This is a genomic window from Streptomyces sp. IMTB 2501, assembly GCF_001953885.1.
Classification (GTDB): Bacteria; Actinomycetota; Actinomycetes; order Streptomycetales; family Streptomycetaceae; genus Streptomyces.
The window spans coordinates 1-48,381 of sequence record NZ_MQUS01000049.1 but is presented as its reverse complement, the minus strand read 5'-3'; the positions used below and the strand labels follow the sequence as shown (position 1 = coordinate 48,381).

37 protein-coding genes, 1 tRNA gene and 8 pseudogenes are annotated in these 48,381 nt (G+C 71.7%); 25 read left to right on the top strand and 21 right to left on the bottom strand.

Annotation, left to right across the window (positions count from 1 at the left end):
* Window positions 1-401, bottom strand: a pseudogene (locus tag AV521_RS50200) (hypothetical protein); the annotation flags it as partial.
* A 284-nt stretch (window positions 402-685) separates the two neighbouring features.
* Here AV521_RS50200 and AV521_RS43410 point away from each other — a divergent pair.
* Complete coding sequence (locus tag AV521_RS43410; protein WP_076097275.1) at window positions 686-1,600, top strand: SGNH/GDSL hydrolase family protein; 915 nt, start codon at window positions 686-688, stop codon at window positions 1,598-1,600.
* Between the two features lie 90 nt (window positions 1,601-1,690).
* Here the strand turns inward: AV521_RS43410 and pgm are convergent, their stop codons facing one another.
* Window positions 1,691-3,331 (bottom strand): phosphoglucomutase (alpha-D-glucose-1,6-bisphosphate-dependent), encoded by a 1,641-nt coding sequence (gene pgm / locus AV521_RS43405; protein WP_076097272.1) that lies wholly within the window; start codon window positions 3,329-3,331, stop codon window positions 1,691-1,693.
* A 159-nt stretch (window positions 3,332-3,490) separates the two neighbouring features.
* On the opposite strand from pgm, the gene AV521_RS43400 reads away from it, so the two are divergent.
* Complete coding sequence (locus tag AV521_RS43400) at window positions 3,491-4,111, top strand: DUF4328 domain-containing protein (protein WP_079249705.1); 621 nt, start codon at window positions 3,491-3,493, stop codon at window positions 4,109-4,111.
* Window positions 4,112-4,121: 10 nt separating this feature from the next.
* On the opposite strand, the gene AV521_RS43395 is transcribed toward AV521_RS43400, so the two are convergent.
* The gene (locus AV521_RS43395; RefSeq protein ID WP_076097270.1) at window positions 4,122-4,970 is read right to left on the bottom strand and encodes a chitosanase; all 849 of its coding nucleotides are present in this window, start codon (window positions 4,968-4,970) and stop codon (window positions 4,122-4,124) included.
* Between the two features lie 285 nt (window positions 4,971-5,255).
* Between AV521_RS43395 and mgrA the strand changes: the two genes are divergently transcribed.
* The 5 genes and pseudogenes from mgrA (at window position 5,256) to AV521_RS43370 (ending at window position 9,172) form a co-directional block, all read left to right on the top strand.
* A complete protein-coding gene (mgrA, locus tag AV521_RS43390; RefSeq protein ID WP_076097268.1) occupies window positions 5,256-6,299 on the top strand; it encodes an L-glyceraldehyde 3-phosphate reductase in 1,044 nt (347 codons plus the stop codon).
* 152 nt (window positions 6,300-6,451) lie between these two features.
* Window positions 6,452-6,634 carry a hypothetical protein gene (locus AV521_RS43385; RefSeq protein WP_076097265.1) on the top strand — a complete coding sequence of 61 codons (183 nt, stop codon included), beginning with the start codon at window positions 6,452-6,454 and terminating at the stop codon, window positions 6,632-6,634.
* A gap of 207 nt (window positions 6,635-6,841) precedes the next feature.
* Window positions 6,842-7,266 (top strand): annotated as a pseudogene (locus AV521_RS43380) (cation:proton antiporter regulatory subunit).
* Window positions 7,267-7,271: 5 nt separating this feature from the next.
* Window positions 7,272-8,497: pseudogene (locus AV521_RS43375) on the top strand (cation:proton antiporter).
* A 51-nt stretch (window positions 8,498-8,548) separates the two neighbouring features.
* Window positions 8,549-9,172 carry a DedA family protein gene (locus AV521_RS43370; RefSeq protein ID WP_076097263.1) on the top strand — a complete coding sequence of 208 codons (624 nt, stop codon included), beginning with the start codon at window positions 8,549-8,551 and terminating at the stop codon, window positions 9,170-9,172.
* Between the two features lie 70 nt (window positions 9,173-9,242).
* On the opposite strand, the pseudogene AV521_RS43365 reads toward AV521_RS43370, so the two are convergent.
* The 3 genes and pseudogenes from AV521_RS43365 to AV521_RS43355 form a co-directional block, all read right to left on the bottom strand.
* Window positions 9,243-9,710 (bottom strand): annotated as a pseudogene (locus AV521_RS43365) (cysteine hydrolase family protein).
* A complete protein-coding gene (locus AV521_RS43360) occupies window positions 9,686-11,347 on the bottom strand; it encodes an MFS transporter (RefSeq protein ID WP_256725955.1) in 1,662 nt (553 codons plus the stop codon). Before AV521_RS43360 ends, AV521_RS43365 begins: the two are co-directional and overlap by 25 nt.
* A 167-nt stretch (window positions 11,348-11,514) precedes the next feature.
* A complete protein-coding gene (locus AV521_RS43355) occupies window positions 11,515-11,937 on the bottom strand; it encodes a MarR family winged helix-turn-helix transcriptional regulator (RefSeq protein ID WP_076097259.1) in 423 nt (140 codons plus the stop codon).
* Between the two features lie 224 nt (window positions 11,938-12,161).
* On the opposite strand from AV521_RS43355, the gene AV521_RS43350 reads away from it, so the two are divergent.
* The gene (locus AV521_RS43350; RefSeq protein ID WP_076097257.1) at window positions 12,162-12,605 is read left to right on the top strand and encodes an ATP-binding protein; all 444 of its coding nucleotides are present in this window, start codon (window positions 12,162-12,164) and stop codon (window positions 12,603-12,605) included.
* A gap of 12 nt (window positions 12,606-12,617) precedes the next feature.
* On the opposite strand, the gene AV521_RS51910 is transcribed toward AV521_RS43350, so the two are convergent.
* Window positions 12,618-12,749, bottom strand: a complete 132-nt coding sequence (locus AV521_RS51910; protein WP_256725954.1) for a hypothetical protein — start codon at window positions 12,747-12,749, stop codon at window positions 12,618-12,620.
* A 55-nt stretch (window positions 12,750-12,804) separates the two neighbouring features.
* On the opposite strand from AV521_RS51910, the gene AV521_RS51905 reads away from it, so the two are divergent.
* The 4 genes from AV521_RS51905 (at window position 12,805) to nrfD (ending at window position 15,102) form a co-directional block, all read left to right on the top strand.
* Window positions 12,805-12,930 carry a hypothetical protein gene (locus AV521_RS51905; RefSeq protein WP_256725953.1) on the top strand — a complete coding sequence of 42 codons (126 nt, stop codon included), beginning with the start codon at window positions 12,805-12,807 and terminating at the stop codon, window positions 12,928-12,930.
* Window positions 12,912-13,064, top strand: coding sequence for a hypothetical protein (locus AV521_RS49885; RefSeq protein ID WP_179023835.1), 153 nt, complete (start codon window positions 12,912-12,914; stop codon window positions 13,062-13,064). Before AV521_RS51905 ends, AV521_RS49885 begins: the two co-directional genes overlap by 19 nt.
* A gap of 131 nt (window positions 13,065-13,195) precedes the next feature.
* Window positions 13,196-14,128: a 4Fe-4S dicluster domain-containing protein gene (locus AV521_RS43345; protein ID WP_076097255.1), complete on the top strand. Its 933-nt coding sequence runs from the start codon at window positions 13,196-13,198 to the stop codon at window positions 14,126-14,128.
* Window positions 14,129-14,205: 77 nt separating this feature from the next.
* Entirely contained in the window at window positions 14,206-15,102 is an 897-nt protein-coding gene (gene nrfD, locus AV521_RS43340; RefSeq protein ID WP_076097253.1) for an NrfD/PsrC family molybdoenzyme membrane anchor subunit, read from the top strand.
* Window positions 15,103-15,149: 47 nt separating this feature from the next.
* Here the strand turns inward: nrfD and AV521_RS43335 are convergent, their stop codons facing one another.
* Together AV521_RS43335 and AV521_RS47265 are read right to left on the bottom strand one after the other, a co-directional pair.
* Entirely contained in the window at window positions 15,150-15,746 is a 597-nt protein-coding gene (locus AV521_RS43335) for a DUF4232 domain-containing protein (protein WP_076097251.1), read from the bottom strand.
* Between the two features lie 114 nt (window positions 15,747-15,860).
* A pseudogene (locus AV521_RS47265) lies at window positions 15,861-16,671 on the bottom strand (hypothetical protein).
* Between the two features lie 318 nt (window positions 16,672-16,989).
* On the opposite strand from AV521_RS47265, the gene AV521_RS43320 reads away from it, so the two are divergent.
* Window positions 16,990-18,507 carry an MFS transporter gene (locus AV521_RS43320; protein WP_076097245.1) on the top strand — a complete coding sequence of 506 codons (1,518 nt, stop codon included), beginning with the start codon at window positions 16,990-16,992 and terminating at the stop codon, window positions 18,505-18,507.
* A 63-nt stretch (window positions 18,508-18,570) separates the two neighbouring features.
* Here AV521_RS43320 and AV521_RS43315 read toward each other — a convergent pair whose 3' ends face one another.
* Window positions 18,571-19,470 carry an MBL fold metallo-hydrolase gene (locus AV521_RS43315; RefSeq protein WP_076097243.1) on the bottom strand — a complete coding sequence of 300 codons (900 nt, stop codon included), beginning with the start codon at window positions 19,468-19,470 and terminating at the stop codon, window positions 18,571-18,573.
* Window positions 19,471-19,700: 230 nt separating this feature from the next.
* Between AV521_RS43315 and AV521_RS43310 the strand changes: the two are divergent.
* The 3 genes and pseudogenes from AV521_RS43310 to fdnG form a co-directional block, all read left to right on the top strand.
* Window positions 19,701-19,859: pseudogene (locus tag AV521_RS43310) on the top strand (amidase family protein); the annotation flags it as partial.
* A 121-nt stretch (window positions 19,860-19,980) separates the two neighbouring features.
* Complete coding sequence (locus AV521_RS43305) at window positions 19,981-20,556, top strand: TetR/AcrR family transcriptional regulator (RefSeq protein WP_076097240.1); 576 nt, start codon at window positions 19,981-19,983, stop codon at window positions 20,554-20,556.
* A gap of 133 nt (window positions 20,557-20,689) precedes the next feature.
* Window positions 20,690-23,830 (top strand): formate dehydrogenase-N subunit alpha, encoded by a 3,141-nt coding sequence (gene fdnG, locus AV521_RS43295; RefSeq protein ID WP_143658750.1) that lies wholly within the window; start codon window positions 20,690-20,692, stop codon window positions 23,828-23,830.
* Window position 23,831: 1 nt separating this feature from the next.
* Here the strand turns inward: fdnG and selD are convergent, their stop codons facing one another.
* Complete coding sequence (selD, locus tag AV521_RS43290) at window positions 23,832-24,851, bottom strand: selenide, water dikinase SelD (RefSeq protein WP_076097233.1); 1,020 nt, start codon at window positions 24,849-24,851, stop codon at window positions 23,832-23,834.
* A gap of 37 nt (window positions 24,852-24,888) precedes the next feature.
* Between selD and AV521_RS49880 the strand changes: the two genes are divergently transcribed.
* A tRNA-Sec gene (locus tag AV521_RS49880) sits at window positions 24,889-24,981 on the top strand.
* A 104-nt stretch (window positions 24,982-25,085) separates the two neighbouring features.
* On the opposite strand, the pseudogene AV521_RS43285 reads toward AV521_RS49880, so the two are convergent.
* The 4 genes and pseudogenes from AV521_RS43285 to AV521_RS43270 form a co-directional block, all read right to left on the bottom strand.
* A pseudogene (locus AV521_RS43285) lies at window positions 25,086-26,780 on the bottom strand (GTP-binding protein); the annotation flags it as partial.
* A 1-nt stretch (window position 26,781) separates the two neighbouring features.
* On the bottom strand, window positions 26,782-28,233 hold the full coding sequence (gene selA, locus AV521_RS43280) for an L-seryl-tRNA(Sec) selenium transferase (RefSeq protein WP_079249702.1): 1,452 nt from the start codon (window positions 28,231-28,233) through the stop codon (window positions 26,782-26,784).
* Between the two features lie 157 nt (window positions 28,234-28,390).
* Window positions 28,391-29,458: an MASE1 domain-containing protein gene (locus AV521_RS43275; RefSeq protein ID WP_179023833.1), complete on the bottom strand. Its 1,068-nt coding sequence runs from the start codon at window positions 29,456-29,458 to the stop codon at window positions 28,391-28,393.
* A gap of 154 nt (window positions 29,459-29,612) precedes the next feature.
* Window positions 29,613-30,443, bottom strand: coding sequence for a PP2C family protein-serine/threonine phosphatase (locus tag AV521_RS43270; protein WP_076097227.1), 831 nt, complete (start codon window positions 30,441-30,443; stop codon window positions 29,613-29,615).
* A 282-nt stretch (window positions 30,444-30,725) separates the two neighbouring features.
* Between AV521_RS43270 and AV521_RS43265 the strand changes: the two are divergent.
* Window positions 30,726-31,848: pseudogene (locus AV521_RS43265) on the top strand (Cmx/CmrA family chloramphenicol efflux MFS transporter).
* A 15-nt stretch (window positions 31,849-31,863) separates the two neighbouring features.
* On the opposite strand, the gene AV521_RS43260 reads toward AV521_RS43265, so the two are convergent.
* The gene (locus AV521_RS43260) at window positions 31,864-33,072 is read right to left on the bottom strand and encodes a hypothetical protein (RefSeq protein ID WP_256725952.1); all 1,209 of its coding nucleotides are present in this window, start codon (window positions 33,070-33,072) and stop codon (window positions 31,864-31,866) included.
* 185 nt (window positions 33,073-33,257) lie between these two features.
* Here AV521_RS43260 and AV521_RS43255 point away from each other — a divergent pair, with 185 nt between their 5' ends.
* Window positions 33,258-34,712, top strand: coding sequence for a glyceraldehyde-3-phosphate dehydrogenase (locus tag AV521_RS43255; RefSeq protein ID WP_076097222.1), 1,455 nt, complete (start codon window positions 33,258-33,260; stop codon window positions 34,710-34,712).
* Between the two features lie 73 nt (window positions 34,713-34,785).
* Here the strand turns inward: AV521_RS43255 and AV521_RS43250 are convergent, their stop codons facing one another.
* The 3 genes from AV521_RS43250 to AV521_RS43240 all read right to left on the bottom strand — a co-directional run bounded on the left by AV521_RS43250 (window position 34,786) and on the right by AV521_RS43240 (window position 39,502).
* A complete protein-coding gene (locus AV521_RS43250; protein WP_076097279.1) occupies window positions 34,786-36,678 on the bottom strand; it encodes a collagenase in 1,893 nt (630 codons plus the stop codon).
* Window positions 36,679-36,932: 254 nt separating this feature from the next.
* Window positions 36,933-37,886 (bottom strand): LysR family transcriptional regulator, encoded by a 954-nt coding sequence (locus tag AV521_RS43245; RefSeq protein WP_076097220.1) that lies wholly within the window; start codon window positions 37,884-37,886, stop codon window positions 36,933-36,935.
* 728 nt (window positions 37,887-38,614) lie between these two features.
* Window positions 38,615-39,502, bottom strand: coding sequence for an NAD(P)-dependent oxidoreductase (locus tag AV521_RS43240; protein ID WP_076097218.1), 888 nt, complete (start codon window positions 39,500-39,502; stop codon window positions 38,615-38,617).
* A gap of 67 nt (window positions 39,503-39,569) precedes the next feature.
* Here AV521_RS43240 and AV521_RS43235 point away from each other — a divergent pair, with 67 nt between their 5' ends.
* A complete protein-coding gene (locus AV521_RS43235; RefSeq protein WP_076097216.1) occupies window positions 39,570-39,920 on the top strand; it encodes a helix-turn-helix domain-containing protein in 351 nt (116 codons plus the stop codon).
* Between the two features lie 168 nt (window positions 39,921-40,088).
* Here the strand turns inward: AV521_RS43235 and proS are convergent, their stop codons facing one another.
* A complete protein-coding gene (proS, locus tag AV521_RS43230) occupies window positions 40,089-41,501 on the bottom strand; it encodes a proline--tRNA ligase (protein WP_076097214.1) in 1,413 nt (470 codons plus the stop codon).
* Between the two features lie 151 nt (window positions 41,502-41,652).
* Between proS and AV521_RS43225 the strand changes: the two genes are divergently transcribed.
* From AV521_RS43225 to AV521_RS43205, 5 genes are all read left to right on the top strand, one after another.
* Window positions 41,653-43,179 carry an alpha-N-arabinofuranosidase gene (locus AV521_RS43225; protein ID WP_076097212.1) on the top strand — a complete coding sequence of 509 codons (1,527 nt, stop codon included), beginning with the start codon at window positions 41,653-41,655 and terminating at the stop codon, window positions 43,177-43,179.
* 3 nt (window positions 43,180-43,182) lie between these two features.
* Window positions 43,183-44,475 (top strand): glycoside hydrolase family 27 protein, encoded by a 1,293-nt coding sequence (locus AV521_RS43220; protein WP_256725951.1) that lies wholly within the window; start codon window positions 43,183-43,185, stop codon window positions 44,473-44,475.
* A 49-nt stretch (window positions 44,476-44,524) separates the two neighbouring features.
* Window positions 44,525-45,532 carry a LacI family DNA-binding transcriptional regulator gene (locus tag AV521_RS43215; RefSeq protein ID WP_076097210.1) on the top strand — a complete coding sequence of 336 codons (1,008 nt, stop codon included), beginning with the start codon at window positions 44,525-44,527 and terminating at the stop codon, window positions 45,530-45,532.
* A 107-nt stretch (window positions 45,533-45,639) separates the two neighbouring features.
* A complete protein-coding gene (locus AV521_RS43210) occupies window positions 45,640-46,209 on the top strand; it encodes a TetR/AcrR family transcriptional regulator (protein WP_076097208.1) in 570 nt (189 codons plus the stop codon).
* Window positions 46,210-46,288: 79 nt separating this feature from the next.
* Window positions 46,289-47,455, top strand: a complete 1,167-nt coding sequence (locus tag AV521_RS43205; protein WP_076097206.1) for a GDSL-type esterase/lipase family protein — start codon at window positions 46,289-46,291, stop codon at window positions 47,453-47,455.
* 39 nt (window positions 47,456-47,494) lie between these two features.
* On the opposite strand, the gene AV521_RS43200 is transcribed toward AV521_RS43205, so the two are convergent.
* Window positions 47,495-48,187, bottom strand: coding sequence for a class F sortase (locus AV521_RS43200; protein WP_076097204.1), 693 nt, complete (start codon window positions 48,185-48,187; stop codon window positions 47,495-47,497).
* Window positions 48,188-48,381 lie beyond the last annotated feature (194 nt).

The window sequence follows — 48,381 nt, the reverse complement described above, 5'->3', positions numbered from 1 at the left end:
ACCGGACGCTGCGGATACTCCGGCTTCACCGGCATAGCAGGCTTCTCCGGATACGCCGGCTTCACCGGACGCTGCGGATACTCCGGCTTCACCGGCATAGCAGGCTTCTCCGGATGTGCCGGATACTCGGGCTTCACCGGCATAGCAGGCTTCTCGGGATGAGCCGGATACTCGGGCTTCACCGGGGCGAAGGGCTTCTCGGGATGAGCCGGGTACTCGGGCTTCATCGGAGACGTGGGCTTCTCCACGTGACGCGGGTGTGCGGGCTCGTTCGGGTACGGGGGCGGGGTGGTGCGGTCCTGGGCGTAGCCGGCTCCCGCGGTCGCCAGCGTGGCTGCGGCCAGCGCGGCGGCTGTGGCGGCCGACGCCAGAACGGATCGCCGTCGCGGCGATGTCGTCATACTCTCCACTCTCCTCGACTTGGGTCAGAGCTTTATGACGGCTGGTCAGTCCCAAGGGCTCGATAGTGGAATGATCAGGAAATCTGCGCCGCGAATAACGCTCCGGTGGCGAGAAGCCACCGGATGGGGTAGTGCAGAACACCGGTTGGCCCCCGCCCCTCAAGTCGTTGCGTCCCGCTGCTGGTCCGCGAGACCTACCGGGCGGTATACAGACCCAGTCGAACGCACGAGTGGCGCACGCCGGTGCGCCGACCGGGCTATACACCGGCTCAGGGGGAGGATTCATGGCGAACGACACACGATCGGCGGACGGTACGAGAGTCCGGCGGCGGGCTGCCGTGGCGGCGGCGCTGGGCGGGTGCGCCCTCGTCGCGGCTTCCACGACACCAGCCGTCGCGCACTCCGCAGGACCCGGCCACGATGTCCGTTACGTGGCTCTCGGCGACTCCTACACCGCGGGCCCGGGCATCCCGAGCCAGGTGGACGCGAACTGCGCGCGCTCCGACCACAACTACCCGACGCTGGTGGCGGCACAGCGGAAGGTGACCGCCTTCACGGACGCCAGCTGCTCCGGCGCGACGACCGCCGAGATGTGGCAGGCGCAGGGCACCAACAAGCCCCAACTAGACGCCCTGGGGCGCAACACGGATCTGGTGACCGTCCAGATCGGCGGCAACGACGTCGGGTTCGGCCCGATCATCAGCACCTGCGCACGCCTCGCCGCCCAGGACCCGACGGGCAACCCCTGCGAGCGCTCCTACCAGGCGTCCGGCTACGACCAGCTCACCCTCGCGATCGTACGGACCGCGCCGAAGGTCGACCGGGTGCTGCGGGCCGTGCACGCCCGGGCTCCGCACGCGCGCGTGCTGGTCGTCGGCTACCCGGACCTGCTGCCCGACGACGGCAGCGGCTGCTTCCCACAGGTCCCCTTCGCGCGGAGGGATTTCGCCTATCTGCGCGACACCGAGAAGCGGCTCAACCTGATGCTGCGCGTGGTGGCCGGCCTCAACCGGGCGGACTACGCCGACACCTACACCCCGACAATCGGCCACGACATGTGCAAGGCACCCGCGGACCGCTGGATCGAACCGCTCCAGCCGACCGCACCCGCGGCCCCGGCCCACCCGAACGCCCAGGGGGAGCAGGCCATGGCGCGGGCGGTCCTGGCCCGGCTGGACGAAGGACACCGGCACGGCTGAGCCGGTGACCCCGAGTCGGCACGGCTGAATCGGCGCTGCCGAGCCGGCGGCGGCCATCGGTACGGGATGCCGTAGGCCGCCGTCGACGTCTCAGCCGCCGAGCGCGCCCAGCACCACGGCCTGGGCCTCCTCCTGCACCCGGGCGAGATGGTCCGACCCGAGGAAGGACTCGGCGTAGACCTTGTAGACGTCCTCGGTGCCCGAAGGGCGGGCCGCGAACCAGGCGTTCTCCGTGGTGACCTTGATGCCGCCGATGGCGGCGCCGTTGCCGGGCGCCTCGGTGAGTACGGCCGTGACTCTCTCTCCGGCGAGCGAGTCGGCGGTGACCTGCGCCGGGGACAACTTGCCGAGCAGCGCCTTCTGTTCACGGGTCGCGGGCGCGTCGATGCGGGCGTAGGCGGGTGCGCCGAAGCGGGCGGTCAGGTCGGCGTAGTGCTCGGACGGTGTCCGGTCCGTGACGGCCGTGATCTCGGAGGCGAGCAGGGCCAGGAGGATGCCGTCCTTGTCGGTGGTCCACACCGATCCGTCGCGGCGCAGGAAGGACGCGCCAGCCGACTCCTCCCCGCCGAACCCGAGGGCGCCGCCGACCAGTCCGTCCACGAACCACTTGAACCCGACCGGGACCTCGACCAGTTGACGGCCGAGGTCGGCGGCGACCCGGTCGATCATCGTCGAGGAGACCAGCGTCTTGCCGATGCCCGCGTCGGCGGGCCACTGCTCGCGGTGCCGGTAGAGGTAGGAGACGGCGACCGCGAGGTAGTGGTTGGGGTTCATCAGGCCGGCGTCCGGGGTGACGATGCCGTGCCGGTCGGCGTCGGCGTCGTTGCCGGTGGCGATGCGGAACCGGTCGCGCTGCTCGATGAGGGAGGCCATCGCGTACGGCGAGGAGCAGTCCATACGGATCTGCCCGTCCCAGTCCAGCGTCATGAACCGCCAGGTGGGGTCGGAGTGCGGGTTGACCACGGTGAGGTCGAGGCCGTGCTGTTCGGCGATACGGCCCCAGTAGGCGACTGAGGCGCCGCCGAGCGGGTCGGCTCCGATCCGCACGCCGGCCGCACGGATGGCGTCCAGGTCGAGTACGTTCGGCAGGTCGCCGGCATAGGCGCCGAGGAAGTCGTACCGCCCGGTCGTCTCCGCGGCGAGTGCTCGCGCATACGGCACTCGGTGTACGTCCTTCAGGCCGCCCGTGATGATCTCGTTGGCCCGGTCCTGGATCCAGGAGGTGGCGTCGGAGGCCGCCGGTCCGCCGCTCGGCGGGTTGTACTTGAAGCCGCCGTCGGCGGGCGGGTTGTGGGACGGGGTGACGACCACGCCGTCGGCGAGGCCGGAGGTGCGGCCGCGGTTGTGGGTGAGGATCGCGTGCGAGACGGCGGGGGTGGGTGTGTAGCCGTCGGCGCTGTCGATGCGCACGGTCACGCCGTTGGCGGCGAACACCTCCAGCGCGGTGACCTTGGCGGGCTCGGACAGGGCGTGGGTGTCGGCGCCGAGGAAGAGGGGGCCGTCGGTGCCCTGGGCCGTGCGGTACTCGCAGATGGCCTGGCTGGTGGCGGCGATGTGGTCCTCGTTGAAGGCGGTCGCCAGGGACGAGCCCCGGTGCCCGGAGGTGCCGAACGTCACCCGCTGGGCCGGGTCGGCCGGGTCGGGGTGCAGTGCGTAGTACGCCGTGACCAGCCGGGCCACGTCGACAAGGTCCTCGAAACCGGCCGGCAGGCCGGCTCGCTCGTGCGGCATGGGTCCGTCCTCCGCGTCGTCGGATCGATCGCTCACCGCCCATCTTTGCTCGTCAGGACCCTGACACGCGAGTGCGCCCCGCCTTATGATCCGGTGCTCCGATCTTCGCGCCGTACTGCCGCACGTGCAGGGCGCCTTCCCCCAGACAGGCCTTCCACCGTGACCGTATCCGCCGCCCAGGCCCCTTGGTTCCTCGCTCGCTCCGCCCAGTTCACCATGGCGGCGGTGGCCGGTGTCGAGTGGGTGCGGGCGTTGAAGGTCCGCGCTCATCTGCTGCATCCGTCGGTCTCGACGACCGCCGAGGCCGCCCGGGTGTCGATGATCCACGTCTATGTGATGACGGCGGCGGTCGTTCTGTTCCTGGCCTGGTTCGCCCGCTGCCGGCGCAATGCCGAACTCCTCTCACCCGGTGCGGTGCGCGGCTCGGCCGCGTGGTCCGTGCTCGCGTGGCTGATCCCGGGAATCAACTTCTGGGCGCCGCGCGGGCTCCTGCTCGACGTACGGCGCGCGAGCGGCCCCGCCGGCGCGGACCCGGGCCGCGGTGAGCTGCTCGTCAACGCGTGGTGGGCGGCCTGGCTCGGGCATGCGGTGCTGTCCCTGGTGGGCACCCAGGTGGCGGGCGGTACCTCGCTGCCGCTGCTCGTGGCGGCGCAGGCCCTGGACGTGCCGGCCGCCGCCCTGGCGATCACTCTGATCGAGCACATCACGAAGCGGCAGGCCGCCGGACTGCGCACTGTGGAGCGGGTGTCCGCGCCGGACGGCCTGCCGCACGCGTCGTAGCGCCCGCGGTTCAGCCGATGTGGTAACTGTCCCCGTACACCTTCCAGTCGAGCGGGGTGTTCAGGTCGAGGTTGCCCTTGCGCAGGAAGACCCGCTGCTCGGTGTCGACCCGGCTGGTGTCGCTGTGCGCCTCCTCCTGCTTCATGGCCCACACCCGCGCGTCGAGGAAGGCGTTGAGGTACGTCGTCTCGTCGCCGCCCTGCGCCGGCGGCTTGGCACTGCGCAGGGCGCGTCCGCGGATGTTGCGGAAGCTGGTGGGGTCGTCGCCGTCGCCGTGCATGACGATGGCGTCGTAGTAGCAGAACTGGCCGAGGGTGCGCAGGCCGTCCGCCTTGCCCTGGGCGACCGCGGGGTTGAAGTAGACCCGGTCGCGCTCGTCGTTCTGGCACTGCTGGAACACCGCGTCCTGGGCGGCCTTGCGCCAGTCCTTTGGGTAGTTCGGGTCGAGGCCGTCGTGCGAGTCGCTGCCGTTGACCTTGCGCAGGGCGGGCAGGTATTTGGCGAGGACGTTGCCGGGCTTGCGGTCGGCGTAGAGCTGCACGAGGTCGAGCATGTCCCCGGTGCCGGAGCAGAAGCCGATGATGCCGGCGGTGTAGCCGCGGCCGTCGCCGATGTCCTCGATGTACCTGTACTGGGCCTTCCAGTCGAGCGAGGAGTTCTCCGCGCTCGACACCAGTTCCATGGCGATCTCCTTCTTCGCCGGGTCGTCGAGGCCCGACGCGGCCCGCAGGGCCGCGGGTGCCGCGAGGGCACGCTGGGTTCCGAGCAGCGCACCGGAGGCGACGGCGGCGCCGAGCACGGCGACGACGGTGCGGCGGGAGACGGTGGCGGGGGCTGTTTCGCGGTCTGCGTGCACCACTGGGACTCCAAGTCGAGGCGGGGGGTGGGGAGTTGGTCCGTTCCGCTATTGGTAGGAAAGTTTCCTATCAAAGATGACGAGGGGCGGTAACCCGATCCGCGCGAAGTTCGTAGGATCGGACAAGCGCTGTCGGCGGGGGTGACTGGGGCGCAGCCGATTCAGAAGCGGAACCGCTCAATCCCATCCGGGACGGCGGTTGGACTTGCGCGACACGAAGGCACAGGGTGGACGGACCCGTCCGGACACGGAGGGGCACCCCCTACGGCACCACCCGGAGAAGACCCGATGACCCACGTCGCGGACCCCGCACGCTATGACGGCACCATGCGTTACCGGCGCACCGGCCGCTCGGGGCTGGACCTGCCCGTCCTGTCCCTGGGCTACTGGCACAACTTCGGCGACGACCGCCCCTTCGAGACCCAGCGCGAGATCGCCCTGCGCGCCTTCGACCTCGGGATCACACACCACGACCTGGCCAACAACTACGGCCCGCCGTACGGCGCGGCCGAGTTGAACTTCGGACGGCTGCTGAAGCGGGACCTCGCGCCGTACCGGGACGAGTTGGTGATCTCCACCAAGGCCGGCTGGGACATGTGGCCCGGCCCCTACGGGCAGGGCGGTGGCTCCCGGAAGTACGTACTGGCCTCACTGGACCAGTCGCTGCGCCGGATGGGCGTGGACTACGTGGACGTCTTCTACTCCCACCGGCTGGACGCGAGCACACCGCTGGAGGAGACGATGGGTGCGCTCGACACCGCCGTACGCCAGGGCAAGGCGCTCTACGTCGGCATCTCCTCCTACGACGCCGAGCGCACCCGTCAGGCGGCGGCGATCCTGCGGGAGTTGGGCACGCCGCTGCTGATCCACCAGCCGTCGTACAGCATGCTCAACCGCTGGATCGAGACGGACGGCCTGCTGGACGCGGCCGAGGAGGAGGGCTTCGGGGTCATCGGCTTCACGGCGCTCGCCCAGGGCCTGCTGACCGGTCGTTACCTGGACGGTGTGCCGGAGGACTCGCGGGCGGCACGCGGCACGTCGTTCGACACGTCCTGGCTGACGGACGACATGCTGCGGCGGCTGCGCGCCCTGAACGGCATCGCGGCCCGGCGCGGGCAGACGCTGGCGCAGCTGGCGCTGGCCTGGGCGCTGCGCGACGAGCGGGTGACGTCCCTCGTCATCGGCGCCTCCCGCACCGAGCAGCTGGAGCAGAACGTCGCCGCGCTGGAGCACCTCGACTTCACGGCGGAGGAGCTGGCCGAGATCGACAAGCACGCCGCCGAGGGCGGCGTGGACCTGTGGCGGGAGGCTCGGCTGGGCCGGCTCGGGTGACGCACCGGAACCGAAGAGACGGCCTGAAAGTGACGTACGTCACAGACAGAGGGGATAAGTCGGACATACTTATAGGCACGTCGACAGCGTTGTCATCACTCACGGCACCGCCGTCACCTCTCCTCCGCGACCTCCAAGGAGCCACCACCCCCATGGCGCACGGAGCCCACCGCAGCCCCCTTCTTCCTCCCCATCCCGACCTGGGACTCGCCCGCGACTGCGAGGTGTGCCTCGGCTGGGGCACCGTCGTCACCCGCGACGGGGAGCACGAGCTGTGTCACGCATGTCAGACAGTCGCCGATGACGATGCGGGCGCCGCCCGCATCGACTCATAGATCGCGACTTCCCCTCCCGACTAGATCGCGACTTCCCCTCCCGACCGGTTCGCGCCGCACCGCCCGCGCGACCGATTCACGGCCGATCCACGATCGATTCGCCGCACCCCCTGCCCGACCGGAGCCCCGCCGACGGCCACAAGCCGCCGGGTAGGCTCCGAGTAATGCTTCCACCAAGAGGCATTCAAGTCGGGCAGGGGGGCGGCCATGGGCGCCGTACGCACGAGCAGGACGCCGTTGCCAGGCATCGGTGTCCGGTACGACCTGACGACCCACGAGCAGCGCGGACTGTCGGTGGTCGCCCACCGGGACGGCTGTCCGGCCAGGAGGCCGAGGCCCTCGCCGGCACTCTGAAGCCGACGCACCACAGCCCCAGCCTGCTGTCCACTACGGAACTGGGCCTGGCCGCCGAGCGGATCGCGCTGTCCGCGGCGTCGTACCGGAACGGCCGGCCGCTCGGCGACACCCGGATGCGCACCGAGACCGGCGTGTCGATCGTGGCGGTACTGCGGCGCGCCGAGGCGATCCCCTCCCCCGGCCCCGGCTTCCGGCTGGCCGGCGGGGACACGCTGACCGTGATCGGCACCCGCGAGGGCGCCGACGCGGCCGCGGCGATACTCGGCCGGGAGTGATCCGCATGCACTCCTCCGCCGTCTTCTTGATCGAGTTCGGCGGCATCATCCTGGGCCTCGGACTGCTCGGCCGGCTCGCCGCACGGCTGCGGTTCTCTCCGATCCCGCTGTATCTGCTGGCCGGTCCGGCCTTCGGCGAGGGCGGGCTGCTGCCGCTCGGTGCCAGCGAGGAGTTCGTGGCGATCGGTGCCGAGATCGGCGTGATACTGCTGCTGCTCATGCTGGGTCCGGAGTACACGGCCAGCGACCTGGTCTCCCACCTCAAGACCCAGTACCCGGCCGGCCTGGTCGACATGACCCTCAACACCCTGCCCGGCGCCGCGATGGCCCTGCTGCTGGGCTGGGGCCCGATCGCCGCCGTCGTCCTGGCCGGCATCACCTGGATCTCCTCGTCCGGGTGATCGCCAAGGTACCCGGAGACCTCGGCCGGATCGGCAACCGGGAGACTCCGGTGATCCTCAGCATCCTGGTGCTGGAGGACCTGTCCATGGCGGTCTGTCTGCCGGTCGTCACGGCGCTGCCGGCCGGCACCGGCTTCGCCGCCGGCAGCGTCACCCTGGCCATCGCCCTCGGGGTGGCAGGCCTCGTCCTGTTGCTCGCCGTGCGTCACGGCCGGCACATCTCCCGCTTCGTCTCCACCGACGACCCCGAGAACCTGCTGCTGGTGGTGCTCGGCCTGACGCTGGTCGTCGCCGGTGTCGCCCAGCAACTGCAGGTCTCGGCAGCCGTCGGCGCCTTCCTCGTCGGCATCGCCCTGTCCCGAGAGGTCGCCGAGGGTGCCCACCACCTCCTCGCGCCCCTGCGGGATCTGTTCGCAGCGGTGTTCTTCGTCTTCTTCGGGCTGCACACCGGCCCCGCGAGCATCCCGCCGGTGCTGCTGCCCGCGCTGGCCCTCGCCGTCGTGACGACTCTCACCAAGATCGCGACCGGGTACCGGGCGGCGCGGCGCGCCGGGATCTCGGCCAAGGGCCGCTGGCGGGCCGGCGGCACCCTGGTCGCGCGCGGCGAGTTCTCCATCGTCATCGCCGGTCTCGCGGTCACCGCCGGCATCGACTCCGGTCTCGGGCCGCCGGCCACGGCCTATGTGCTGATCCTCGTCGTCCTCGGCCCGCTGACGGCCCGTTGCACCGAGCCGATCGCCCTGCGGCTGACCGGCCGCACGCCATCCGAGGTCACGGGCGACATCCCGCGGCCGGTCGTGCGCGACCAGGACACCGTCGGGCGGCCCTGAGCCGCTCGGCCGGACACCAGCGCGCCGATCGGGGCGACGTACCGTGGAGGCATGGCCGCCCCTCCGCTTCCGGGTCCGCTCGCGCATCTCGCGCCGTTGCTCGGCCACTACGGCTACTGGGCCGTGGGGGCCGTGGTCCTGGTGGAGGACTTCGGAGTGCCCGCGCCCGGTGAGACGATCCTGCTGGCCGCGGGGGTGTACGCGGGCGCGGGGCGGCTGAACGTCGTGGGCGTCGCTCTCATCGCGTTCACCGCGGCCGTCGTCGGGGACAACATCGGCTATCTGATCGGACGGGTCGGCGGGCGGGCCTTCGTGCACCGGTGGGGGCGGTACATCTTCCTGACGCCGAAGCGGTTCGCGGCCACCGAGGCGTTCTTCGGCCGGCACGGCGGCAAGATCGTGACCGTGGCCCGGTTCATCGAGGGCCTGCGTCAGGCCAACGGCATCATCGCCGGCACCACGGGCATGCACTGGCGCCGCTTCCTCGCCTTCAACGCGCTCGGCGCGGCCCTGTGGGTCGGCCTCTGGACAACTCTGGCCTACCTGGTCGGCAGCCACATCACGACCGTCTACGACGAGGTCTCGCGCTACCAGCTCTACGTCCTCGTGGCCGCCGCCGCACTGATCGCGGCCTTCGCCGCACGGCATGTCGTACGGCTGCGCCGCGAGCACTGACCGGTCTCCCGGCGAACGAGTTCGTCAAGGAGCGGTCGGCGCCCTGGACCGTGCCGCGGGCGTACGCCGGTCAGTGCCGGTCCGGGGTGAGGTTCTTGATGAAGACCTTCCGGGTGAGGACATCGTGCACCTCGGGGTCGCTGTCCAGGCAGCCGTCCGCGAGTACGGTCAGGCGGTGGCCGAGGTCGGCGGCCTGGTGCACGGTGGACAGGGACGACGCCGCTGGTGGCGATGCCGGTGAGCACGAGATGGTCGATCCCGCCCTACGACCTCGCCGGGGCGCGGGGCGGCTGTGGATCTCCGCCCCCGGGTCGCCCTCGGCGAACCGGCCGGAACCGGCGACCGTGCTCAACACCTTGTTGCGCGGGCTGACTTCGGGATGTCCGGCGCGGAAGCCGATGACCACGTAGAGCATCGGCAGCCCGGCCGCGCGGGCGGCCCCGGCAGCCCCGACGAGGCGCGGCAGGTGGCCGTCCTCGTCGAATCGGTCCACGAGGGAGCGCTGGACGTCCGTCACGAGGAGCGCGCTGGGCGCCATGCCGGCTGTCCCTTCGTGCCGTGGTGCGGGCCGGGCTCGGACGGGTCGTCGTCGGCGCGTTCGTGGCCGCCGCGCAGGGCGGAGGCGAGCGCGGAGACCAGGGCCATGCCCGTGGCCACGCCGAAGACGACGGTCAGGCCGTGGTGGAAGGGCCCGGAGACCAGCTCCGGGAAGAAGGTGTGGCCGGTCAGGGTGGCGCGCTGCGCGGCGGTCAGCTGGTCCAGGGTGCCGCCGCCGAGCAGATGGCCGATCGGGTTGTTGCCGAGGAACGTGGCGAACAGGGTGCTGACCGGCGGCAGCGAGGCCACCTCGTGCGCGGTCCCGCCGGGCACGCCGTGCACCTGGAGTCCGCTGCTGAGCGTTTTCGGCAGGGTGCCGGCGAGCCCGGAGACCATCAGCGAGAAGAAGACGCCGATGGACAGGGCCGTACCCGAGTTCTGGAAGGTGGAGCGCATCCCGGAGGCGGCACCCCGGTAGCGGGCCGGCACGCTGCCCATGATGGAGGAGGTGTTGGGCGAGGAGAACATGCCCTGCCCCAGGCCGTTGAGCAGCAACAGGGCCGCGAAGACGCCGTAGTCGAAGTTCACCGGCAGGGCCAGCAGGCCGAGGAAGGACGCGGCGACGGCGAGCAGTCCGGCGGTGGAGAAGAGGCGGGCGCCGAACCGGTCGGACAGATAGCCGGAGACCGGTCCGGCGACGAGGAAGCCGAGGGTGAGCGGGAGCATGAAGATGCCGGCCCACAGCGGGGTGTCCTCGAAGTCGTAGCCGTGCAGCGGCAGCCAGATGCCCTGCAGCCAGATGATCAGCATGAACTGGAGTCCGCCGCGGGCGATCGCGGTCAGCAGTGCGGCGAGGTTGCCGGCGGCGAACGCCCGCACCCTGAACAGCGACAGCCGGAACATCGGCTCGGCGACCCGGGTCTCGACGAAGCAGAACACCAGCAGCAGGAAGGCGCCGCCGATCAGGCCGGTGAGCACCCAGGGGTTGGTCCAGCCGGTCGGGTGGCCGCCGTAGGGCTGGATGCCGTAGGTGATGCCCACCAGCAGGATGCCGGCGCCCGAGGCGAAGGTGAGATTGCCGAGCCAGTCGATGCGGCCGCGGCCGCCGGCCGAGGTCTCGCGCAGGCTCAGATACGACCAGACGGTGCCGGTGATGCTGACCGGGACGCTCACCCAGAACACCGCCCGCCAGTCGACCGCGGCGAGCAGACCGCCGGCCAGCAGGCCGAGGAACTGCCCGGCGAGCGCGGTGATCTGGTTGATGCCGAGGGCCATGCCACGCTGCCGGGCCGGGAAGGCGTCGGTGAGGATGGCGGCCGAGTTGGCGGTGAGCATGGAGCCGCCGAAGGCCTGCACGATGCGCCACAGGATCAGCCACAGCGCGCCCGCGCCCGCCTGGAACGGGTCGAGGGACAGAGCGACGGAGGCGCACACGAAGACCAGGAAGCCGAGGTTGTAGATCCGGACCCGGCCGAACATGTCGCCCAGCCGGCCGAGGACGACCACGAGGACGGCCGACACCAGCAGATAGCCGAGGATCATCCACAGCAGATAGCCGATGTTGCCGGCCGCGAGGGGGTCGAGGCCGATCCCGCGGAAGATCGCCGGCAGCGAGATGATCACGATGGAGGCGTCCATGGTCGCTATCAGGACGCCGAGCGTGGTGTTGGAGAGGGCGACCCACTTGTAGCCGGGGCCCGGAGGTGTGTCCCGGAGCCGGGCGGAACGGGCGAGCAGCCGGGCGCGTATGCCGGCCCCGTCGGCGCCACGCGAGGCCGGGCCGTGCGGGGCTGGTGCGGGGCCGGTCACAGTCGTTCCGCCAGTCGGTCGAGCAGGGGCAGGACGTCCTGCAGGGCCTGCCGCTCCTGCGGGGTGAACTCGTCCAGGGCGTGGGCGAGGCGGCCCACGGACTCGGAACGGCGCTGCTCCAGCATCGTCCGTCCCTCGTCGGTGATCGACACGATGGCCCGCCGGCCGTCGGCCGTGTCGGGAGTACGGCTCACCAGCCCGCGTTGTTCGAGTCCGGCGAGGGTGCTTGCCATCGCCTGCGGCCGGACCCGCTCGGACTCGGCGAGCGAGCCGGGCGAGTCGGGACCGGTACGAGCCAGCCGGGCCAGCACCGAGACACCGGACAGCGTGACGTCCCCGACCGCGTGCGCCTGACGCAGTCGGCGGACGGTCCGGCCCATGGTCAGCCGCAGCGCGGCGGCCAGTACAACCGTGTCCATGGTTACTGACGATAGGTTTATCAGTCTGGACTGTTCAACCAAGCGTAAGTAATTCGCCCGGACCGGCGCCTGTGACCAGGGCCTCCTGTGCAATCGGCGGAATCCCGGCGAACGTCACCTTGTCCGACGGCCCAGCGGGTAACCGGGCAGTGACGGGACAATCCCGTGGGCACAGCCCGTACGCACAGGAAGAGACCCTGGCCAGGAGGGAGAGAGCGACCCGTATGGACATCCCGCCGCTCGGGACCCACGCGACGACGCGGACCCGCCCGCTCTGCTACAGCCACGCCTGGGACACCGGCGTACCCCGCATCGCCGACGCCAGGGACGCCGTCGCCGCCCTGCTTTCCCAGGTACGTCCCGCGCCCGCGCGGCGCTCGGTGCAGGACGCCCAGCTCGTCGTCAGCGAACTCGTCACCAACGCGGCCAGGCATGCGCCCGGCCCGTGCGCCCTGCGCCTGGAGTTGACGCCGGACGGCGCCGCGCTGCGCGTCTCGGTGACGGACACCTCCACCGAGCCGCTCCGGCGGCGGACTCCCGATCCCCTGCGCATCGGCGGGCACGGGCTGTTTCTCGTCGCGATGCTGTCCGGCGGCCTCGAGGTGACCTGGCTGTCCGACGGCAAGCGGGTCACGGCCACTGTGCCGCTCACCGCCGGGAACGGGTGAGTCCGTCCGCGGTCAGACCTGGGCGAGGTGGTCGGGGAACCCGCCGACCAGGTCCAGGCCGGTGCGCAGAGTCTCGGTGGCGTCGGCGAAGCCGATGCGCACGGTGTGCTCGACACCGAACGCGGCGCCCGGGGTGCAGCACACCGGTCCACTCCGGCAGCCGGGTGCAGAATGCGCGGGAGCCAGTCAGGCCCTGCTCGTGGGCGCGACGCGGGAACCGCGAGCCGAACTGTGGCGCTGGACCCTGGCCCCCGGCGGCCGTTACGACGCCGAACCCGACCGGCCGGGCGCCCAGGAGATCCTCATGTGCTCTCGGGCCGCCTGACCCTGGCGCTGGAGAGCGGACCGCACGTGGTGGCTCCCGGCCGGAGCGCGGTCATCGCCAGCGACCAGCAGTACGCCTGCCGCAACGACGGCTCCGCACCGGTCGTCTTCATGCGGGTCGTCACCGGCGCCTGACCCCGCGGCTGGCATCGGGCCGCCCACCGGTGCGCCGTACCTCCCGTTCCCTTCGCGCGAGCGGAGCACGGACACCCGTGCCACCCTCAGGACCGAGGAGTGCGCGGAATCCTGAGCGAGGAGGTGCGGCAATGAGGGACGGCGACGAGGTCCGCGGACATCTGCTGTACGGGCCCGAGCCGGATGTGGCCGGTACCTCCGGGTATGCCGACGCCCCGCCGAGGATGGGCTTCTTCACCGACACCTCGGTGTGCATCGGCTGCAAGGCCTGCGAGGTGGCGTGCAAGGAGTGGAACGCCGTCCCGGAGGACGGGCTCACCCTGACCGGCATGTCCTACGACAACACGCAAGGCCTCAGCGCCGACACCTGGCGGCATGTTGCCTTCGTCGAGCAGCGCAAGCCGTTCGGCGGACCGGAGCCCGGGGTCGCGCACGACGACGTCGACGTGTTCGCGGCCGCCGCCCGGATCTCCCCGGTCGGCCCCGACGGCCGCACCGAACTGCGCTGGCTGATGGCCTCCGACGTGTGCAAGCACTGCACACACGCCGCCTGTCTGGACGTGTGCCCCACCGGTGCGCTGTTCCGCACCGAGTTCGGCACGGTCGTCGTACAGCCCGACATCTGCAACGGCTGCGGCTACTGCGTGCCCGCCTGCCCGTACGGCGTCATCGACCAGCGCGAGGACGACGGCCGGGTGTGGAAGTGCACGCTGTGCTACGACAGGCTCGGCGTCGGTATGGAACCGGCCTGTGCGAAGTCCTGCCCGACCGACTCGATCCAGTTCGGGCCGGTGGAGGAGCTGCGGGAGCGGGCGGCTGCCCGGGTGGCGCAGTTGCACGCCGCGGGCGTGGGTGATGCGCGGCTGTACGGCGAGAGCCCGGACGACGGGGTCGGCGGTGCCGGGGCGTTCTTCCTGCTGCTGGACGAACCGGAGGTCTACGGCCTGCCCCCGGACCCGATGGTCACCACCCGGGACCTGCCCGCCATGTGGCGGCACGCGGCCTGGGCCGCCGCCTCCCTGGCCGCCCTCGCCCTGAGCGGTTTCGTGCGGAGGATCCGGTGACGGAGTCGGACGCCGGGCGCGACCAGGGCTCGGGCCGCCGCAGGCATCGGCGTCGGCGCGGGCGGGGCGGGGAGCCGATGGTGCCGGACACCGAGTTCTCGTCGTACTACGGCAGGCCCGTGCTGGCCAGGCCGACGTGGAAGGCCCTCGACATCGCCGGGTATCTGTACCTCGGTGGGCTGGCCGGGGCTTCCTCGCTGCTGGCGGCCGGGGCGCAGGCCACCGGCCGGCCGCGGCTCGCGGGACCGGCGAAGCTCGGGGCGGCCGGTGCCATCTCGCTGTCGCTGGCCGCGCTCGTACACGATCTGGGCCGCCCGGCCCGCTTCCTGAACATGCTCCGGGTCCTCAAGCCCACCTCCGCGATGAGCGTGGGCTCGTGGCTGCTGGCGGGATACGCGCCGCTGACGTTCACCGCGGCGGCCACCGAAGTGGCGGGCCGCCACCGGCTGCTGGGCTCGGCCGCGACGGCGGCGGCCGCCGTACTCGGCCCCGCGGTGGCGACGTACACCGCGGTGCTGCTCTCGGACACTGCGGTGCCGTCCTGGCACGAGGGCTACCGCGAGCTGCCGTTCGTCTTCGCGGGCTCCGCCGCCACCGCGGCGTCCGGCCTGGCCCTGGCCACGGCGCCGACCGCACAGGCGGGGCCGGCCCGTCGGCTTGCCGTACTCGGGGCCGCTCTGGAACTGGGTGCCTTCCGGACGATGAAGCGGCGCATGGGCCTGGCCGCCGAGCCCTTCGAGCAGGGCAGACCGCGGCTGTTGCTCGGAGCGGCGGAGCTGCTCACGGCGGGCGGCGCGGCCCTCGCCCTGCCGGCGGGGCGGGACCGGCGCCTGGCCCTGGCGGCCGCGGCCGCGCTGCTCACCGGCTCGGCGGCCCTGCGCTTCGGCGTGTTCCACGCCGGGGTGGCCTCTGCCGAGGATCCCAAGTACACCGTCGTACCCCAACGGGAACGCCTGACGGCGCGCGGCCGCTAAGACCTGTCCGGCGGATCAAGCCACAGGACAGCGGGGCCGGACCGTCCTCAGGGGGTGACGTTGATCCGGTGCGCGAGGGCGGTGACTTCAAGGTCGCCGTTGTCGACCCACTGCGGGAACCTGAGCGTCTCGTGGCTGGTCGCCGCGGGCGGGGTGACCTGGAGATAGGAGGCATGGACGGCGTCGGCGGTGCCGGTGTTGGCGTGCGTCCACGCTATGACTGCCTCCGCGCTCTGGCCCTTGCGGAGGGTCAGGGTGGTTTTGGCGGGGCTCTTCGCGTACCAGGTATCGCCCCAGTGGGTGGTCGAGTGGAGCGTGCGGTGGGAGCCGTTCTCCAGGCCGAGGCCCGGGAAGCCCCGCAGCGCGCACGTGTGGGCGCTGGTGTTCTTCAGGTTCAGCACCACGCCCTGATGGTTCATGCCGCCGGCCAGGCCCTCGCCGAACGAGGCGCTCAGCGCGGAGACGGCGCACGTGGGCGTCGCCGTCGCGGCACCGGCCTGGGCGGCCTGCGCCACCCCGGCACCGGCGAGGCCCAGTCCGGCTGCCGTGGCCACGGCGAGCATCGCGCGTCCGCGGCGCAGGCGCCGGTCGGACCGGGGAACCACAGCGGTCTGAGGCGTCTGGCTCTGGTGCGGGTGAGTCATGGTGAGCGTTCGTCCCTTCGTTCGCGGCTCGGTAACTCGCCTTACCTCAGGTGTGATGCGGGAGGTGGGGGAAAGGTTCGGCGGATTTTCGGCCGTGGTCAGACGTGACCGTGGTCAGAACTTCGGGCGCGGGGAGCGGGCCTGTACGAGCGCGGCCGCCTCGTCCTCCGTTCCGACGGAGGGCGGGGAGCCGACGAGGGGCTGGTTGGCCGTTTCCGGCTAGTAGGCCGGCATGAGGGTGGTGCCGCCGAAGAGCGAGGTGGCGAGGTTGCGGGCGACCGAGAGGGCACCTGCGGTCCTTCGTCCTCATCCGGTGGGGCAGCGTCGCCCTCATCCCCCTGGGGCTGCTGCTGATGGGCCTCTCCCCGGAGAGGAAGAGAATGCCGAGCATCCCGTCATCAGCGGCGGTGTACGCCCGAAGCGGTGCGACAGCCGGCCGACCCGGTTGATGACGCACATCTGGAGGACCATCACGATGAGCAGGATCAGCAGCCCGTGGCCGGTGCCGTAGGCGAGTTCGTCGGACAGGTAGGCCGGCACGTACGAGAGCAGCATGCAGGAGGATGCGCTTGCGGCCGACCTTGTCGCCGAGCGGCTCGAAGGCCATGCCGCCGACGGCACGGACCAGGAGGGCCACCGCGAACGTCGCGCAGGAGCCGAGCAGTTGGGCGGTGTCGTTGCCCGTCGTGAAGAAGACCTTCCCGAGGGTCGAAGCCAGATGGCTGTAGATGCCGAAGCCGTACGACTCCATCGCGTTCCCGAGCGCGGCTGCCTTCGTGGCGCGCTTGACCGCGGCCTCGTCGGTCACGGTGCTGTCGCTGCGGCGCAGCTTCGGGTGGCGTCGTTTCTCCATCGCGCGGAACAGCACCCGGTGGCATCTGACTGCCGCGGGATCCGCCGGCTCGTAAGTGCCGGTCGCCGCCATCACGGTGATCCTTTCGCCGCCGGCCGTCCCCCGCACGACACGTGCGCAGTTCCCACGCGCTCAAACGACCTCCTTCGCACGGCACCCGGACGGCTACTGATGGTGACGACGGCACCCTTTCGGCGAGCGGCTGCGTCGTCCACGGTCCACGGACGGCATCGGCGAGCCGCCCGGCCTGCCTTTGCCCCGGGCAGACCGCGGTAGCAGGCTGTGTGGTGTGCCATCGCCCAGGTGGGGGAACGTGGTTTTCTCAGGCGGCGTCGGCGATCCGGGGGCAGCCTTGGTGATCCGGGTGCGGCCTTGGCGAGAGGAGCCCAGGTGACAGCGGCGGCGTCAGCGGCTCACGGCGGGAACCAGATCCCTCAGGAGGCCGGGTACGAGCCGGATCCGCACCGGTGGCGGGCCCTGTGGGTCACCCTGGTGGCGGGCTTCATGAGCCTGCTGGACGTGACGATCGTGGCGGTCGCCCTGCCCACCATCCAGCGGGATCTGCACGCCTCCCCCGCCCAGGTGCAGTGGGTGGTGTCCGGATACGCGCTCACCTTCGCCCTCGCCCTCGTCACCGCCGGCCGGCTCGGCGACGCCCTGGACCGGCGGCGCATCTTCCTGCTCGCCCTCAGCGGCTTCGTCGTCTTCAGCGCGGTCTGCGGGGCGGCCCCCGACATCACGCTGCTGGTGGTGGCCCGCCTCGCCCAGGGGCTGGCGGCCGGTTTCATGGCGCCGCAGAACTCCGCGCTCATCCAGCAGATGTTCCGCGGTGCCGAACGCGGCCGCGCCTTCGGCTTCTTCGGCTCCACCGTCGGCATATCCTCGGCCGCCGGCCCCATCACCGGCGGCGCCATCCTCGCCCTCGCCTCCGGTCCCCAGGGCTGGCGGTGGATCTTCTACGTCAACGTCCCCATCGGTATCCTCGCCGTTCTCCTGGGCCGCCGGCTGCTGCCCAGCACCCGGCGCTCCGGCCGGGGACACGTGGACCTGCCGGGCGTGCTGCTCCTCGGGCTCGGTGTCCTCGCGCTGATGTTCCCGCTGGTCCAGGCGGACTCCGGCGGCCTCGGCCGCCTGTGGTGGCTGTTCCCGGCCGGCGCCGTGATCCTCCTCGTCTTCGCCCGGTGGCAGCGCCGGCTCGTCACCCGGGGTGGCCAGCCGCTGCTCGACCCGCGGCTGTTCACCGACGTGCGCGGCTACGCCGTCGGCGCCGGCGTGGGCACGCTCTACTTCATCGGATTCAGCGGCGTGTGGCTGGTCTTCGCGCTCTTCTTCCAGCACGGCCTGGGCTTCACGCCGCTCCGGTCCGGTCTCGCCGTGACACCCTTCGCCCTGGGCTCGGCGTGCGCGGCCGTAGTGGCCGGCCGGCTGGTGGACCGGTTCGGCCGTCTGCTCACCGTCTGTGGCCTCACGGGCGTGATCCTCGGCCTGGGCGGTACCGCGCTGCTGCTCCGTTTCGCACCCATCGGCATCGCGCCGTGGCTCGCGGCCCCCGTCCTGTTCCTCGGCGGCATCGGCGGCGGCTTCGTGGTCTCCCCCAACATCACCATGACCCTGCGGGACGTACCCGTGCACATGGCGGGCGCGGCGGGCGGCGCCCTGCAGACCGGGCAGCGGCTCGGTGCCGCGATGGGGACCGCCGCCCTGCCCGGCCTCTTCTACCTGGTGCTCGGCAGGAGCCATGACTACCGGGGCGCCCTGGACACCGCGCTGGGCGCCGCGCTCGTCGGCATGGCGGCGTCGCTGGCCCTCGCGACGTTCGACCGGCAGCGCGACCGGCGGACGCGCGGGACTCACCGCGGATGCCCGGACGAGGTCGCCCACAACCCGATGCACGCCCGGCAGACCTGAGCCACCGACCGGTTCCGTGTACGGCGTCGGCGGCCGGCTCCTCCTCTCTCGCGGCACGCCGGCTCAGGCCGCGGGAACGGGCAGCAGCCGGTAGGCGTCCCCGTGGGTGATCACGCGGCCGGCGGTGGGCGGGGCGAAATGAGTGCCGAGGACGAGGGTGTCCGTGTCGGCGACCGAGCGGAGCAGCGTGCGGCGCGAGGCCTCGGACTGCCCCGGGTCGATGTCGACGCAGGCGCCGATGCCCGGGTGGGCGAGCTGGACCGGATGGTGGATGCAGTCGCCGGTGATCAGGGCCCGCTCCCCCTGGCTGGTCAGCTCGACGGCGACATGGCCGGGGGTGTGCCCGGGCGTGGGCACCAGGCGCAGTCCCGGGGCGAGCTCCGCGCCCTCGGCCGGTACGTCGACGAGGTGCAGCAGCCCCGCCTGCTCCACCGGGATCACGGAGTCACGGAACATCTGCCGGCGGGCCTCGTCCATGTCGTACCCGGCCCAGAACTCCCGCTCGGCACGTGAGGTGACGTAGCGGGCGTGGGGAAAGGTGGGGACCCAGACGCCGTTCAGGTCCCGCGTGTTCCAGCCGACGTGGTCGGCGTGCAGGTGGGTGAGGATCACCAGGTCGACGGAGTCCGGGGCGAAACCGGCGGCGGTGAGGCGCTCCAGGTACGGGGTGTGCAGGTTGTGCCAGGCCGGGTTGGCCCGCTCCTTGCCGTTGCCGATGCCGGTGTCGACGAGGACGCGCAACCCGTCCACGACGAACGCGAAGCTGTGGCTGTCGGCACGCAAGACGCCGTCCCGGTCGGCGAAGTGCGGGTACAGCCAGTCCTGACCGGTCACCACTTCGGGGCGCGCGTCGGGCAGCAGCCACGCTCCGGTCTCGGGCGGCAGTGGGACCTCGTCGACGCGGTGGACCACGATGTCGCCCAGGGTCCAGGACGGGAGGGGGTTGGCGAGAGCGGCCTGCATGATCTGTCGAGTCCTCCGAGCTAAATGCAATCGGTTTGCCTTAAGAAACCGTAGAACTTACAGCCACCTAAAGCAAACTGTTAGCGTTAGGTTTCTTCGCCCTCACCGGTCCCCGCCGATCAAGGGAGAAGACCCTGTCCACCGCCGCGGTCGCAGCCGTATGAGCTGCCCCTCACGGCCGCCGCCGCTGCGATGCGGGCTCGGCACGGAGCCGCACCTCGGGCCTACTCAGGAGCCTGAAGGATCTGATCGACGTGGCCGGTCTGGCCACCACGGCCGGCTCCCGGGTCCGCTCCGGCCATCGCGCACAGGCCGACAGCACGGTCGCCGCACGCCTGGCCGCGGCCGACGCGATCCTGGCCGGCAAGACGCACACCCACGAGTTCGCGCTGCTGGGCCGACTCTTCGGAGAGCGCACGCTCCTGCGCATCGGTCACGGCTACGCACAGACGCAGCCCGTCCGGCCCCTCGTGACCGTTAAAAGCAAGGATTGCGCTTTAAGGTGGGTCCATGAGTCGCAAGCAGATGGTGCGCCCCGGCGGGCGCAGCGCCCGGGTCCAGGCATCGGTGCACGCCGCTGTCCGCGCACTCATGTCGGAGGTGGGGCGCGACGCGCTGACGGTGCCGCTTGTCGCCCAGCGCGCGGGGGTCACACCGTCGACGATCTACCGCCGCTGGGGCGACCTGCGGGAGCTGCTGTCCGACGTCGCGGTGGAGCGCCTGCGCCCCGAGACGGCGCCGCAGGACCACGGAGATCTGCGGGCCGACCTGACGGCCTGGGCCGAACAGTTCCTCGACGAGATGGCCTCCCCGTCGGGCCGCGCGTACATCCGCGACGCCCTGCTCGGCAACCCCGACGGCACCAACGCCGGCCAGTGCTCGGCCTACGCGGCCGAACAGATCGAGGTCATACTCGCCCGGACGGCCGACCGCGGCGAGAGCGCCCCCGGCGTGGAGACGGTCATGGACCGCGTCGTCGCCCCCCTGATGTACCGCATCCTCTTCCGTCCGGCCGATCTCGACGCCGCGTACGCCCGTCACCTCGTCGCCGGGCTCCTGGACGCGGAGGTGCGGTCCCACCGGTGACGAGCCGTCCGGCCGGGCGTCCGAGAGATGCCGTACCCGCCCACGTGCGGGAAAATCGACCCACCGAGCGGATCAAGGGGCCGAGCAGACCGAGGAATCGGGCGGATCAAGGCACCGAGCGGAAGGAGCGGCTGTGGGCGTACGCACCTGGATCGACTCCTGGCCGGTCTACCGCCAGCTGACGGGCACCGATCCGCTGGGCCGGGGCGCCGCGGCGAAGAGCGGGCGCAGCGAGCGGCTCACGCCCCGGGTGGCCACCGCCGACCGGGTGGTGAAGTCGGTCTGCCCGTACTGCGCCGTCGGCTGCGGCCAGAACGTGTACGTCCAGGACGAGAAGGTCACCCAGATCGAGGGCGACCCGGACTCCCCCGTCTCACGCGGCCGGCTCTGCCCCAAGGGCGCGGCGAGCCTGCAGCTGACGACCGGGGACGCCCGCGAGCTCCAGGTGCTCCACCGGCGCCCACACGGCACCGCGTGGGAGCGGCTGGACCTCGACACCGCGATGGACATGATCGCCGACCGGGTGATCGAGGCGCGCCGGGCAGGCTGGCAGTGGTCGGTCGACGAGACCCGCACCCGACGCACCCTCGGCATCGCGAGCCTCGGCGGGGCCACGCTCGACAATGAAGAGAACTATCTGATCAAGAAGCTGTTCACCGCGCTCGGAGCGATCCAGATCGAGAACCAGGCCCGGGTTTGACACTCCTCCACCGTTCCCGGTCTGGGAACCTCGTTCGGACGCGGCGGCGCGACCACCTTCCAGCAGGACCTGCAGAACGCGGACTGCATCGTCATCGAGGGCTCGAACATGGCCGAGTGCCATCCCGTCGGGTTCCAGTGGGTGATGGAGGCCAAGGCGCGGGGCGCGAAGCTGATCCATGTCGACCCGCGGTTCACCCGCACCAGCGCGCTGGCCGACGTACACGTGCCGCTGCGCGCGGGCACGGACATCGCGTTCCTCGGCGGGATCATCCACTACGTCCTGGAGCGGGACAAGTACTTCCGTGAGTACGTCGTGGCGTACACCAACGCCCCGGTGATCGTGCGGGAGGACTTCCACGACACCGAGGACCTGGCGGGCGTGTTCTCCGGACTCGACTCCGCCAACCGTGCCTACGACAAGGGCAGTTGGCAATACGAAGGCAAAGCGGGCGAGCCGGAGCGGGACGAGACGCTGACGCATCCGCGCTGTGTGTTCCAGGTGCTCAAGCGGCACTACGCCCGCTACACACCGGAGCTGGTCGAGCAGATCTGCGGGGTGCCGCAGGACCTGTTCCGGCAGGTGTGCGAGCTGGTCACGGACAACTCCGGCCGCGACCGTACGACGGCCTTCGCGTACTCGGTCGGCTGGACGCAGCACACGGTGGGCGTGCAGTACATCCGCGCGGCGGCCGTACTGCAGACCCTGCTCGGCAACATCGGCCGGCCGGGCGGCGGCATCCTGGCCCTGCGCGGGCACGCCTCCATCCAGGGCTCCACGGACATCCCGACGCTGTTCAACCTGCTGCCGGGCTACATCCCGATGCCGCACGCCCACCGGCACCAGGACCTGGCCGCCTTCCTGGAGGCCGAGACGGCCCCCAAGGGCTACTGGGGCAACATGCGCGCATACCTGGTGAGTCTGCTCAAGGCGTACTGGGGTGCCGCGGCGACCGAGGAGAACGACTTCTGCTTCGACTACCTGCCCCGGCTGACCGGCTCCCACTCCGCGTACGAGACGACCCTGGCCCAGCTGGAGGGCGTCTGCTCGGGCTACTTCCTGTTCGGCGAGAACCCGGCGGTGGGCAACGCCGACTCCAGGCTGATGCGGCTCGGGATGGCGAACCTGGACTGGCTGGTCGTCCGCGACTTCTCGCTGATCGAGTCGGCGACCTGGTGGCAGGACGGGCCCGAGATCGAGACCGGTGAGCTGCGCACCGAGGACATCCGCACGGAGGTGTTCTTCCTGCCGGCCGCCGCGCACACCGAGAAGGACGGCAGCTTCACCAACACCCAGCGGCTGCTGCAGTGGCACCACCAGGCGGTCGAGCCGCCGGGCGCCTCCCGCAGCGATCTGTGGTTCACCTACCACCTGGGGCGGATCATCCGCGAGAAACTCGCGGGGTCCACCGACGAGATGGACCGGCCCGTGCTCGATCTGACCTGGGCCTATCCGACGAAGGGCCCGCTCGCCGAACCGGACGCGGAGGCCGTGCTCGCCGAGATCAACGGCCATGACGCCGAGGGCGGGCCGCTCTCCTCCTACGAGCAGCTGAAGCCCGACGGCTCCACCGCATGCGGCTGCTGGATCTACTGCGGTGTCCACGCCGACGGCGTCAACCAGGCGGCCCGCCGCAGGCCCGGCACTGAGCAGGACTGGGTGGCGGCCGAGTGGGCGTGGGCCTGGCCGGCCAACCGCCGGATCCTGTACAACCGCGCCTCCGCCGACCCGCGGGGCAGACCGTGGAGCGAGCGGAAGGCGCTGGTGTGGTGGGATCCGGACAAGGGCGAGTGGTCCGGGCACGATGTCCCCGACTTCAGGAGGGACAAGGCACCCGACCACGAACCGCCCGAGGACGCGACCGGCCCGGAGGCCCTGTCGGGCAGGGACCCGTTCATCATGCAGACCGACGGCAAGGCCTGGCTGTATGTGCCGTCCGGGCTCGCCGACGGCCCGCTCCCGGCCCATTACGAGCCGCAGGACTCGCCGTTCATGAACCTGCTCTACGACCAACAGCGCAACCCGGTGCGCCATTTGCTGCCCTCGCTCCCGGACAACCGTTACCAGCCGAGCGGTGACGAGCCCGGCTCCGAGGTGTTCCCGTACGTGGCGACCACCTACCGGCTGACCGAGCATCACACGGCGGGCGGCATGTCCCGCTGGCAGCCGTATCTGGCCGAGCTGCAACCGGAGTTCTTCTGCGAGGTCTCCCCCGAGCTGGCGGCCGAGCGGGGGCTGGCACACACCGGGTGGGCGACGATCGTCAGCGCACGCGCGGTGATCGAGGCGCGGGTGCTGGTGACGGACCGGATGGCGCCGCTGACGGTACAGGGCCGCAGGCTGCACCAGGTGGGTCTGCCGTACCACTGGGGTCCCAACGGTTACAGCACCGGGGACGCGGCCAACGAGCTGCTGCATCTGTCCCTGGACCCCAACGTCCACATCCAGGAGTCGAAGGCGTTCGCCGTGGACATCCGCCCGGGCCGCCGGCCCCGCGGTCCGGCGTCGGTGGACCTGGTGCGGGCCTACCGCAGGCGGGCCGGCATCGACGAGCACACCGGAACGGAGCCCTGAGTCACCGGAGCACGAGGGAATGGCTGCCGCGCGGCACCAGCTCCCCCACCACCGGCGCTCCGGGCACCTCACCGGCGACGAGCAGCCCACCGGAGGTCTGGGCGTCGGCGAGCAGCAGCCGGGTGTCGCCGTCGGCGGCCCCGAAGTCGGTGTGCGGGGCGACCCATTGGAGATTGCGCCGGGTGCCGCCGCTGACGTACCCGTCCCGGACGGCCTCGTGTGCCCCCTCCAGATACGGGACGGCGGCGGTGTCGACCACGGCGGTCACTGCGGAGGCACGGGCCAGCTTGTGCAGATGGCCGAGGAAACCGAACCCGGTGACATCGGTGGCGCAGGTGGCCCCGGCGGCCAGCGCGGCCTCGGAGGCCTCCCGGTTCAGGGCCGTCATCGTGACGACGGCCTGCTCGAACCGCTCACCGGTGGCCTTGTGCCGGTTGTTCAGCACGCCCACGCCCAGCGGCTTGGTCAGCGACAGCGGCATCCCTGGCCGGCCGGCGTCGTTGCGCAGTAGCCGCGCGGGGTCCGCGAGCCCGGTGACAGCCATGCCGTACTTGGGTTCCGGGTCGTCGACGCTGTGCCCGCCGCCGACATGGCAGCCGGCCTCGGTGGCGACGGCCAGTCCGCCGCGCAGCACCTCGCGGGCCAGCTCGAAGGGAAGCCGGTCGCGCGGCCAGGCCAGCAGGTTCACGGCGAGCACCGGGCGACCGCCCATCGCGTACACGTCGGACAGGGCGTTGGCGGCGGCGACGCGTCCCCAGTCGTAGGGGTCGTCCACGACCGGGGTGAAGAAGTCGGCCGTGCAGACGACGGCGGTCCCCCGGTGGGTGACCACGGCGGCGTCGTCACCGGTGGCGATCCCGACGAGCAGCGGGGTGTCGCCCCCGGCGGGCGCCTGCCCGGTCAGCCCGGCGACCACCTCCTCCAGCTCTCCGGGAGGGATCTTGCAGGCGCAGCCGCCGCCGTGGGCGTACTGCGTGAGCCGGACGGGGGCCCGGCGGATCGGTGGGGATGTCGATGTCATACCGGCGGTCTCCTCGGGCAGTAGCCTGACGGGCGGTGGAGGCGTGTGGGTGCCTGGTGGCCCTCCCGGTCTTCAAAACCGAGGGGCCCGAGGATCTCGGGCCGGCGGGTTCGATTCCCGTCCGTCTCCGTTCACCGCATCTGGATGAGTTCTCCCCTCGCCCGTAAGGCAGCGGCGGCGCTGGTCGTCGACGCGCTCGGTGTACCCGCGCGCGTCCAGGAACTCCAGCAGCGGTACGGCCACCCGGCGGGTGGTGTCCAGCGCGCGCCGGGCCGCGCTGAGCGTGAACGGCTGGGGCAGCGCGCGAAGTTCGGCTGCGGCCGCGACGTCGGCGCCGGGCAGCAGCACGATCCCGTCGGCGATCCGCAACAGCACGCCGGCCGTGACGGCGGCGGCCAACGCCCTGCGATCCAGGCCGAGTTGGACGAGCCGGCCGGCTTCGGGCGCCCGGAACGGCGTACGGGCGAGGTCCTGGCGTACGGCGTCCACGGCGGCCCGGACCGCGGTCGGCAGGGCGGGGCCGATACTGACGGCGGCAGACAACCGGCCCTGTTTGCTGCTGAGTTGGGGCATGGTGTTGGCCAGGGCGTCGACGAGGGCCCGGTCGGGCAGGCCGAGCAGACGACGGGCCGCTTCGGTGGGCAGGCCCGGTTCCAGGGGGTGTTCCCTCGCGTGGCGCTCGACCTCGGCGGCCAGCCGATCCGTCAGGGCGGTCCAGTGCGCGGCGTCCACCAGCCAGTCCCCCGCGACCGGTTCGGCCGGTACTGGGACGCCCATCGCCAGCAGGTCGGCGCGCCGGATCAGCTTGCGGCGGCGCAGTTCGCCGGCGCCGTCGGGGCGGCCGGTCAGGACGGCGAGTTCGGCGGCGCGGGCCCGGCCGGCGCCGCGCCGGGTCAGCCGGGGCGGTCGTACGTCCAGGACGGTGACCCCGCGGGGCATACGGCCGCCGCCCGGTTCGCGCAGCACCGCCCGGTCGCCGACCCGCAGGGGCAGTCCCCGGGCGAGGGTGAGGCGGGCGGTGTCGTCGCCGAGCGGGCGGACGGTGACGGGTACGGCGGCGGTGCCGATGTGCAGGGTGACCGAGCGGGGCAGGTCGGCGACCGGCTCCCCGGTGACGCGGACGTCGAGCACCTCGCTGTGCGACCAGCGGTCCGGGGTCAGCAGCACCTGCCCGCGGCGCAGGCCCTCGGCGCCCTGCCCGTGCAGGTTGACGGCCACGCGGGCCACTCCGCCGACCGTCGTCCGCCGCTCGTGCAGGGTCTGCAGTCCGCGCACCCGCAGCACGGCCGGACCGTCCCCGGTTACCAGCCGGTCACCGACGCCGAGGGTGCCGGCGCCGAGCGTCCCGGTCACGACGGTGCCGTGCCCACGCACGGTGAAGGCCCGGTCGAGCCACAGCCGTACGTCGGCGTCGGGGTCGGGATCGGTCAACTTCCCTGCCAGCAGCTCCAGTTCGGTGCGCAGCGCGTCGAGTCCGGCTCCGGTGAGCGCGCTCACCGCGACCGCGGGCACCTTTCCGAGGGAGGTCCGGGCCAGCCGCTCGACGGCGTCGGCACGGACGGGTTCGGGGTCGGCGAGGTCGCTGCGGGTCACCGCGAGGACGGCGTGCCGGACGCCGAGCGCGTCGAGGACCGCCAGGTGTTCCTCGGACTGGGACTGCCAGCCCTGGTCGGCGGCGCACACGAACAGCACGGCGGGCACCGGTCCGACGCCGGCCAGCATGGTCGGCACGAAGCGTTCGTGCCCGGGTACGTCCACGAAGGCCAGGTGGTCACCGTCCGGGCCGAGCCGCGTCCACACGAACCCCAGGTCGAGGGTGAGCCCCCGGCGGCGCTCCTCCGGGTGGCGGTCGGGCTCCATGCCGGTGAGGGCCCGTACCAGGGTGGACTTGCCGTGGTCGACATGACCGGCGGTGGCGAGCACCCGCATCTCACGCCTGCCCCTCACCGGGAGGCCGGGTTTCCCCGTCGGGCGGGGCTTCTCCGGCGGTCCGGGCCAGGCGCACGGTCTCGGCCAGCCGCTCGTCGTCCTGGTCCGGCACCGCGCGCAGGTCCAGCAGGCAGCGGCCCGACTCCAGCCGACCGACGACGGGGAGGGGGCCAGTGCGCAGCGCGGCGGCGTACGGCTCCGGCAGGGACACCGCCGCGCTGCGCAGGGTGACTCCGGGGGCGCCACCGCCGCCGACGGTGGCGGCGCATTCGACGGCCCGTGCGTCGATGCCGCCGGCGCCGAGGCTCGCGGCGATGCGGTCGGCGCGGGCGCGCAGTACGGCCGGGTCGGCGGTGAGGGCGAGGGCGGTCGGGGTGGGCGGTCCGGTGAGGGTGGCCTCCAGTGCGGCCAGGGTCAGTTTGTCGACGCGCAGGGCGCGGGCCAGCGGGTGCCGGGCGAGGGCGCGGACCAGGTCCCGGTCGCCGAGCAGCAGTCCGCACTGAGGGCCGCCGAGCAGTTTGTCGCCGCTCGCGGTGACGAGCGAGGCGCCCGCGCGCAGCTCGGTGTCGGCGTCGGGTTCCTCGGGCAGTGCCGGATGCGGGGCGAGCAGTCCGGAGCCGATGTCGACGACGACCGGGACACCGAGACCGGTGAGTTCGGCCGTCCCGGCGGAGCGGGTGAAGCCGGTGATGCGGAAGTTGGACGGATGCACCTTGAGCACGAACCCGGTGTCGGGGCCGGTCACGGCGGCGTAGTCGGCGGCGGTCGTGCGGTTGGTCGTACCGACCTCACGGAGCCGGGCGCCGGTCGAGACGAGCAGGTCGGGCAGGCGGAAGCCGTCGCCGATCTCCACCAGCTCGCCCCGGCTGACGACGATCTCCTTGCCGGCCGCGAGCGCGGTGGCGGCGAGGAGAAGCGCGGCGGCGCCGTTGTTGACGACGTGCGCGGCCCCGGCGCGGGGCACGCGCTCGCGCAGGGCGGCGAGGGCCGAACGGCCACGGCGGGCGCGGACGCCGGTCGCCAGGTCCAGTTCGACGTCCGTGGGTCCGGCGGCCTCCTGGACGGCCTGCCGCGCGGCGGCCGACAGCGGGGCCCGGCCGAGGTTGGTGTGCAGCAGCACCCCGGTGGCGTTGATCACCGGGCGCAGCCCGCTCGCGGTACCGGGCAGCAGCGCGAGCGCCGTCTCCGCCACCTGCTCGGGCGGGATCCCTCCCTCGCGGGCCCGCTCCTGCGCCTCGTGTACCGCGGCCTTCACCACTCCGGCGCCGAGACGGTCCACCGCCGCGGCCAGCCGGGGGTCGCGGAACAACCGGTCGGTACGCGGGATGCGACGCCGTACGTCGATGGCGTCCGGCGGCCGTACGACGGCGCCGTCGGGCCGCTGCCCGCGGCCGGAGCGCGCCCGGTCCGCCTCGGTCCGCCTGCCCTCCGCGCTCGCCGCCCGCTGCTCCATACCGCGTCTGTTCCTCCCGTCCGGAACGTGCCCCTCCGGGCCTCGCCCATCGTCTCCCAGCGCCTCTGACCAGCCGTCCGACACGCCGGAGGAGACGGTGACGCCGGCAGCGCGAGGCAGGCGGGCCCCCTCACCGGCTGCCCTGCCCGGCCCCGTGTCACGGAGGCCCGGTGGGCCGAGTCCGATCGTCCCTGCCATCGGTGCCGTTCCCGCCGTCGCTGTCGCCGACGTCGCCGATGTCGCCGGTGTGCGGCAGTGGCCGGGGTGGTGGGGGATCGCCCGCGGTGAGGTGTTCCAGCACCTCGACCAGTTCCTGGCAGGCCTTCTCCACCGAGCGCCGGGTGTTGCGCTGCTCGGTGATCAGGGCGGACAGCAGCAGGGCGGTCAGGGCCATCGAGCCGTTGAACGTCTGGAGTTTCGCCATGACCTCGATCCGGCTCAGTCCGGTGAAGGCCCCGACGCCGTCCGTCGCGGCGACGGTGGCCAGCACGGACGCCAGCAGCGCGCACAGCACACTGCCCTCCAGCTGAAAACGCAGGGCGGACCAGATGAGCAGCGGGTAGACGAGATAGAGCAGGCTGATCGAGCTGTAGACGGCCGTCGGTACGACACAGCAGGCGACGACGGTCAGCGCGACTGCCTCCTTCCAGCGGGCCACGGAGGGCGGCCAGCGCGCACCGTGCAGCAACAGCAGCAGCGGGGTGACGAGCAGGACGCCCATGGCGTCCCCCACCCACCAGGCCAGCCAGACGGGCCAGAAGCTGGGCCAGTCCAGCTTGCCGGTGAGGACGAGCAGCCCGACGCCGGCGGTCGAGCTGATCAGCATCGCCGTCAGCGCGCCGAGGAACACCAGGGCGACGCCGTCCCGTAACCGGCTGAGGTCCGTGTGGAAGCGGGCCCGGCGCAGCAGGAGCACCGCGACCACCGGTGCGCCGGTCTGGGCGGCGAGGGTGCCGAGCACGTCGAGGTGAGGGGTGGTGAGGGACATCACGGCCAGCAGGGCACCGATCGAGATGCCGGGCCAGCAGCGCAGGCCGAGGATCAGCAGGGCGGCGACGGCGACGCCGGTCGGCGGCCAGATGGGGGTGACGACGGCGCCCTCGACGGTGAGTTCGCGCAGGAGTCCGAGCCGGGCCGCGCCGTAGTAGCAGGCCGCGACGGCCACCACCTGGACGGCGTAGCCACCCGGCCGGCGCAGATCCTCGATACCCACCACAGCAGCCATCTCACACCGACGGCCCCGGGTCGGCGAGGCGAGACCCGCGGCTGTCCGGCCCTATGGCTGAATCCCGGACCGCGGACGCGGTGACTGGCCCAGGTGGCCCTGACCGGCCAGGACCGGATCCGGGCGGGTGTGCTCGGCGGTCGCCCGGGACCCGTCACGGATGGTTCGTGGGACTGTCCAGACCGACGACGAGGACCGCCGCGTCGTCCTCGTGCCCGACGCTCTCGGCGCCCTTGATCACGGCGGCGGCCAGGGCATGGGCCTCCAGGCCGGCGACGGCGGCGATGCCGGCTAGGCGTACCACCTGGTCGAGGCCGTCCTCGATGTTCAGCGTGGGGCCCTCGACCACGCCGTCGGTGAGCAGGACGAAGACTCCGCCCGTGGTGAGCCGGTGTCTGGTCACCGGGTACTCCATGCCCTTGTCGATGCCGAGCGGCGGCCCTCCCTCGTCGTCGACGACACCCGACTTGCCGTCGGCCGTGGCCCACACGAACGGGATGTGGCCGGCCCGTGCGCTCTCCAGCACTCCGGTGGCCGGGTCGAGGCGCATGAAGGTGCAGGTGGCGAAGAGTTCGCTGCCCAGCGAGAGCAGCAGGTCGTTGGTCCGGCCGAGCAGTTCGCCCGGTTCGCCGGTCACGGAGGCGAGGGCGCGCAGTCCGGCCCGTACCTGGCCCATGAAGGCGGCGGCCTCGATGTTGTGCCCCTGTACGTCGCCGATGGACAGCCCGACCCGACCGTCGGGCAGGGTGAACGCGTCGTACCAGTCGCCGCCCACGTTGAGTCCGAGGTTGGCCGGTGTGTAGCAAACGGCGAGGTGCAGGCCGGGTGCGGTGGGCAGGTCCCGGGGCAGCATGCCGCGCTGCAGAGCGAGGGCGAGCTCGACCTGGGTGCGCTGGAGCTCCGCGCGCTCGCGTGCCTGGGCGGTGAGCGAACCGAGTCTGGCCAGCAGCTCGTCGCCTTCGTCCGTGGAGCGCTTGCGGGCCATCGATCACTTCCGACGGGGCGGTGGCCTGCGATGACCTGCCGCCTGCATGTTCAGCAAACGCCTAGATTTTACCTATGTCACATGTTCCCGCCCCACGAGCGGGCGGCGGTACGACTCCGGACCCGCATCGGGAACCGGGGGGCACGCGCCCGCGCACACGCGTCGGCGTGCCGCCCATGTCCAGTCCCGAGGCATCCAGGCGCTAGCCAGTGGCCCGCGCTCTCGGCTGGATCTCGGCTTCCCACGGCACTCACCGGTCGTGTCCTTCGCGGGTCCGAGTTCATGCTGTCCGGCCTGCTGCCGGACATCGCCCGGGACCTGGGGGTCTCGGTGCCCACCGCGGGCACACTCACGCCCGGCTTCGCCGTCGGCATGGTCGTGGGAGCACCGCTGATGGCGCTGCTCGCCGGCGCCGGCCGCGGCGGCAGGCCCTACTGGTGTTCCTGAGCGTCTTCCTGGTCGTCCATGTCGTCGGTGTCGTCGGTGCGCTCACCGACGACTTCGGTGTGCTGCTGGCCACGCGTGTGCTCGCGGCGCTGGCCAACGCCGGTTTTCTGGCCGTCGGGCTGGCGGCGGCGACCGGCATGGTCGCACCGGACGCCGAGGGCCGGGCCACCTCGGTCCTGCTCGGTGGCACCACGCTCACCTGTGTGGTGGGCGTGGCCGCCGGTGCCGGGCTGGGCCGGCTGCTCGGCCGGCGTTCGGCGTTCTGGGCGGTGGCCCTGCTGTCCGCGCCCGCGCCGGCCGCGATCGCGCGGTCGGTGCTGGCCGGGCCACACCGAACCACACCGAACCACACCGAACCGCGCCGAACCGGCGTACACGGTCAGCCGCGGGTGCTGCGCCGGCCCCGGCTGCTGGTGGCGCGCGGTCTCGCCGCACTCGTCAGCGGCGCCACTTTCTCTACATTTACCTACCTCACGCCGCTCCCCACGGAAGTGACAGGGTTCGGCGCCGGCCTGGTGCCTGCCGTGCTGGCGCTGTTCGGCGCAGGCGCGTTCGCGGGGGGGCGACGTCGGCGGGCCGGCTGTCGGACCGGCGGCCGCTACCGGTTCTGGCGGTCGGTGAGGCCGCGCTGCTCTCCGGCTGGCTGCTGCTCGCCCTGGCCGCCGGGAACGCGGTGGCGACCGTCCTGCTGGTGCCGGTGCTGGGCGCCCCGGCGTTCGGCGTCGGCTCGACGCTGATCACGCGGGTGCTGTACGAGGCGGCGGACGCCCCGCCCCTCGCGGGCGCCTTCGCGACGTCGGCGCTGAACGTGGGCGCCGCCCTCGGTCCGGTTCTGGGCGGCGCCGCGATCGACGGCGGACTCGGCTACCGCGCGCCGGTCTGGGTCAGCACCCTGCTGATGGGCTCCGCCGCCGTGGCCTTCGTGCGACAGGTCGGGCGGAACCGGCAGCCCGCGTGACATGCCCGTGGTGGCTCACAGCGGGGAGCGGGCCACCACCGCCACATAGGCGCCGAACAGCAGGGACACGACGGTGAGGCCAGCATAGACGATCATGGCGTGGGCCGGCCGGACCCGCCAGGTCCGGGTCAGTGCGCGGGCCATGGGGATGAGGAGCGGGAAGGCCGGCAGCAGGAACCGCGGCTTGGAGGAGAAGGAGCCGGAGCCGCCGACCACGAGCAGGATCAGGACCCCCGCGAAGACCACCAGGGCCAGCGGGGCGCGTTCCAGGCAGAGCAGGGCGAAGAGCAGTACTCCGGCCGCGACTATGACCAGGGCCGCCGGGTAGACGACGCCTCCGCCGTGCAGCAACAGGCCCTTCAGGAAGCGCGCAGAGCCGAGACCGAAGTCGAACTTGGAGTCCCAGGCGCTCTGCACCTTGAAGTAGCCGCCGAGCAGGTCGCCCGTCTGTCCGCCCACCCAGAGCACATAGCCGAGCCAGCCCAGCGGGGCGATGACGGCACCGGCCCACAGGCTCACCGGTACCCGGCCGCGCTGCTGCCACGCCTCGTGGGCGGCGGCAAGGGAGACGGCCAGGGCGATCGCGAAGCCGCTCGGCCGGGACAGCCCCGCCAGCGCGGCCAGCGTCCCGGCCCACAGCCAGCGGCGCTTGAGCACGAAGTACAGGGACCAGATGGCGAGCGCGGCGAACAGCGACTCGGTGTAGGCGATGGTCAGCTCGACCGCGTGCGGCAGGGCGGCCCACAGGGCGACCAGCGCGGTGGCGACGCCGCGCCCGTAGAGGTGATGGCCGATGGCGTACACACCGTAGGCCGCCACGCCCGCGGCGATCCAGGAGATGAGCAGTGCGGCCATGCCGGGGCTGAGCGGCAGGACCGTGCTGAGTGCCCTGATGAGTCCGGGATACAGGGGGAAGAACGCCCAGTCGCTCTGGACGGCACCCTCCGGGGTGATCCAGATGCGGTGACCGTAGCCCTGGGCTGCGATGTGCAGGTACCACCGGGAGTCCCAGGAGTGGGCGAAACTCTTGAGCAGCGGATGGCCCCGGACCGCGTTGGTGAGGATCACCACGAGGACCCCGGCGACACGTACGGCCGCGAACAGGGCGAGGGCCCGTAGCGCCCCCTCGGGGACACCGCGCCGGGCGATCCGTGGCAGGACCGGGCGACGGACTACGGCGGACGGGGCGGCCGACTCGGGCCGGGGAACGGAAGAGGTGCTCACTCTTTTGACCTTGGGCACGCCAGGTAAGACGTGCAATTCGCGACCCGGGTTTCTTACATACTTCCACCCCGATTCAGGAATCAGTCAAGGAATGGGTGCAAATCCCTTACCCCCCGCACCCGCGGAAGGAGCAGCTGAGGGGTGTGGTTACCATATGAGCGCTCCCTAGCTCGAAAGATGGATCAGTGACTGTCAACGACGACTCGTTCACCAACTGGAAGATCCGCGAGGAGATCGCGGAGTCGATGATCCCGCTCATCGGGAAGCTGCACCGCGAGCGGGACGTGACCGTCCTGCTGCACAGCCGCTCCTTGGTGAACAAGTCGGTGGTCAGCATCCTCAAGACGCACCGCTTCGCCCGGCAGATCGCCGGCGCGGAGCTGTCGGTCACCGAGACGATGCCGTTCCTGCAGGCCCTGACCGCCCTCGACCTCGGGCCCTCGCAGATCGACCTGGGCATGCTCGCCACCACCTACCAGGCCGACGACCGTGGTCTGAGTGTGGCGGAGTTCACGGCCGAGGCCGTGGCCGGCGCCATCGGTGCCAACAAGATCGAGCGCCGTGAGCCGCGCGATGTCGTCCTGTACGGCTTCGGCCGCATCGGCCGGCTCGTCGCCCGTCTGCTGATCGAGAAGGCCGGCTCCGGCAACGGCCTCATGCTGCGGGCCATCGTGGTCCGCGGCGGCGGTGGCCGGGCCGCCGAGGATCTCGTCAAGCGCGCCTCGCTGCTGCGCCGCGACTCGATCCACGGCCAGTTCCAGGGCACGATCACCGTCGACGAGGCCAGCAGCACGATCGTCGCCAACGGCAACGCCATCAAGGTGATCTACGCCGACGACCCGTCGTCCCTCGACTACACCGAGTACGGCATCCGGGACGCCATCCTCATCGACAACACCGGCAAGTGGCGCGACCGCGAGGGCCTGTCCAAGCACCTGCGCCCCGGCATCGAGAAGGTCGTGCTGACCGCGCCGGGCAAGGGCGATGTCCCGAACATCGTGCACGGCGTCAACCACGACACCGTCAAGCCGGACGAGCAGATCCTGTCCTGCGCCTCCTGCACCACCAACGCGATCGTCCCGCCGCTGAAGGCGATGGACGACGAGTACGGTGTGCTGCGCGGCCACGTGGAGACCGTCCACTCGTTCACCAACGACCAGAACCTGCTGGACAACTACCACAAGTCCGAGCGCCGTGGCCGCTCCGCGCCGCTCAACATGGTGATCACCGAGACGGGTGCCGCCTCAGCGGTCGCCAAGGCGCTGCCGGACCTCAAGGCGAAGATCAGCGGCAGCTCGATCCGTGTGCCCGTGCCGGACGTGTCGATCGCGATCCTCAATCTGCAGCTGGCTCGCGAGGCCACCCGCGAGGAGGTCCACGACTACCTCCGCGAGGTCTCGCTGACCTCGCCGCTCAAGCGCCAGATCGACTTCATCACGGCGCCCGACGCGGTCTCCAGCGACTTCATCGGCTCGCGCCACGCCTCGATCGTGGATGCCGGTGCGCTCAAGGTCGACGGCGACAACGCGATCCTCTACCTCTGGTACGACAACGAGTTCGGCTACTCCTGCCAGGTCGTCCGGGTCGTCCAGCATGTGTCGGGCGTCGAGTACCCGACGTACCCGGCCACGGCGGTCTGACGCCCGTCGCCGCACGGCCGCGGCCGCCGACCGGGATCGCCGGTCGGCGGCCGTCGTGCTGTGGCGCGTGTGCTCAGGCCCTGGCGGGCTTGGCGCAGGCGCCCGCGGCGCACGCCGTGAGCCACTGGTCGAAGCCGGCGTCGTAGCTGGTGCCGATGCCGTCGTGGTAGACGGCGTATCCGCCGGCGTAGTCACCGGCGCGGAAACGGGCGAGCATGTTCTGGATGTCGTCGGGGTGGTTCTCGGCCATGTAGCGCACGGCGAGGTAGCCCCACGGGTAGGTGCGGATCGTGTCGCTGTTGGCGTAGGTGTTCTCGAAGAGGCTGCTCAGCTTGTACGTGTGCTTGGCCGCCTCCTGGATCGCCTGGTCGTCGGCGATGTTCCGGTAGCTGTACGACACGTACTCGGCGAGGCCCTCGATCCACCACACGTCCGGCACGGAGGTCTGCGTGGCGAAGTCGCCCTTCATGTCGTCACGGCCGTCGAGGAAGTGCGTGTACTCGTGGTTCAGGTTCCAGATCCGGGCCGTGAATCCGTCGTCGGAGTCCTTCTGGTACATGATCGACGTGGTCCGGTTGTTCGGGTCGGACGGGTTGCCGTCGAGCGTGATACCGCCGTTGTCGGTGCTGACGTCCCAGATCGCGCCGGCGTAGGTCTGGTAGTCGGCGCGGCTGGCGAAGACCGCGAGCTGGATGACGGACGCGTACTGTCCGGGTATCGCGCCGCCGGCCTTCACGAACCCGCGGAAGTAGGCGTCCTGATTGAGCACGCTGGCGCAGACCGCGTCGAGGTCGGCGTCCGTGAGGTCCTGGGCGAGGATGGTGTGGTCCGCGTCGCAGGAGTGGGTGATCGGCAGGGCGGCCGCGGTCAGCTTGGCGGGCAGGTCGCAAACGTCGTAGTACGCGCAGTCGGCGCCGTCGTAGGCGTTGGCCTGCGTGGCGACGGCGACCCACAGCGCGGCCGTCGGGCCGGTGATCGCGGACTTGTCCAGCAGGTCCTTGGCAAGGGGCTTCACGGTCCCCTGGAGTTCCGGGTGCTCGACGTAACGGGCCAGGTTCATTCCGGCGTTGGAGTCCAGGAAGGCATTGTCGGTGCCGAGCAGGTCCGAGTGGTCCAGGGCGAACTCGTGCAGGGTGTCGGTGATCGCCGGGTCCGCGACGACCGCCCGGACGTAGTCGGGGTTCCAGTTGCCGCGCCACAGCGGGGTGTAGGCGTCGTTGACCGCCCTGACCATGCTGGGCACGGTGTCGTACGAGCTGTCGTAGTCGCTCAACAACCGCTCGTAGACGGGGAGGTAGCGGCCCTGCGCGTCCGCGCTGTCGGTGAGGATGACGGTCTCGCCGAGGATGTCGCCGTTCACCGCCGTCACATCGTGCGAGTGGGACCGGGCGAAGAAGGCGTCCAGGCCGGCCGTGACGGCCTTGGTGAGGCTGGTGGAGTAGGTGCCCACGTCGCCGGGGTGGTTGAACTGCACGTAGTAGCCGGCCCGCAGGAAGAGGACCAGCTGCTCCAGACCGCCGCTGTTGTCACCGCGGTACTGCCCGGCCGTGCGCGTGAACGCGGCCGCCACGGTGAGCATCTGGGACTGCTGGAAGACGTCGTGCGCGTCCTTGCCGGTCACCGAGAAGAGGGTGTTGACGCAGTCCGTGGTCGACGCCTTCACGAAGGCCACGAGGGCGGCGCCGCTGCGGCTGCCGAAGTCGGCCGGGGTGCAGGATGCCGCCTTGGCGGCCCGGCGGGCCGGGTGGGTCGACAGCGGCTGCCGGGGCGGGAGTTGGGCCGGATCGAGCCGCCGGGCCTGACTGGCGGGGCGCTCGGTGACGGCGGTGGTCGCACCGGTCGGCGACGGCACCGACACGTGCTGGTGAGGCGAAGGGGCGGCGCGGGTGTGCGGCTGCGGTGCCGCCAGCGCAGGCGTGGACAGCAGCCCGGCCAGGGTGACGCAGACGGCCGCGGCCCCGGCCACGCGTCCGACCGTACGGGGATGCGTGCGGCCGGGTATGCGTCTGGGCGGCGCGAAACGATAGCGCATCGGGATTCCTCCACGAAGGGATGCGCCTCGGTGGGGTGTTGAGGCGTGTGAGGCACTGTCTCAGCGGGTCACCCACCCCAACAATGCCGTGTGACATAGCACATGCCATTGACCGCTCATAACATCACGGCGGGTCTTTGACGCGCCGTCACGGTCGTGGTGCCACCGTCGCGGGCAGGGCGATGCCACTACGCCCCGGTGACGCTCCAGGTGCGTGAGGCCCAGGCCCGCAGGTGGGGGGCCTGGGCGACGAGGTCGCGGTAGGCGGCCATGGCGGACTGGGACAGGGCCTCCTCGACCTCCTCGGTGACGGTGTCGGGCCGCCAGGCCAGCACATAACGGCACCACAGTGGGGAGCCGACCAGCGGCTTGACCACGACATGTGGGATCGGCCGCAGCGTCGGCTGGACGAGGGACACACCGAGGCCGTCGGCGATCATGCTCTGCAGCTGGGTCTGGTCGCCGAGGAACTCATGGACGGTGACCGGGGTGAACCCGGCCGCCGCACAGGCGTCGTAGAACACGCCGGGCCAGCCGGCCCCGTCGTCCGGGGTCACGAACCAGGCGTCCTCGGCCAGGTCGGCGAGCTGGACCTGGGCGCACTGCCGCAGCCGGTGCCGGGAGGGCAGGGCGACGAATGTCGGCTCCGTCACGATTCCGCGGTGCTTCACCGCGTCCGAGTGGCGCAGCTCCATGCCCGGATAGTCGGCCGCGATGGCCGCGTCCACCGTGCCCTCCTCCAGCAGCTCCACGATCCGCGAGGAGGCGTAGACGCTGGTGACCGCGACGGACATGTCCGGCAGCCGGGTGCGGATCCGGGAGACCGTGCCGGACAGCATGGGTGAGTTCGTCGCCGCCACGCGCAGGGTGCGGCGGGCTCGCGCGGCGGCCGGGCGATGCCCTATGGCGTCGGCGCGGGTCAGCACGTCTCGAGCCTGGGCGACGACCTCGGCGCCGTAGCGGGTCGGCCGCACTCCGCTTGTACCGCGTTCGAAGAGCGGCTCGCCCAAGTGGCGCTCGATGCGCCGTAGTTGGGTGCTCACGGCGGGCTGCGAGTAGCCGAGCTGTGCCGCGGCGCGACCCACGCTGCCGGCGTCGGCGATCGCGCAGAGCACCCGCAGGTGCCGCAGCTCCAGCTCCATCGCGCCACTCCCCGTTTCGGTCCACGGCCGGGCCCGGGAGATCCATTCGCCTCGCCGGGAAAACCGGTACTCAAAGGCACCGCCGACCGTGGTCGCGGCCGGCGGACCGAAGCGTCGCACTGCGCCGCGTCCCGCACAAGTCGCAGGTCCGCCGACCTCGGGGTGGCCTGTCGCCGTGCGGGCCGGTCCCTTTCGTGGCGCGGCGCCTGGCATGTCCGTACACCGCACCGACTCCGCACCCCCAACGGCTCCGCACCCGCCTCGCCTTCAGAGCCCACTAGGACTCGCAGGGCCAGGCACCGGCCTCCGCGCCCGGGACCAGCCTCCGTATCCGGGTATCGACCTCCGTGCCCAGCAACGGCACACGCCACGCTGGCCCACTCAAGCCCGCAGGACCAGGCACCGGCCTCCGCGCCCGGGACCAGCCTCCGTATCCGGGTATCGACCTCCGTGCCCAGCAACGGCACACGCCACGCTGGCCCACTCAAGCCCGCAGAGCCAGGCACCGGCCTCCGCGCCCGGGACCAGGACCGGGACCGGCTTCCGGGACCGGCAACGGCACATCCAGCGCGTTCTGTCCGCCACGGTGGTGCCCTGAGCAGCACCTTCGCGCCTAGTCCGCCCAGGACGGGCAGGACGCAGGACAGGGTGGGACCGCTCCGGTGCCGTGCCCCACGTCCAGGTGCCCCGCGTCCAGGTGCCCCGACCAGGCCCGAAGAGCCGTCGTCTCACCGCCTGCCCAGTACCTCCGCGACCCGGATGAAGCCCTCCGTGCCGTGGCCGAGGCCGATGGTGCGCCGGGCCATGCCTTCCACCGCGCGCATCACACCCGCGTCGATGCCGTGGGCCTCGGAGACGTCGATGACATGGGCCATGGTCGAGGCGGCCGAGGTGAGGGGGTTGATGGCCCCGGAGTAGGTGCCGTCGTCGGCGTCCCGCGCGAACTCCGCGAAGAGCGGGGGCAGGATCGCGCCGATGCCCTGCGCGAACGGTGCGAGTTCCCCGGCGGTGACTCCCTCGGCCCGGGCGATCGCGACGGCGTGCGCATAACCCGCCATCGCCGTCCAGAAGAGGTCCAGCAGCGCGATGTCGAAGGTGGCGGCGCGTCCGATCTCCTCGCCGAGGTGGGTGTGCGTGCCGCCCAGTGCGTCCAGCACGGGCCGGTACTCCTCGTACAGGCCGCGCGGTCCGCTGTGCAGGAACACGGCCTCCGGTGTACCGATGCTGGGGGCCGGGGTCATGATCGCGCCGTCCAGGTAGCCGATGCCGTGGCCGGCCGCCCAGTCCGCCGTGTTCCGGGCCCGGTGCGGGGTGTCGGCGGTCAGGTTCACGACGGTACGGCCCTTGAGGGCGCGGGTGACCGGCTCGGGGCGCAGGAGGGCGTCGACCGCGTCATAGTTGACCACACAGACCACGACCAGGTCACCGGCCGCGACGGCCTCCTCGGCCGATCCGGAGCCGGCCGCCCCCTGCCCGATCAGCTCCCGGTCCTTGCCCGGGGTGCGGTTCCAGACCGTGGTCCGCAGCCCAGCCCGGAGGAACGCACCGGCGAGGGAGCGGCCCATCGGGCCGAGACCGAGCACGGTGACGGCGGGAAGGTGCGTGGACGTGGACATGTTTCAACTCCCATATACATAAGGAAACGTGGCCGTACGGCCTGACGGGGAACGGAAGAGGACACCGATGACACGCAGCCGCGCCCAGGATCCGAACGTCTGTGGAGTGACCGCCGCGATCGCCGTGATCGACGGCAAGTGGAAGACGTCCCTGCTGTGGCTGCTGGAGTCCGGCCCGCACCGGCCTGCCGAACTACGGCGCCGACTGCCGGGGTTGACCGAGAAGGTGCTGACTCAGGCGCTGCGCGAGATGGAGGAGGACGGCCTGGTGCACCGGGAGGTGTACGACGTGCTGCCGCCCAAGACGGTATACACACTGACCGACTTCGGCCTCGATCTGTCCGAGGCCCTGGGCCCGGTATCCGACTGGGGCCACCGCCGCCTCAACCAACTCCGCCAACACAGCGAGACATCCTGACCCGGCTCTCCTGCCACCTCCTCCCGCCGAGCCACCGAGCCGCCGAGCCACCGAGTCCCTGGCCTCGCAAGAAGCCTCTCCCGCCCGGCCACGGCTGCCAAGTACGCACAAAAAAGTGGGTATGCGGGTGCACGGTCGTGAAAGTCGCGCCGGCCGCAGGCGTGCCCGTCAGTACGCCCGCGCCACGATCGCCACATTCCCCATCTGGTCGTCGCGTTCCGGGACCGTGCCATCCGCCGCGACCAGGCACCGTACCGACATGCCCTGTTCGGCGAGTCCGGTCTCGCCCTCGGGGCCGAGCTTCGCCCAGGGGATGCGGGCCCAGCCGGTGGTCGCGGCCTCCGTGGCCTCCTCGACCGTGGTCGCCTCCGCCGTGCGGTCCTCGCGACGCCGGCGGGACTGGGCCAGCAGCAGGGCCTGGTCGTCCGCCAGCACCCCGGGCAGCAGCGCGGCCAGCGCCTGCGCCGCGACCGGCTCCTTCGTGCCCGGGATCCGGCGGACCAGTACGGCGGTGCCGTTCTCCAGGTCGCGCGGTCCCACCTCGATCCGTACGGGTACGCCCTTCAGCTCCCAGTCGACCGCGCGCCGGCCGAACGGCACGTCCGTGCGGTCGTCGACCTCGACGCGTACTCCCGCCGCCGTGAGCCGCTCGCCGATCGCGCGGACCTCGGCCAGCACCTCCGGGTCGCCCTTGACGGCGATGACCACCGCCTGCACCGGGGCCAGCCGGGGCGGTACGCGCAGCCCGGCGTCGTCCCCGTGCATCATCACCAGCGCGCCGACCAAACGGGTGGTGGAACCCCAGGAGGTCTGCCAGACGTACTCCTGCCGGCCGTCCTGCGACAGGTACCGCGTGTGGAAGGCCTTGGCGAAGTTCTGGCCCAGTTCATGGCTGGTGCCCAGCTGGAGGGCCTTGCCGTCGCCCATCATGCCCTCCAGGGTGAGCGTGTTGATCGCACCGGCGAACCGCTCCCTGGCCGTCTTGCGTCCCGGTACGACGTCCATGGCGAGGACGTTCTCCATGAAGTCGGCGTACACGTCGCGGTGGATGCGCGCGGCGTAGTCGCGAGCCTCCTCGCACGTGGCGTGGGCCGTGTGACCCTCCTGCCAGAGGAATTCCGTCGTACGGAGGAACACCCGCGGGCGCAGCTCCCAGCGCACCACGTTCGCCCACTGGTTGATCAGCAGCGGCAGGTCGCGGTGGCTCTGCACCCACTTCGAGAAGTATGCGTTGACGATCGTCTCGGAGGTGGGGCGGACCACGACGGGCTCCTCCAGCTCCTTGCCGCCGCCGTGGGTGACGACGGCCAGTTCGGGAGCGAAGCCCTCGACGTGTTCGGCCTCCTTCGTCAGATACGACTGCGGGATGAAGAGCGGGAAGTAGGCGTTCTGCGCGCCCGCGTCCTTGATCCGGGCATCCATTTCCTGCTGCATCCGCTCCCACAGGCCGTACCCGTACGGTCGGATGACCATGGTGCCGCGCACCGGGCCGTTGTCGGCCAGCTCCGCCTTGGCGATCAGATCCTGGTACCAGCGCGGGAAGTCGTCCGCCCGGGGGGTGAGCACGGGTGCCTTTGCCATGGCGGGCAGGCTAGGGCGACCGGTCGCCGGTGCGCGAACCAATTCCGGCCCCCTTGACCCACCCGTGGAGCGCTGCCACCTTTTTATCGTTACAAACGATCTCGTCCTGTCGTCAGAACGATCTCGGTTCCTCTCGGATCGGAGGACATCCGTGCCCCGCGCCACCGCGATCATCAACCTCGACATCGAGGGACCGCGCATCAGCCGTCACCTGTACGGGCACTTCGCCGAGCATCTGGGCCGCTGTGTCTACGGTGGGTTCTGGGTCGGCGGGGACTCCCCCGTCCCGAACGAGGGCGGCATCCGTCTGGACGTCGTCGCGGCCCTGCGGGCCCTGGACATCCCCAACCTCCGCTGGCCGGGCGGCTGTTTCGCCGACGAGTACCACTGGCAGGACGGCATCGGCCCGCGCGAACGGCGCCCCCGGATGGTCAACACCCACTGGGGCGACGTGGAGGAGAACAACCACTTCGGCACCCATGAGTTCATGGCGCTGTGCGAACTGCTAGGCGCGGAGCCGTACATCAGCGGCAACGTGGGCAGCGGCACCGTCCGGGAGATGAGCGAGTGGGTCGAGTACCTCACCCGGGACGGTGACAGCCCGATGGCGCGGCTGCGCCGGGAGAACGGACGCGCGGAGCCGTGGCGGGTGCGGTTCTGGGGCATCGGCAACGAGACCTGGGGCTGTGGCGGCAACATGCGCGCCGAGTACTTCGCGGACCTCGCCCGCCAGTACGCGACGTACTGCCGCGACCACGGCCACAACAAGCTGTACCGGATCGCCTCGGGCGCCTCCGACGACGACTACCGGTGGACCGAGACGCTGATGCGGCAGATCAACTGCTTCGGCTGCGAGGCCACTCCACGCACCTATTACCAGGCCCTGTCCGTCCACTACTACACGCTGGCCGGCCCCTGGGAGGCCAAGGGCAGCGCCACGGACTTCGGCACCGACGACTACTACCGCACACTCGTCTCGGCCCAGCGGGTCGACCGCGTCCTCACCGGTCACTCCGCCGTCATGGACTGCTACGACCCCCGGCGCACCGTCGGTCTCGTGCTGGACGAGTGGGGCACCTGGTGGGACGTGGAGCCGGGCACCGACCCGGGTTTCCTGTTCCAGCACAACACGCTGCGGGACGCACTCGTGGCGAGCGTCCACTTCGACATCTTCCACCGGCACGCCGCCCGTCTGGTCATGGCCAACATCGCGCAGACCGTCAACGTGCTGCAGGCCATGGTGCTCACCGACGAGGACGCGCTGGTGCTGACCCCGACGTATCACGTCTTCGAGATGAACAAGGGCCACCAGGACGCCGCTTCGCTTCCCGTCCATCTGCGCGCGGACGACGCACGACGCCGGGCCGGGGACGCCGAACTGGAGACGGTGTCCGTGTCCGCGAGCGTCAAGGACGGGTCGGTCCTCGTGTCGCTGAGCAACCTGGACGCCGAGGAGCCCGCCGAGGTGACCCTGGACCTGCGCGGCGGCCGGGCCGGTGAGGCACGGGCCCGTATCCTCACGGCGGACCGGCTCCAGACGCACAACACCCCGCAGACGCCTGAGGCGGTGGCGCCGCGCCTCTTCGACGCCGTCCGGGTGACGGACCGGGGGCTGGGGCTGACCGTGCCGCCGCACTCCTTCGTGACTGTCCAGGCACCCCTGACCGTGGCGGGCTGAGAGATGGCGACCGAGCAACGGCCCCTTCCCGACCGGCGGCTGCGGCCCCCGATGGGCTGGAACAGCTGGGACTGCTACGGCACGACCGTCACCGAGGACGAGGTACTCGCCAACGCGGTGTTCCTGCGGGACCGTCTGCTCCCGCACGGCTGGGACACGGTGGTGGTGGACATCCAGTGGTATGAGCCGACAGCCCGTGCGCATGGCTACAACCCGGACGCGCCGCTGGTCCTGGACGCGTACGGCCGTCAGCTCCCGGCCCCGAGCCGGTTCCCCTCCGCGGCAGGCGGGGCGGGCTTCGCTCCGCTGGCCCGGCGGATCCACTCGCTCGGGCTGCGCTTCGGGCTGCACATCATGCGCGGCATCCCGCGCCGTGCCGTCACCGCTCAACTGCCTGTTCTTGGAACGGACTTCACTGCGGACGAGATCGCCGACACCGGCTCGGCATGCCCCTGGAACTCCGACAACTACGGCCTGAACCACGACCATCCGGGCGCCCAGGCCTACTACGACTCTCAGGTCGCCCAATTCGCCGACTGGGGCGTGGACTTCGTCAAGGCCGACGACATGCTCTTCCCGTACCACGAGCGGGAGATCGCCGCCTATGCGCGGGCGATCGAGCGCGGCGGCCGGCCGATCGAGCTGAGCCTCTCCCCCGGCACCGACGTCTCCCTCGCCCGGCTGGACCATCTGCGCGAGCACGCCACGATGTGGCGGGTCTGCGACGACCTGTGGGACCGGTGGGAGGACGTCGAGGCGCAGTTCGCCCGGATGGCCCGGTGGGCTCCCTGGCAGGGCGAGGGCGGCTGGGCGGACGCCGACATGCTGCCGCTCGGCCGCGTCGGCATCCGCGCCGAACGCGGCGAGGACCGGCTGTCCCGGCTCACCCGGCCCGAGCAGATCAGCCTGCTCACGCTGTGGCTGATCGCCCGCTCCCCGCTGATGATGGGCGGCGACCTGCCCAGCAGCCCGCCGGAGACCCTTGAACTCCTCACCAACGACGAGGCGTTGGCCGTCCTCATGCACAGCACCGGCAACCGTGAGGTGCTGCGCGAGGGCGACCTGGTGCTCTGGACCGCCCGCGACACCGACGGTCGTACCCGTTACGCCGCCGTGTTCTCGCTGGCCGACGGGCCGCGCCGGTACGCGGTGCCGCTCGGCTCGATCGGCGCCCGCGCCGCCGACCACGTCCGGGAGCTGTGGACCCGTACCGATGGCGTGCACGACGGCCGACACCTGGCCGTCGACCTGCCCGCCCACGGCGCCGCGCTCTATCGTCTTGCGCAAGGCGGCTGACGGACGGCGGACGACGGCGTCCTGCGGCGGGCATCAGGCGGGAGTGGACGTGGCGACCATCCAGGACGTGGCGAAGGCGGCCGGTGTGTCGGCGATGACGGTCTCCAACGTCATCAACGACCACCCCAACGTCCGCCCCGCCACCCGTGAACGCGTCCTGACCGCGATGACCCGGCTCGGCTACCGGGTCAACGTGGCGGCCCGCAACCTTCGCAAGGGCCGCACCGGCACCATCGGCCTCGCGGTACCGGAGGTGAACCGCCCGTACTACGGCCGGCTGGCGGCGGCGATCATCGCGGCGGCGGGCCGGCACGGGCTGCGGGTGAGCATCGAGCAGACCGGGGCACGCCGGGAGGACGAGCTGGCGGCACTGGCCCAGTCCCGCAACCGGCTCTACGACGGGCTGATCCTCAGCACCGTCGGCATGGGTCCGGCCGATGTCGAGGCGTTGAAAGTGGAGCACCCGGTGGTGATCCTCGGCGAGCGGATCTTCGGCGGACCCGTGGACCACGTGGCCATGCCCAACGTCGAGGCGTCGGCGGCCGCCACCCGGCATCTGATCGAGCGGGGCTGCCGGCGGGTGGCCGTCGTGTGCGGGGAACTGCGCGACGAGGCCGACGTGTCGAGCCTGCGGCACGCCGGCTACCGGCAGGCGCTCGTCGCCGCCGGTCTGCCCGAGGACCCGCAGCTGGTGCGGTGCGTGCCCGCGCTCACCATGGCGGAGGGGGCCCGGCAGGCGCGGGCGATGGTGGCGGGCGGGCTGGACGTCGACGGTGTGTTCTGTGTGACGGACACCGTGGCGATGGGGGTGCTGCGCGCTCTGGCGGATGCGGGAGTCCGGGTGCCGGAGCGGGTCAAGGTGATCGGTTTCGACAATGTCGACGAGAGCGCGTTCCTCGTCCCGTCACTGTCCACCGTGGATCCGGATCACGACCTGATGGCCGAGCGGGCCGTCGCCCTGCTCGCCGCCCGCCTGGGCAGCGCGGGCCCTCCGGCGGACCGGGAGGAGTTCGTCGGCCCCTTTTCCCTGGTGATCCGCGAGTCCACGACCGGCTGACCTCGACGACCGCCCGTGCGGCCCTGCATCACGTCCTGCACCACTCCACTATTTGCCTAAAAGCTTTAGGAAGCCTCATAATCGATTATGGCAGATGGGAGATGAGCATGGTACGCGCAGGTCTGACCACCGACCGTCTCGTGCGGGCCGGTGCCGAGCTGGCCGACGAGGTCGGCTTCGAGCAGGTGACCGTGTCCGCGCTGGCCCGGCGGTTCGACGTCAAGGTCGCGAGCCTGTACTCGCACCTGAAGAACTCCCAGGACCTCAGGACCCGGATCGCGTTGCTCGCGCTGGAGGAGCTGGCCGACCGTGCCGCCGACGCGCTCGCCGGCCGGGCCGGCAAGGACGCCCTCACCGCGTTCGCCGACGTGTACCGCGACTACGCCCGTGCCCACCCGGGCCGCTACGCGGCGACCCGCCACCCCCTCGACCCCGAGGCGGCGGCCGCGAGCGCGGGCGGCCGGCACGCGCAGATGACCCGGGCGATCCTGCGCGGCTACGACCTGGCCGAGCCCGACCAGACCCATGCGGTCCGGCTCCTCGGCAGCGTCTTCCACGGCTACGTCAGCCTGGAGCTGGCCGGCGGGTTCAGCCACAGCGCCCCCGACTCGCAGGAGTCCTGGACGCGGATCCTGGACGCCCTCGACTCCCTGCTGCGCGAGTGGCCCACCGCCTGACCTCGTACGAAGTCTCCGTACGACCTGTCCGTACGGCTCCTCGCCTTCTCACAACCTCTTCGAAACGCAGGCCCACACCATGCACACCACCCCGCTCACGCCCGAACTCCTGCGCGGCGCCCTAGAACTGGAACGCACCGCCCTTGGGCTGCTGCCGCACCGGCTGCCGGCCCGCGCCCGCGCGCAGTGCGCCGATCCGCAGCTGGCCATGGTGGAGTCCCAGACCTCCGGCGTACGGCTGGTCTTCCGCACCCGCGCGACCGCCGTCGAGTTGGACACCTTGCCGACCAAGCGGGTCTACGTCGGTGCGCCGCACCGCCCGGAAGGCGGTTACGACCTGGTCGTCGACGGCCGTCCGGCCGGCAGCGGCCACGTCGCCGGCGGCAACACGCTGACGATCGACCTGACCACCGGCTCCGCCGAGCACCGGCCGGGCCCCGTCGGCACCCTGCGCTTCACCGGGCTGCCCGACACCGTCAAGGTCGTGGAGATCTGGCTGCCGTACGACGAGACGACCGAACTCGTCGCCCTGCGCACCGACGCGCCCGTCGAGCCCGTACCGGACCGGCCCGGCAAGGTGTGGCTGCACCACGGCAGTTCCATCAGTCACGGATCGGTCGCCGCGAGCCCGACCACCACCTGGCCGGCGCTGGCCGCCTCCCTCGGCGGGGCGGAGCTGATCAATGTGGGGCTGGGCGGCAGCGCGCTGCTCGACCCGTTCATCGCGCGTGCACTGCGCGACACCCCCGCCGACCTGATCAGCGTCAAGCTCGGCATCAACGTGGTCAACGCCGATCTGATGCGGCTGCGCGCGTTCGGTCCCGCGGTACACGGCTTCCTCGACACCATCCGCGACGGGCACCCCGACGTCCCGTTGCTGGTCGTCTCGCCGATCCTGTGCCCGATGCACGAGGACACACCGGGCCCCACCCTCATGGACGTGTCCGCCCTGCAGGAGGGCCGGCTGCTGTTCCGGGCGAGCGGGGACCCGGCGGAGAAGGCGAGCGGGAAACTCACCCTGGGTGTCATCCGGGAGGAGCTGACCCGGATCGTGCGCGAGCGGGCGGCCGAGGACCCGCACCTGCACTACCTCGACGGCCGTGAACTGTACGGTCCGGCCGACTTCGGCGAGCTGCCGCTGCCGGACGGCCTCCACCCGGACGCCGCCGCGCACCGTCGCATGGGCGAACGGTTCGCGGCGCTGGCCTTCACTCCGGGCGGGCCCTTCGCGGACGGCGCCGCCTGAGCCGTACGGGCCTGGTTCACCCGGCCCGTACGGACCGGCTCACTCCAGGTGGGCGAAGACCACGAGGTTGTTGGTGTAGTCCTTCGCCGCCTTGTCGTACGGCCCCGCACAGGTGATCAGCCGGACCTCGGGCCGCTGGGCGTCGGCGAAGACGCGCTCGCTGGGGAAGCCGTCCTTGGCGAAGGTCTCGGCGTCGTCCACGACGAAGTCGGCATCGCGTCCGTCGGCGCGCTGCACCGTGAACTCGTCGCCGGGCGCCAGAGCGTCGAGGTTGGCGAAGACGGCCGCGGAGGTCGTCGTGTCGAGGTGCCCGGCGATGATCGCGGTGCCGGTCTCCCCCGGCGAGACACCCTTGGCGTACCAGCCGACGAGGTTGGTGTCACCGGCCGGTGGCGGCTGGAGCGTACGCGAGTCGTCCATCTCCAGGGTGGTGAAGGGGGCGTCCACGGAGATCTTGGGAATGAGCAGACGGGTCGGTTCGGATCTGGGCAGGTCGTTTGCCACCGGGGGCGTCTCGGCTTTGGACGGGGCGCTCACGCCCGCACGATGGTGACTCTTCGGCGCGACGGCCCGGGAGGTCCGTGGCGTGTCGTCCGAGTCATGGTGGCCGCCGAACACGCTGACGACGAGGAGGACGATCGCCGCGCCCCACAGCGTCATCCGCCCACGGCCGGAACTCCGTCCGCCCCCCGGCGATTCCGCGGGGGTCGGGGAGGAGGGATCTGCTGCCATCGGACACCACCTCACTCGGGCACGGCAGCACGGGGATCAGGACAGGGGCGCCGGTACGCGGCCGACGCGCGGGGAGTGACGCACAGGGGCACCGGTGTGCAAGGACCGGTGCGGAGGGGTACGTACGTGCGGGGCGGTCTCGGGGACCGACCGCCCGGCTGGGCGGGCCGCCGACGCGGTGGGCGCGTCGGCGG

Bases quoted from the DNA above. Each gene is read 5' to 3' on its own strand.
- AV521_RS43410 (WP_076097275.1), top strand. From the start codon at position 686: ATGGCGAACGACACACGATCGGCGGACGGTACGAGAGTCCGGCGGCGG.
- pgm (WP_076097272.1), bottom strand. From the start codon at position 3,331: ATGCCGCACGAGCGAGCCGGCCTGCCGGCCGGTTTCGAGGACCTTGTC.
- mgrA (WP_076097268.1), top strand. From the start codon at position 5,256: ATGACCCACGTCGCGGACCCCGCACGCTATGACGGCACCATGCGTTAC.
- AV521_RS43385 (WP_076097265.1), top strand. From the start codon at position 6,452: ATGGCGCACGGAGCCCACCGCAGCCCCCTTCTTCCTCCCCATCCCGAC.
- AV521_RS43370 (WP_076097263.1), top strand. From the start codon at position 8,549: ATGGCCGCCCCTCCGCTTCCGGGTCCGCTCGCGCATCTCGCGCCGTTG.
- AV521_RS43360 (WP_256725955.1), bottom strand. From the start codon at position 11,347: ATGGACGCCTCCATCGTGATCATCTCGCTGCCGGCGATCTTCCGCGGG.
- AV521_RS43355 (WP_076097259.1), bottom strand. From the start codon at position 11,937: ATGGACACGGTTGTACTGGCCGCCGCGCTGCGGCTGACCATGGGCCGG.
- AV521_RS43350 (WP_076097257.1), top strand. From the start codon at position 12,162: ATGGACATCCCGCCGCTCGGGACCCACGCGACGACGCGGACCCGCCCG.
- AV521_RS43345 (WP_076097255.1), top strand. From the start codon at position 13,196: ATGAGGGACGGCGACGAGGTCCGCGGACATCTGCTGTACGGGCCCGAG.
- nrfD (WP_076097253.1), top strand. From the start codon at position 14,206: ATGGTGCCGGACACCGAGTTCTCGTCGTACTACGGCAGGCCCGTGCTG.
- AV521_RS43335 (WP_076097251.1), bottom strand. From the start codon at position 15,746: ATGACTCACCCGCACCAGAGCCAGACGCCTCAGACCGCTGTGGTTCCC.
- AV521_RS43315 (WP_076097243.1), bottom strand. From the start codon at position 19,470: ATGCAGGCCGCTCTCGCCAACCCCCTCCCGTCCTGGACCCTGGGCGAC.
- AV521_RS43305 (WP_076097240.1), top strand. From the start codon at position 19,981: ATGAGTCGCAAGCAGATGGTGCGCCCCGGCGGGCGCAGCGCCCGGGTC.
- selD (WP_076097233.1), bottom strand. From the start codon at position 24,851: ATGACATCGACATCCCCACCGATCCGCCGGGCCCCCGTCCGGCTCACG.
- selA (WP_079249702.1), bottom strand. From the start codon at position 28,233: ATGGAGCAGCGGGCGGCGAGCGCGGAGGGCAGGCGGACCGAGGCGGAC.
- AV521_RS43275 (WP_179023833.1), bottom strand. From the start codon at position 29,458: ATGGCTGCTGTGGTGGGTATCGAGGATCTGCGCCGGCCGGGTGGCTAC.
- AV521_RS43270 (WP_076097227.1), bottom strand. From the start codon at position 30,443: ATGGCCCGCAAGCGCTCCACGGACGAAGGCGACGAGCTGCTGGCCAGA.
- AV521_RS43245 (WP_076097220.1), bottom strand. From the start codon at position 37,886: ATGGAGCTGGAGCTGCGGCACCTGCGGGTGCTCTGCGCGATCGCCGAC.
- AV521_RS43240 (WP_076097218.1), bottom strand. From the start codon at position 39,502: ATGTCCACGTCCACGCACCTTCCCGCCGTCACCGTGCTCGGTCTCGGC.
- AV521_RS43235 (WP_076097216.1), top strand. From the start codon at position 39,570: ATGACACGCAGCCGCGCCCAGGATCCGAACGTCTGTGGAGTGACCGCC.
- proS (WP_076097214.1), bottom strand. From the start codon at position 41,501: ATGGCAAAGGCACCCGTGCTCACCCCCCGGGCGGACGACTTCCCGCGC.
- AV521_RS43220 (WP_256725951.1), top strand. From the start codon at position 43,183: ATGGCGACCGAGCAACGGCCCCTTCCCGACCGGCGGCTGCGGCCCCCG.
- AV521_RS43210 (WP_076097208.1), top strand. From the start codon at position 45,640: ATGGTACGCGCAGGTCTGACCACCGACCGTCTCGTGCGGGCCGGTGCC.
- AV521_RS43205 (WP_076097206.1), top strand. From the start codon at position 46,289: ATGCACACCACCCCGCTCACGCCCGAACTCCTGCGCGGCGCCCTAGAA.
- AV521_RS43200 (WP_076097204.1), bottom strand. From the start codon at position 48,187: ATGGCAGCAGATCCCTCCTCCCCGACCCCCGCGGAATCGCCGGGGGGC.